The 57671-nt window shown below is 50.4% G+C and carries 45 protein-coding genes and 1 other RNA gene (2 of these 46 only partly in view); 12 read left to right on the top strand and 34 right to left on the bottom strand.

Annotated features, from left to right (window positions below):
- From QBE55_10135 to QBE55_10125, 3 genes are all read right to left on the bottom strand, one after another.
- A protein-coding gene (locus tag QBE55_10135; GenBank protein WZL77896.1) for a carbohydrate ABC transporter permease crosses the window boundary here: on the bottom strand, nt 1-818 show its 5' portion. 76 nt of this gene lie to the left of the window's left edge; only the first 818 of its 894 coding nucleotides appear in the window; its start codon is at nt 816-818; the stop codon falls past the left edge of the window.
- Nucleotides 819-831: 13 nt separating this feature from the next.
- Nucleotides 832-1788 carry an ABC transporter permease subunit gene (locus QBE55_10130; GenBank protein ID WZL77895.1) on the bottom strand — a complete coding sequence of 319 codons (957 nt, stop codon included), beginning with the start codon at nt 1786-1788 and terminating at the stop codon, nt 832-834.
- A 66-nt stretch (nt 1789-1854) separates the two neighbouring features.
- Nucleotides 1855-3438, bottom strand: a complete 1584-nt coding sequence (locus tag QBE55_10125; GenBank protein ID WZL77894.1) for an extracellular solute-binding protein — start codon at nt 3436-3438, stop codon at nt 1855-1857.
- A gap of 277 nt (nt 3439-3715) precedes the next feature.
- Here QBE55_10125 and QBE55_10120 point away from each other — a divergent pair, with 277 nt between their 5' ends.
- Nucleotides 3716-5986, top strand: a complete 2271-nt coding sequence (locus tag QBE55_10120) for an AraC family transcriptional regulator (GenBank protein WZL77893.1) — start codon at nt 3716-3718, stop codon at nt 5984-5986.
- 75 nt (nt 5987-6061) lie between these two features.
- Here QBE55_10120 and QBE55_10115 read toward each other — a convergent pair whose 3' ends face one another.
- Nucleotides 6062-7846, bottom strand: coding sequence for an alanine--tRNA ligase (locus QBE55_10115; protein ID WZL77892.1), 1785 nt, complete (start codon nt 7844-7846; stop codon nt 6062-6064).
- 144 nt (nt 7847-7990) lie between these two features.
- Nucleotides 7991-8434: an NlpC/P60 family protein gene (locus QBE55_10110; protein ID WZL77891.1), complete on the bottom strand. Its 444-nt coding sequence runs from the start codon at nt 8432-8434 to the stop codon at nt 7991-7993.
- Nucleotides 8435-8610: 176 nt separating this feature from the next.
- Here QBE55_10110 and QBE55_10105 point away from each other — a divergent pair, with 176 nt between their 5' ends.
- Nucleotides 8611-8817 carry a hypothetical protein gene (locus QBE55_10105; GenBank protein WZL77890.1) on the top strand — a complete coding sequence of 69 codons (207 nt, stop codon included), beginning with the start codon at nt 8611-8613 and terminating at the stop codon, nt 8815-8817.
- A 312-nt stretch (nt 8818-9129) separates the two neighbouring features.
- On the top strand, nt 9130-10635 hold the full coding sequence (locus QBE55_10100; GenBank protein WZL77889.1) for a DUF1846 domain-containing protein: 1506 nt from the start codon (nt 9130-9132) through the stop codon (nt 10633-10635).
- 44 nt (nt 10636-10679) lie between these two features.
- Here QBE55_10100 and QBE55_10095 read toward each other — a convergent pair whose 3' ends face one another.
- From QBE55_10095 to QBE55_10080, 4 genes are all read right to left on the bottom strand, one after another.
- Nucleotides 10680-11279, bottom strand: coding sequence for a DUF4093 domain-containing protein (locus QBE55_10095; protein ID WZL77888.1), 600 nt, complete (start codon nt 11277-11279; stop codon nt 10680-10682).
- A complete protein-coding gene (locus tag QBE55_10090; protein ID WZL77887.1) occupies nt 11276-12508 on the bottom strand; it encodes an FAD-dependent oxidoreductase in 1233 nt (410 codons plus the stop codon). Before QBE55_10090 ends, QBE55_10095 begins: the two co-directional genes overlap by 4 nt.
- Before the next feature lie 92 nt (nt 12509-12600).
- Nucleotides 12601-13599 carry a LacI family DNA-binding transcriptional regulator gene (locus QBE55_10085; protein WZL77886.1) on the bottom strand — a complete coding sequence of 333 codons (999 nt, stop codon included), beginning with the start codon at nt 13597-13599 and terminating at the stop codon, nt 12601-12603.
- Between the two features lie 62 nt (nt 13600-13661).
- A complete protein-coding gene (locus QBE55_10080) occupies nt 13662-17267 on the bottom strand; it encodes a glycoside hydrolase family 38 C-terminal domain-containing protein (protein ID WZL77885.1) in 3606 nt (1201 codons plus the stop codon).
- Nucleotides 17268-17607: 340 nt separating this feature from the next.
- On the opposite strand from QBE55_10080, the gene QBE55_10075 reads away from it, so the two are divergent.
- Nucleotides 17608-17751 carry a hypothetical protein gene (locus QBE55_10075; protein WZL77884.1) on the top strand — a complete coding sequence of 48 codons (144 nt, stop codon included), beginning with the start codon at nt 17608-17610 and terminating at the stop codon, nt 17749-17751.
- A 101-nt stretch (nt 17752-17852) separates the two neighbouring features.
- Here QBE55_10075 and ssrS read toward each other — a convergent pair.
- Together ssrS and QBE55_10065 are read right to left on the bottom strand one after the other, a co-directional pair.
- Nucleotides 17853-18055: non-coding RNA, 6S RNA (ssrS, locus tag QBE55_10070), on the bottom strand.
- A 107-nt stretch (nt 18056-18162) separates the two neighbouring features.
- Nucleotides 18163-18894, bottom strand: a complete 732-nt coding sequence (locus tag QBE55_10065) for an MBL fold metallo-hydrolase (protein ID WZL77883.1) — start codon at nt 18892-18894, stop codon at nt 18163-18165.
- Between the two features lie 206 nt (nt 18895-19100).
- Here QBE55_10065 and QBE55_10060 point away from each other — a divergent pair, with 206 nt between their 5' ends.
- Both QBE55_10060 and QBE55_10055 read left to right on the top strand, forming a co-directional pair.
- A complete protein-coding gene (locus QBE55_10060) occupies nt 19101-20540 on the top strand; it encodes a L,D-transpeptidase family protein (GenBank protein ID WZL77882.1) in 1440 nt (479 codons plus the stop codon).
- Between the two features lie 47 nt (nt 20541-20587).
- The gene (locus QBE55_10055) at nt 20588-22147 is read left to right on the top strand and encodes an FAD-dependent oxidoreductase (protein ID WZL77881.1); all 1560 of its coding nucleotides are present in this window, start codon (nt 20588-20590) and stop codon (nt 22145-22147) included.
- Nucleotides 22148-22177: 30 nt separating this feature from the next.
- Here the strand turns inward: QBE55_10055 and QBE55_10050 are convergent, their stop codons facing one another.
- The 7 genes from QBE55_10050 to asnA all read right to left on the bottom strand — a co-directional run bounded on the left by QBE55_10050 (nt 22178) and on the right by asnA (nt 30304).
- Entirely contained in the window at nt 22178-23356 is a 1179-nt protein-coding gene (locus tag QBE55_10050) for an LL-diaminopimelate aminotransferase (GenBank protein ID WZL77880.1), read from the bottom strand.
- Nucleotides 23353-24984, bottom strand: a complete 1632-nt coding sequence (locus QBE55_10045; protein ID WZL77879.1) for a CTP synthase — start codon at nt 24982-24984, stop codon at nt 23353-23355. The genes QBE55_10050 and QBE55_10045 overlap by 4 nt, the downstream gene beginning before the upstream one ends.
- Nucleotides 24981-25820, bottom strand: coding sequence for a diaminopimelate epimerase (dapF, locus tag QBE55_10040; protein ID WZL77878.1), 840 nt, complete (start codon nt 25818-25820; stop codon nt 24981-24983). Before dapF ends, QBE55_10045 begins: the two co-directional genes overlap by 4 nt.
- 40 nt (nt 25821-25860) lie before the next feature.
- Complete coding sequence (locus tag QBE55_10035) at nt 25861-26466, bottom strand: ANTAR domain-containing protein (protein WZL77877.1); 606 nt, start codon at nt 26464-26466, stop codon at nt 25861-25863.
- Between the two features lie 65 nt (nt 26467-26531).
- Nucleotides 26532-27839, bottom strand: a complete 1308-nt coding sequence (locus tag QBE55_10030) for a glutamine synthetase family protein (protein WZL77876.1) — start codon at nt 27837-27839, stop codon at nt 26532-26534.
- 87 nt (nt 27840-27926) lie between these two features.
- Nucleotides 27927-29261 (bottom strand): type I glutamate--ammonia ligase, encoded by a 1335-nt coding sequence (gene glnA, locus QBE55_10025; protein ID WZL77875.1) that lies wholly within the window; start codon nt 29259-29261, stop codon nt 27927-27929.
- A gap of 32 nt (nt 29262-29293) precedes the next feature.
- Nucleotides 29294-30304, bottom strand: coding sequence for an aspartate--ammonia ligase (gene asnA / locus QBE55_10020; protein ID WZL79917.1), 1011 nt, complete (start codon nt 30302-30304; stop codon nt 29294-29296).
- Between the two features lie 534 nt (nt 30305-30838).
- On the opposite strand from asnA, the gene asnB reads away from it, so the two are divergent.
- Nucleotides 30839-32677, top strand: a complete 1839-nt coding sequence (asnB, locus tag QBE55_10015) for an asparagine synthase (glutamine-hydrolyzing) (GenBank protein ID WZL77874.1) — start codon at nt 30839-30841, stop codon at nt 32675-32677.
- Here asnB and gltB read toward each other — a convergent pair.
- Entirely contained in the window at nt 32659-37137 is a 4479-nt protein-coding gene (gene gltB, locus QBE55_10010; protein WZL77873.1) for a glutamate synthase large subunit, read from the bottom strand. The genes asnB and gltB overlap by 19 nt on opposite strands.
- A 440-nt stretch (nt 37138-37577) precedes the next feature.
- Between gltB and QBE55_10005 the strand changes: the two genes are divergently transcribed.
- The 3 genes from QBE55_10005 to coaW all read left to right on the top strand — a co-directional run bounded on the left by QBE55_10005 (nt 37578) and on the right by coaW (nt 40302).
- A complete protein-coding gene (locus tag QBE55_10005) occupies nt 37578-38765 on the top strand; it encodes a D-alanyl-D-alanine carboxypeptidase (GenBank protein WZL77872.1) in 1188 nt (395 codons plus the stop codon).
- Nucleotides 38766-38876: 111 nt separating this feature from the next.
- Nucleotides 38877-39458 (top strand): ECF transporter S component, encoded by a 582-nt coding sequence (locus QBE55_10000; GenBank protein ID WZL77871.1) that lies wholly within the window; start codon nt 38877-38879, stop codon nt 39456-39458.
- 4 nt (nt 39459-39462) lie between these two features.
- Nucleotides 39463-40302 (top strand): type II pantothenate kinase, encoded by an 840-nt coding sequence (coaW, locus tag QBE55_09995; GenBank protein WZL77870.1) that lies wholly within the window; start codon nt 39463-39465, stop codon nt 40300-40302.
- Between the two features lie 19 nt (nt 40303-40321).
- On the opposite strand, the gene QBE55_09990 is transcribed toward coaW, so the two are convergent.
- On the bottom strand, nt 40322-40687 hold the full coding sequence (locus tag QBE55_09990) for a YraN family protein (protein WZL77869.1): 366 nt from the start codon (nt 40685-40687) through the stop codon (nt 40322-40324).
- A gap of 241 nt (nt 40688-40928) precedes the next feature.
- Between QBE55_09990 and QBE55_09985 the strand changes: the two genes are divergently transcribed.
- Entirely contained in the window at nt 40929-42278 is a 1350-nt protein-coding gene (locus QBE55_09985) for a peptidoglycan DD-metalloendopeptidase family protein (protein ID WZL77868.1), read from the top strand.
- Between the two features lie 149 nt (nt 42279-42427).
- Here QBE55_09985 and QBE55_09980 read toward each other — a convergent pair whose 3' ends face one another.
- From QBE55_09980 to QBE55_09920, 13 genes are all read right to left on the bottom strand, one after another.
- The gene (locus QBE55_09980; GenBank protein ID WZL77867.1) at nt 42428-43126 is read right to left on the bottom strand and encodes a V-type ATP synthase subunit D; all 699 of its coding nucleotides are present in this window, start codon (nt 43124-43126) and stop codon (nt 42428-42430) included.
- Nucleotides 43127-43138: 12 nt separating this feature from the next.
- Nucleotides 43139-44518, bottom strand: a complete 1380-nt coding sequence (locus QBE55_09975) for a V-type ATP synthase subunit B (protein WZL77866.1) — start codon at nt 44516-44518, stop codon at nt 43139-43141.
- Entirely contained in the window at nt 44519-46288 is a 1770-nt protein-coding gene (locus QBE55_09970) for a V-type ATP synthase subunit A (GenBank protein WZL77865.1), read from the bottom strand. It abuts the gene before it with no gap.
- 37 nt (nt 46289-46325) lie between these two features.
- Nucleotides 46326-46664 carry a V-type ATP synthase subunit F gene (locus tag QBE55_09965; GenBank protein WZL77864.1) on the bottom strand — a complete coding sequence of 113 codons (339 nt, stop codon included), beginning with the start codon at nt 46662-46664 and terminating at the stop codon, nt 46326-46328.
- The gene (locus tag QBE55_09960; protein ID WZL77863.1) at nt 46657-47625 is read right to left on the bottom strand and encodes a V-type ATPase subunit; all 969 of its coding nucleotides are present in this window, start codon (nt 47623-47625) and stop codon (nt 46657-46659) included. The genes QBE55_09965 and QBE55_09960 overlap by 8 nt, the downstream gene beginning before the upstream one ends.
- Nucleotides 47626-47646: 21 nt before the next feature.
- A complete protein-coding gene (locus tag QBE55_09955) occupies nt 47647-48240 on the bottom strand; it encodes a V-type ATP synthase subunit E (protein ID WZL77862.1) in 594 nt (197 codons plus the stop codon).
- Between the two features lie 25 nt (nt 48241-48265).
- Nucleotides 48266-48748 carry a V-type ATP synthase subunit K gene (locus tag QBE55_09950; protein WZL77861.1) on the bottom strand — a complete coding sequence of 161 codons (483 nt, stop codon included), beginning with the start codon at nt 48746-48748 and terminating at the stop codon, nt 48266-48268.
- 2 nt (nt 48749-48750) lie between these two features.
- Nucleotides 48751-50766, bottom strand: a complete 2016-nt coding sequence (locus QBE55_09945) for a V-type ATP synthase subunit I (protein ID WZL77860.1) — start codon at nt 50764-50766, stop codon at nt 48751-48753.
- Between the two features lie 56 nt (nt 50767-50822).
- Nucleotides 50823-51182 carry a hypothetical protein gene (locus QBE55_09940; protein ID WZL77859.1) on the bottom strand — a complete coding sequence of 120 codons (360 nt, stop codon included), beginning with the start codon at nt 51180-51182 and terminating at the stop codon, nt 50823-50825.
- Between the two features lie 214 nt (nt 51183-51396).
- Nucleotides 51397-52020: an SGNH/GDSL hydrolase family protein gene (locus QBE55_09935; protein WZL77858.1), complete on the bottom strand. Its 624-nt coding sequence runs from the start codon at nt 52018-52020 to the stop codon at nt 51397-51399.
- Nucleotides 52021-52090: 70 nt separating this feature from the next.
- Complete coding sequence (locus QBE55_09930; protein ID WZL77857.1) at nt 52091-52981, bottom strand: ATP-binding protein; 891 nt, start codon at nt 52979-52981, stop codon at nt 52091-52093.
- Between the two features lie 11 nt (nt 52982-52992).
- The gene (locus tag QBE55_09925; protein ID WZL77856.1) at nt 52993-54123 is read right to left on the bottom strand and encodes a DUF3810 domain-containing protein; all 1131 of its coding nucleotides are present in this window, start codon (nt 54121-54123) and stop codon (nt 52993-52995) included.
- Nucleotides 54124-54324: 201 nt separating this feature from the next.
- A complete protein-coding gene (locus tag QBE55_09920) occupies nt 54325-55803 on the bottom strand; it encodes an NlpC/P60 family protein (GenBank protein WZL77855.1) in 1479 nt (492 codons plus the stop codon).
- Between the two features lie 394 nt (nt 55804-56197).
- Here QBE55_09920 and dhaS point away from each other — a divergent pair, with 394 nt between their 5' ends.
- Nucleotides 56198-56806 carry a dihydroxyacetone kinase transcriptional activator DhaS gene (dhaS, locus tag QBE55_09915; protein ID WZL77854.1) on the top strand — a complete coding sequence of 203 codons (609 nt, stop codon included), beginning with the start codon at nt 56198-56200 and terminating at the stop codon, nt 56804-56806.
- Between the two features lie 6 nt (nt 56807-56812).
- On the opposite strand, the gene QBE55_09910 is transcribed toward dhaS, so the two are convergent.
- A protein-coding gene (locus QBE55_09910; GenBank protein WZL77853.1) for a hypothetical protein crosses the window boundary here: on the bottom strand, nt 56813-57671 show its 3' portion. It continues 119 nt past the right edge of the window; only the last 859 of its 978 coding nucleotides appear in the window; its start codon lies beyond the right edge, outside the window — the gene reads right to left on this strand; it ends in the stop codon at nt 56813-56815.

Genomic DNA, 57671 nt, shown 5'->3' with positions numbered 1-57671 from the left:
AGGATTGCAACCATGACGGAGGCGCTCTTTACAGCATTATCCGTCGCTCCGCCCAATGCCGTGGGCAGATCGCTTCCCATAACCAGACTGCGCAGCTTCATTTGAAAATTATACAGGTCGGAATTAGTGATATAAATCTTGAACGTCGTATAATCATTCCAATATCCTACCGCAATCATCAATCCGATGGATGCCAGAGCCGCTTTCGAAAGCGGAAGTACAATTTTGAAAAACGTCTGCAACGGTGTGCAGCCGTCGATTTCCGCCGCCTCTGAAATGGCCTGGGGGATCCCTTCAAAGAAGTTGCGCATCAATACCAGATTATAAATATTGATCGCCGGTAACAGTATAACCGAAAAAAGCGAATTTGTCATGTGCAGTGCATCCACAACCAGATAGGTGGGAATCATGCCCCCTTCAAAAATCATTGTGAACAGTAGAATCCCTGAAAGAACGCCTCTTCCCGGCATTTTCCACTGAATCAGCACATATCCGCCCAGCGTGCAGAGCGTAAGGCTGAGAAAAGTTCCCACAATGGTCGTCACAGCCGAGATGATCAGCGGCCTGGAAAGTGTGGGATTCGTAAACACGGAAAGATATCCGGCCCATCCGAATCTCTTTGGCCAGAGCCGCATGCCATAGCTGGTCTGCATATCAAACGAGTCGGTCAGTACTTTCCAGATCGGAACAATAATAAACGAACAGATCAAAATAAAAAAAATCGTATTGATGACCGGGAAAACGGAAATCTTTTTTTTCCTTCGGTTTCCCGGACGAACGAGTGTTACCTTGCCTGCTTCGGTGGTATTCCGGTTCATCCTCTTCTCCTCCTTATATGATTCCACGCCCGCGGACTTTCTTGCTTGCCTGATTGCAGGCAAGTACCAGGACACATCCGACCAGGGATTTGACAATGCCCACCGCCGTAGTGTATCCATAATTTGGCAATGCTCCGCTGTTGAAGGTCTGCGAATAAATATAGGTCTGCAGGACGTCCGACTGCCGGATCACTGCGTCATTCTGCATGACAAACACGGATTCAAACAGATTCATCACCTTGGCGAGATTCAGAATCAATACGGTAACAATCGTGCTGGAAAGAGCGGGCAGCGTGACATACCGCATTTTATTCCACCGGCCGGCGCCGTCAATCGTAGCGGCCTCGTAGAGCTCCGGCCCGATCCCTGACAGGGTTGCCAGGAAGATGATGGTCCCCCAACCAGTATCCTTCCAGACGTTTACCATAAAATAAACCGGTGTCCACCACTTCCTGTTTCCAAGAAAATATATTTCCTCCCCACTTTTCAGAACGCCCATATGAACCAGCAGGGAATTGACCAGTCCCTCCCGGGACGGAGAGAGAATCAGGGCAAAAACAGAAGCAGCCACTACCCAGGACATGAAGTGCGGAAGATAAATAATCGTTTGTGCGGTCTTTTTAAACGCTGCATTCCGGATTTCGTTCAGCAGCAGGGAAATCAAAACACCAAGAAATGTAGTGAGCAGCAGCTTTCCAATGCTTAAATACAAAGTATTCCAGAAAGCCGACCAGAAACCGGGTGAGGAAAACATCTTGCTGAAATTTTCCATTCCTGCAAACTGCGGTGCATGGATCCCACGATAATCCGTAAAGGCATACCCGAGACCAAACATGGGCAGATAGTGAAACACAAAAGTAAAGGCAAGCACTGGCAGAAACAAAAGATAAAATCCCCTGTACTTGTGCATTCTCCGAGCAAGATGCCCCGCAGGCAGCGCCTCTGCCCGGGTAAAACGATTCCGCCTCATTTTCAAACCCCCAATTTTGAGAAACAGGGATGGAATTTCTTCCATCCCGTTTCCCGTGATGCCGTGCTATTGATTTACTTTATTCAGGGAATCCACAATTTTTTCGGACCATTCGGATCCGCCTTCTTTTTCAAAGCGCTGATAACCTTCCTCCACAGAAACCCCCTGTGTGACAGCATCTGCGACAATGGAAGCCTTCAGCTTCACGAGATCCCCGTTGTACTGGCTCATTTCCTCAGTGGAATACATCATGGGAGCCAGCCTGGAATTGCTGTTGAAGATTTCCTGGGCTTCCCGCGCTTCCTCCGCAATCTGGTCCTTTCCCGGATCCCCGTCGATGAATTCACCGTTGGACAGCATGGGATCAACGTGATTCTTGGTATATTGGGTTCCCGGAATCTCGAGACTTTCCAGCATATGAAACTGTCCGTCTTCATATGTGTTCTCACAGACTGTTTCCGCTTTTGTCGACCAATGGGTCCCTTCCACACCGTAAGTCCACAGCTTCTGCACCGGGCCGCCGTCCAGCATAGTTTCCATGAAATAATGAAATACACCTTCCGGATTCTCGCAGGATGTGGTGATGGACCACACCGGCGGACGACGTTCCAGATATTTGCCCACCTCTTTGATGGGAGGAAGGGGGATCAGTTCGCCGTCATGCTCGTTGGTGATCAGATTGGATTTCATATTGGTCGCCCAGGTCCCCGCCCAATAGGTAAATGCGCCGAATTTTTCCTCGTAGAATTTATTGCGGCAGTCCTTTGTCCCGTTGGTAAGCGTCTCCTTGTCTATGTACCCCGCCTTGTATGCTTCCTGCAAGCGGGTAATCGCCGGCTTCATGGCATCTTCCGTGAATCCGTCCACCCATTTCCCATCTTCTTTCTGATAGAACGAAGGGTACGCATCCTGATAGAATTCCGGCAAATAATTCACGTACGGAGGTTCCTCTCCGATCAGGCCCGCTGCCGAAACACCATAGGTATCCCCTTTGGTCCCGTTTCCATCCGGATCCCCTTCCGTGAATGCTTTCAGCATATTCAGATATTCCTCGTAATTGGTGGGAGCGGACAGATCACAGTTGTCCAGCCATTTTTTCTTGATATAGGTAAGGCATCCGTTTCCGCGTGCCGGAGCAAATCCGTAAAGCTTGCCGTTCAGATATAGTTGATCCATCAATTCCTCATTATTGATTCGCCCCGAAGCTTTCAATTCAGAGGACTCCCAGGCATCCGTCATATCCCACAGGGCACCTTCCTGCGCATAGCCGGAATAATAATCGGGAGCAAGAATCACCACATCCGGCCAGTTCTTGGCACCGCTGGCAAATGTCTGCCCCAGTACATCATAATAGGCATCGTGATCCGGCTGAATGACTTCCAGCTTGATTCCCGTTTCCTTTTCCCAGCTCTCAACGAACTTATCCTGTGCATTTTCCTTTGTAAAAACGGTGCCGTCCACCATCATGGTGATCTTCTCCGGCTTTTCCACCGCTTTTCCCTTTGTTTCCTTTTCCGTCTCCTTATCAGACGGATTGGAAGCGGCGTCTGCCGACGGGCCCGGCGCCTCTGCCTTTTTTTCGGATCCGCAGCCGGAAACTGCCGAAATGCAAAGAATCAGTGCCAGTAACATACCCCATACCCTTTTCATAAACTTTTCCCTCCCAAATTATTATGATACGAATAACGTAGCATACATCCCATAGGTTCACAAGAAACATTATTTGAAAAGCCGGGAATCTTTTTATCTGCTGTGCCAAAATCAGCGTGCAGTTTTTGGGATTGCACCTTGCCCATCTTTTCCTGAATTTCTGGGAGAGCTGTAAAATGCAGCAGAAAATGCCATGATGCAAGCGCTTTCATCTTGCAAATATTACGAAATTGTGATAGTCTCACTATATAATATATGGCGCAGGGGGACGATTTCAATGATTGATCTTGGGAAACGATTGCGGTCACATCACAGCCTGGCCCTTCAGCTAACCGTTTCCTACAGTTTCCTTCTCCTTCTGATCCTGTTTATCAGCACTTATTTTTATCAAGTCAGCAAAAACGATTTGCAGCAGACAGAGGAAAGCCGTACCAAAGCCCAGCTTTTCAATGCCGTTGATGTGACAGATCGGGATCTTTCCGCAATGCAGGGTTTTGCCCTGTCCTTTGCCCATGACATGGAGCTCGGTTCCCTGGCCCGGGCAAACCCGGACCGTTCGGACGATTTCTTTGTAAAGTCCTATAAAATGCAGCAGAAGCTCATTTCCTATGTACCTGTGGAACGCCAGCTGCCCATCCGCTCCTATTTTATTTATCTTCCGGAAAGTGATTCGGTCCTGACCGCCGGCAGTTTCTCCGAAATGAATCTGTTCTATATCCGAAAAGGCCTGCGCAAAGGCCATTATGGCAAATGGCATGATATGATCCTCAATGAGGAAAATTACGCTTCCCTGCTTCCTTTATCCGATTACAATCCCTTTAATCGGGATTATCTGTACCTGCTCTCCCTGGATAACTACCTTTTTTACCGCACCCCCGCAAGGCTTGGCTTTCTAATAGACAAAAATAAAATGGATCAGAATTTTTCCGTGCTGTTCTCACAGGAAGATGGTTTCCTCGCTGTCCTGGACTCCGACCATGTCCTGCAATATCAAAAGGGGAAATTGCCTTCCAAAAATTTCAATCCGAAAAAACTGACAACCCTCTCCTATCAAAATGCCGTTTCCTCCCTGAGCCTGCCCGGCGCAAAACAGACTGTGGTCCGCTGTATCTCAAAGAACAACAAATGGGAATATTATTATGTGATTCCGGTCTCTCATATGCAGAACTCCCTTCGCCCTTACCAGAACATGTATCTGCTGATTACCGGAGTGACCCTGCTGGTCTGTTTTTTGCTGATTTATTTTCTCAGCATACGCAATACCCGACCCTATATCCGGATGGGAGACGAACTGGACAGCAGTCTTTCCCGATCCCGGCAGCTGGAGTCCACACTGGAAAGGCAGGAACCGGTGATACGGAATTCCTACATCCGCAATATCATGCTGAATCGTATCTCTTCACCGGACGAAATGGACTATATCAAAAGATACCTGAACCTGACCCGAACGGATATTGCCTACTTTGTCCTGTATATTGTCGCTTATCCCAACAATCCGGAGCCGGAAGCGGAAAATACCAATGAGAACGGGAACCCGGCTGCAGGGGAATCCTCCTTCCCTCCGGACTCCGCATACGATGCCCGGGTGCTTTCCTGCATGAAAAAATATTTCGGCGAGCCTCTTTACCTCTATCATCCCAAGAAGCACAATTATGCAATTCTTCTCCGTGAAGAAGAGAACCGGGCACACGAAGAACGGATGGCGTCCATCTCCGGAACATTTGCCGCCTTTCATGAAGAAATGCTTGCAGAACATGAAACCTGGACCATGGCAGGCATGGGGACCCGGGACCACATACTGGAAAATATATGGAAATCATACCAGCAAGCCATGGAATCCGCCAGCTATACCTCCGGAGATCTTTCCTTCCGGGACTACAATTCCCTGGATTTAAGCTCGGATATCTATTACTACCCGTCCCAGCTGTCGGAATCCCTGACGGAATTTATCACGGCGGGAAATAAAGGCCAGGTCCGGGAGATCTTTCAGTTCCTCTACTATGAAAATCTGGAAAAGCGTTCGCTTTCCTATCAGAAAATGCAGGGCCTTCTCCTGTCTGTCCACAGCACCCTGTTCCGTGTACGCTGTATGATCCCCGATGGTGCGGAACAGGTCCAGACCGTTGATATCCACCTGGCGGAATATCTGTCCCTGAAGCAGCTTGAAAACACTGCCCTCAGTTTGTGTACCTATTTTGAAGGGATCACCACCCAGAATCAGACGATTCTCAGCATGAAAGCCTATATTATGGAAAACTACAGGGATTCCTCCCTTTGCCTGACAAAGCTGTCCGACCAATTCAACCTGTCCGAAAGCTATATCTCCTATTTGTTCAAGGAAAGCACCGGCTGCAATTTTTCGGTCTATCTGAAGCAGATCCGCATGCGAAAGGCACATAAGCTGGTTACGGGGTCTTCCCTGCCCCTTTCCGAGCTTTACAGAGAAGTCGGCTACAACAATTCCAACAGTTTCCGCCGCGCCTTTAAAAAAGCGTACGGGGTCTCTGCAAAAGCCATGCGTGATTCCCTGAAAAGCGCCGGTTCGTAACAGCAAAACCCGGATCCCCGCAGGCCATTGGCCATTGAAGATCCGGAAACATTTGATAAGTAAACGGACAGGAAGTTATTGCAGAACTGCCTTGATCCTCCGGACTCCGGCAGAAGAACTTCCTTCTTTCCTGATTTTGAATTTGCCCAGTTCGCCGGTTCGGCTCGCATGGGGACCTCCGCAGATTTCCCTGGAATACGGTCCTATCGTGTAGACTTTGACCATATTCCCATATTTGGATTCAAACAGTCCGATGGCACCGGACTTCCTGGCTTCCTCCAGGGGCATTTCCTCACAGACAATCTCCACGTTGCTGTCAATGGCTTCATTGACCAGCTGCTCCACTTCGGACAGCTCTTCCTTCGTCAGCTTCCTGGGGAAGGAGAAATCAAAACGCAGCCTCTCCGCCGTGATATTGCTTCCTCTCTGCTCCACTTCTTTTCCCAGCACCTTCCGAAGTGCCGCATGGAGCAGATGGGTTGCCGTATGCAGCTTTGCGGTCTCCTCCGTATGATCCGCCAGTCCTCCCCGGAACTTCCGGGACGCCCCTGCGTGGGAAATCTCCTGATGGTGCTGAAAACTCTTCCGGAAGCCTTCGATATCCACTGCATATCCCTTTTCCGCCGCCAGTTCCTGCGTAAATTCAATGGGGAATCCATAAGTATCATACAGATGGAATGCATGAAGCCCATCAATCATCCTGGAGGAATCGCCCAATTGGAAAAGCACTTTTTCAAATTCCTTCATGCCCTGACGAATGGTTCGCTGAAACCGCTTTTCCTCAAGGGCCAGCTCCCTTTTGATGAACTCTTCATTTCGGCCAAGCTCACCGTATACAGGACGGTATTGCTGAATCACCACATCGGCGATTTCCGGCGTGCTGCCCTCCGGAATCCCGATCTTCAGTCCAAATCGAACGGCCCGTCGGATCAGACGCCGAAGGATATACCCCTGATCCACATTGGACGGCGTAACAGCCTTTTCGTCTCCCAATATAAACGTTGCTGTCCGGATATGATCCGCCACAATCCGGAACGCTCTGGTGGTTTCTGCATCCTGCCCGTACTCTTTGTTGGAAAGCTGACTGATCCGGGCAATGATATCCCGGTACAGATCGGTATCATAGACGGACTCTGCACCCTGTAAAATCGCTGTGGTCCGATCCAGCCCCATGCCGGTATCCACATTTTTCTGGAGCAGCGGCTCAAACGTTCCCTCTGCCGTTTTGTTGTATTCCATGAACACGTCATTCCAGATTTCCACGTATTTCCCGCAGTCACAGGCCGGACTGCAATCGGGACTGCATTTTTCCCTGCCGGTATCGATGAACATTTCCGTATCCGGACCACATGGCCCGGTAATGCCTGCCGGCCCCCACCAGTTGTTTTTCGCAGGCAGAAAACAGATATGATCCTCCGCAACTCCCATGGATTTCCACAGCTCATAGGATTCCACATCCCGCGGCGCATGCCCGTCTCCGGCAAATACGGTAACATACAGCTTTTCCTTTGGGATCCCCAGCCATTTGGGAGAGGTCAGGAACTCCCAGCTCCATGCAATGGCCTCTTTCCTGAAATAATCTCCCAGGGACCAGCTGCCCAGCATTTCAAAAAATGTGCAGTGGCTGTTGTCTCCCACTTCATCGATATCCACGGTACGGATACACTTCTGGACATCGGTCAGGCGGGTTCCTTCGGGATGCTTTTCCCCAAGAAGATAGGGAACCAGCGGATGCATTCCCGCTGTGGTGAATAATACCGTCGGGTCATTTTCCGGTATTACGGACGCACTGGGAATCACGGCATGTCCCCTTTCCCGGAAAAAAGAAAGGAATTTCTCTCTCAATTCATCGGTTTGCAAATATAACACTCCTTACTCCGTTTCATCCTTTGTCTGAGGCTTTTTACAACGCATTTCATAACAGATAATATTATACCCAGTGAGCAGGGCTGTGTCAATCCAGGCCCTTTTTCCCAAAATTCACAGAAGCCGGGACCAACCTGCCTAAAAATCGGTCATCAGCTCCGGGAAGCGAAGGCCTCCCCGAAATCGGGCTTTCCAGTGCCGTTCCATTTTACTGATCCGAAAGTTCGTCTTTGGGGACATATGTGCGAACTCATGCCGGTTGATCATAATCCCAGTATGCGTGATGATATCCCTGGCAATGGCAAAATACACCAGGTCCAATGGCTGAAGATCATCGGCGGAAACCTGTATGGCATCCAGTCTTCCCAGGCCGCGGATGTATCTTTGAGGGTCTGTTACATACCAGTCTTCTCCAATCACCTTTCCATCGCCGTTGGGCAGATAGATGCCCAGATTCCTGTAAAAATGAATGACAAACCCCAGACAGTCCAGTCCCTCCAGGGTGCGTCCGTTATGAACAAAAGGAACTCCCTGATAACGTTTCAGCAGTTCCTGGATTTTCCGTTCCCGATCTCCCATCATTTTCCACACTCCTTACTGCGGTCGCCTCTGTTTTTCACTTTTTTTATTCCCGGATATCAGCATATGCAAAGGCTTCCCTTTTGTTGAAAAAAATCAGGGGTTCACTTTTCGCGGGAATTTTTCATATCTATATAACAGACAGCAGCATACTCCAATTCGTGAAATGAGGTGATTCCATGGGATACGGATATGGAGGAAGAGGTTCCGGTTTTAATTCCTGGCTGTTCTTTTTTCTGCTTCTCATTCTGCTTTTCAGCTATGGTGGATGGGGAAACGGATGCGGATGCGGCGGATTCGGAGTGCAGAATGAACTACTGTTTTTCTTCCTGCTGCTGATTATTTTGTTCCCGGGTTTCGGTGGTGTCTGCAATACGGAAGAATAGCAAAAGGCAGGGCTGTATTGCCTTGCCTTACATAATTCCGCCGTCCCCTTCCATGCAGGATTCAAAATAATTCCTTTTGAAAAGTCTGAAAAACATTGTATAATGTGATATTGTATATCAGGATATTCTCAATGGATTCCCATTGTCCGGATTTGTATTTTGCTGTGTCCGTATGGTGCATGCTGTTATGCAGTCCGGAACGAACGGATGTCGGATGAGGATGTCCGGATTTTTTTGAGCGTTTTATCGGTTTGCTGCTTTATTTGTTTTATTATTCTTACTTTTCACTTTTATTACAGGAGGTTAAATGCTTTGCTTCAACCAGGTTTTGACAACACGAAATACCTTGAGGAACAAACAACAGAAATACTGAAACGGGTGGATCATTTCAATCACAAGCTATATCTTGAATTCGGGGGAAAGCTTTTTTTTGATTATCACGCTGCCAGAGTCCTTCCGGGTTATGATCCCAATGACAAGGTCCGATTGCTTCATAATCTCAGGGATAAGGCGGAAATCATATTGTGCATTTATGCCGGCGATATTGAGCGGCGCAAGATCCGTGCGGATTTTGGAATCACATACGAGATGGATGTCCTAAAGCTGATTGACAACCTGCGGGCATGGGATCTGGATATTGCAGGTGTCGTCATAACGCGCTACAAGGATCAGCCGGCAGCCAGACTTTTCAAAAACACGCTGGAACTCCGGAATATCAAAGTATATGTGCATCGGCCAACCCATGGATATCCTTCCGATATCAATGCGATATTGAGTGAAGAAGGCTTTGGTGCCAATGAATACATCGAAACCAAAAAACCTCTGGTCATCGTCACAGCCCCCGGGCCGGGAAGCGGCAAACTGGCCACCTGTCTGTCCCAACTGTATCATGACAGCCTGAGGGGAATCCAAAGCGGCTATGCCAAATTCGAAACCTTTCCGATCTGGAACCTCCCTCTCAAGCATCCGCTCAACGTGGCTTATGAAGCGGCCACAGCAGATCTGAGGGACTTCAACATCATTGATCCCTTCCATCTGGAAGCCTACGGAAAAACTTCCGTCAACTACAACCGGGATGTAGAGATTTTTCCGGTACTGAAACGGATCCTGGAAAGGGTTTCCTCCCGGGAAGCCATCTACCAGTCTCCTACCGACATGGGGGTAAACCGTGCAGGGTTCAGCATTACCGATGACAATATTGTACGGGAAGCCGCCAAACAGGAAATTATCCGCCGTTATTTCTGGTACAAGGCGGAATATGCCAAAGGACTTACCGATCAGGAAACCTTCTCCAGAGTGGAGGTCCTGATGGAGGATTTCAAACTGGTCCCGGAAGACCGCAGGGTCGTGGTCCCTGCCAGGGAAGTCCTGAACCGGCGTTCCAAAACAGGCAAAAAAGTATTGAGCGGCGCTGCCGTTGAACTGGCAACCGGCGAACAGATCACCGGAAAGCAGTCCGTTCTGATGAACGCAACATCCAGTGTCATTTTAAATGCCATCAAAGTGATCTCCGGAATACCGGATAACATTCATCTGCTGTCCCCAAACATTATTGAATCCATTCAAAATCTGAGGAAAGACGTTCTCAACGAAAAAAATACCAGGCTGAACCTGGAGGAAACCCTGATTGCTCTGACCATCAGCGCTACCACCAATCCGACGGCCCAGCTGGCATTGACCAGTCTGAAAGAGCTTCACGGCTGCGAAATGCATTCCACTCATATTCTGTCCTCCACGGACAATTCCGTTTTGCATAAGCTTGGAATCCATATCACATGCGACGCCAACTTCCCTTCGGAGAATCTTTACATCGGCTGACCCGGTCGGCTGACCCAGTCAGACAAAAGAATCCAGAGAGGAATTCAGCCGGGAAAGAAAGCCGTCAGAAAGGTCCGGTATTCTTCATAACCGAACAAGGCGTTCAGCATATCCAGCATGGCATTGGTGGACAACCGGGAAGGCAGGCCCAGTTCCTTCAGGAGGCGGGACCGCAGCAAATGGCTGTCCTGCTTTCCGGTGAATCCATCCCGATAGAGATCCTGTTTTGTGATGAGCCTTCCGCCCTTCTTTCCCGCTGCCCGATATCCGGCATTCTGCAGGGCCTGCAGGAGAACCTCATCCGGAACCCCCTCCACTCCCAGCAATCCTTCCTTGCCGGGAGTGATTTTTCGCTTTTCCCTGCCCGCAATTTCCGGAATATAGGCATGCCGGACCTGTTCTTTCGGAAGGCAGGACTGAATGTAACTGCGTATCCGGAAGCCGGCACGGTCGGAATCCGTCAGGAGGATGATTCCTCTCTTTTCTGCCAGCTTCCGGATAACATCCATCCTTTCCTTATCCTGAAATATGGCAAACCCATTGGTTGGAAGAATGACCGTATCCACCAACTGCTCCAGTTTCATTTTATCGTAAATGCCTTCCACAATAATTGCTTCCCGAATCGGAACCCTGATACGTTTCATTGCGGCATCGGCTTGTTTGCCTGCTGCTGTTCCTGAAGAAACTGCATAAATTCGGATACGGTCCTGTTCTGCTCATCGGAACGGAACCCGGCCTGTTCCTCCATGGCCTTTTTCAGAGCGGGAAGTTCCTTTCGGCTCCCGATGATGACCACTCCGGAAATTCTATTTCCACGAAAACAGATCTTCCGATATCGATTGCTTTCGCAGTCAAAATCCGTAATGGCTGCATCATAGCTGCTCTTTTCCACCTGCCCGATGGAAAACAGAGAGGTGCGGAAAGCATTCATGATTGTGGCGGCCGCCGGCGCCTGATAGATCCTCTCTGCTCCCGCCATATTGCTGCCCGCCACTTCTCCCTGCAGGGAAGCACAGTTCCATAAGCCGGCAACGCGGTTTTCGAATTCTGCAATATCCCCGGCTGCATAGATATCCGCAAGGTTGGTTTCCATTTTACTGTTTACCAGAATTCCCCGGTTGGTCCGGATCCCGGTTCCCTTCACCAGCTCAATATTCGGACGGATGCCCGTGGAGTGAATCACCATATCACAAGGTTCCTGCAGATCGTTGTCCGTCCGGAATCCTGTTGCGAAGGAATCTCCCGTGATCTCCTTTATCCGGGTGTCCGTATGTATGGAAACCCCGCAGGACTGCACCACATTCAGGAGGATCCGGGATGCCTTTTCGTCCAGCTGCTTCGGCATAAGCCTGGGCTGTGCTTCCGCCACGACAACTTCCTTCCCCATTTGATTCAGGCTCCATGCCAGTTCCAGGCCCAGCACACCGCCGCCGATGATCAGAATCCGGCGGGATCGTTTTGCCTGCTTCAGAATGACTGAGGCATCCGGAAGCGTCCTCAGGGAATATACCCCCTGTCTGCCGATTCCCTTTATGGGAAGGACGTTGCTCCTTGCGCCGTTTGCCAACAGGAGGACGGAATATTCGTCTGCGGTTCCGTCGGACAAAATAACACGGTGCCCAGCGGGATCCAGCCCCGTTGCTCCGGTTCCTTTGCAAAATCGTATGTGATTTTCCGAATACCAGGATTCCTTCTGAATCAAAAGGGCATCGGACAAAAGCCCCTGGCTTATATCTTTGGTCAGCCGAAGCCGCCGGTAAGGAAAATACCCCTCATCTCCGTAGACTGTGATTTCCATATCCGGATCCTGCTTCCGGATGGCCTTCATCGCCGATACGGCTGCAATGCCGGCACCTATAATGAGTGCTTTCATGTTTCCTGGAACTCCTTTCAATGGATCGTCCGGATCCCCAGCGGAATATGGAATATCCGGTATATGTTTTTTAAAATTATTTTTGGAAGAAATTATAAGGAAGCCCGCATGACGATCTCCGAAGGAAGGATAATAGTATCCTCCACCGGTCTGTCATTCAGGAGATCCATCAGATAAGCCGCACTGCGCCGCCCCATCTCATACAAAGGGAGCTCCACTGCCGTCATGGCCGGATGACATAAATGATAAAAGGCAGATGCACCCAGAGAAGCAACCATCAAGTCTTCCGGTACCCTTTTGCCCATTTCCGCCGCTGCCTTCAGCACGGAAAAGCCAAAACGCGGGCTGCCGGTAATAATCCCGTCCGGGCGCTCCGGAGAACGCAGCATTTCCCCTACTGTATCCCGGATCTGGTCATCCCGAAAAGGGCAGAGAAAACAGCCCAAGTTATGAAGCCCGCTTTCCTGTACAGCCTGCTCAAACGCTTTCAGCCGGAAATCGGTCCCGCATTTCCACCGGGGACCGGTATAGGCCAGCCGGCTCGCCCCTCTTTTCCGGAACAGGGCCGTCAGGTCCGTGAGATGGCAAAGATGATCTGTACCGATCTCGTGAAACCGGGCATGGGAAACATGGGAATCCACAATCACATAAGGAACACCATTTTGATTCAGTTCTTCCCTCGACAGTTCATCCACCGTGGCAAAGGCAAAAATCACCCCATCCAATCGGTTGGTATTGTAATAGTCCAGTATTTCCATATTGAAGCTGTCGTCCGACTTGTTAAAAAGCAGGGTAATGGAATAATTGGACTGGGAAAGGCCATCCCGGATCCCCTCCAGCGTCTCCATAAAATTATAATTGGTAATTCTGCGGTCCGTGATGACCCCTACCGACATGGATCGGTTCCACTTCATTCCCCTGGCAATATGACTTGGGTGATAATTCAGCTTTTTTACGGCATCCAGTACGGCCTGTCTGGTTTCCGGCCGGATTTTTACATTTTTCACATCGTTCAGGACATAGGACACCGTCGCCTGGGAAACGCCTGCTTCCCTTGCAACATCCTTGCTGGAGGCTCTTTTCCTCTGCATTCTGAACCACCTCCCATTTCCGCATAAAATCATATTTATACTACTCTTTTTCAGGAAGGCTGTCAAGAATGGGTGAAAATTCCTGTTGTAACGCAGACCTTATTGCTCTCCGCTGCATTCCCACTGGTATCCACTGCCTTCACCATATAGCGATAGGTTGCATCCGGCCTCACGTCCCTGTCCCGGTAGCTGGTAAGGTAGGAATTCTCCGTCTGCCCAATTTTTTCACCGTTTCGATAAATTTCATAGTGATGGAGCAGAATATTGTCGGCCGAAGGGGTCCAGTACAAATCAATCCGTGTGCTTTCCCTCGGCTGAGCTCCCAATATCGGAGCCGACGGAGGAACCGTATCCGTAATCTCCCCGACGGTCTGTCGTGCGGCCGGCGAAGGTGACCCTTTGGCCCCGGCAGCAACGGCCCGGACCCGATAATAATAGGGTCGCTTCATGCTGCCGGTTACCTGGGCATCAAAATATGCGGTATCGCCGGCAGTGGAAAGATAGTTGCCGCTTCCCGGAACAAAGTTGGGATCCGTACTGCGAAACAGCTCGTAATACAGCGCGCCGTCTGCCGCCTTCCATGTGATCTCTGTTCCCTGAATCTTTCCCTGATCCGGGGTATCAGATCCTTCCGGAGCGGAAAGACTGCGGTTCCCGGTCATCCCCGGCGAGCCTGCTGCAGTGGAAACGGCATGGACTCCCTCCACCATAGCGGGGATCTCTCCGTAGCGGATCCGAAAAGTTTTCATGCCGTATGCCGGAAGTCCGAAGGAAAAGGTGCGATCCGTTGAAACCAGCTGTTTGTCGTTTTCAATAATATCCGTTTCCGTCACGGAGGATACGCGGAATGGAAACGAAACGGAGACATTTTCGGAATGCTTTCCCTCTATTTCGGCAAAGCGAAGAATCATTCCGTCCGAATTGGCTTCCGACGCTTTTATCGTACTGACCTGAATATTCCTCTTGTCAATCGAAATCAGGCTGCCCGAATCAGCGCTTTTTCCTGTCTGTGCCTCTGCAATCACAGTCGCCTGCAGCGGATTGCTGATCTCCCAGCCAAACCGTGCGCTCTCCCCTGTTCCGGAGTCCTCATTGGCAGAAACGGAGTAACAGAATCTGGTATAGCCGGGCTGATCGCCCTGAAAGTTTGTCTGCCACATATTGTTCATGACATAACTGTAGAGAATCGGTCCGGACGATTTGTAATCAAAGGACCATTTTCCGGTTCTTCTTTCGCCGAACTGCAGAAGGGAGGTGTTCGGAATTGCCAGGACCATAGTGTAATGATCCTTTTTGTCCTTTACGCTGACCCATTTATTGGCGGTATACCAGTCCGTGCAGGTGCCGTAAATCTGTTCCCCCTCCGCCGCATTTCCGACAGGAAGGTCATAGCGGATCTCATAGTCCTTTCCCGTCTGGAAGGGGAAGGTATAAAAAGCTTCCTCTTTTGATTTGAGATCGGGCAGGGATTCCTTTTCCACCTCGTTCACAATGTCGATTCTTGGAATATCATTGTACAGAGTAACCGTCTGAACAATTGATCCTGCACGGAAGGTGGAAGTTTTCAGCCGGGCTGCAACACCGATTGCGGATGCAGTCACCTCAAGATGACCGGATTCTTTCCCGGGCGAATGGCGTTTCCATTTATCCGGGCCGAAATCCGCTCCCATATTGGAGAAAGGAATCCCAAAATCATCATAATATTGATACTGGTTAAACCGGACAGAAGGAGTATTCTCCACCATTTCCCGGTTTCCATTCCTTTTGTCAAGAATACTTGAAACAGTCCCGTCCTCCGCAAAGGTCACCCTGAACGCATCATTCTCCAGAAAATTGCTTCCGGTTATTGCTTTTTGTTTGAAATCCGGTGCTGCCGCCGTCTCCACAACCCGAAAGATTTTGTATCCCATGGCCGGAACACCGGCGGCAACAAAGGTCAGGACACCATCCTGTATCCGGTAGGACACGGATGTGTCCCCATCTTTGATCTCAAATCGGGGAGGCAGATCCGACAGATCGGAAAGGGCAACAACATCATTTCTTGTCCAGTTAAGCGGGTTATAGACATAAATCGCCTTGCCCTCTGTGGCCACGTCCGATGCCAGGGCCTTGAGGGAAGCCCCCAATATCTCTTCAGCCAAAACCTTTGCGCTGAACGCATGGCCGCGCTTCCATTCGAACTGCCTGTCATACTGCGGATTGCTCTTGTTGTATTCCTGACAGCCCCAGGTATGTTCGTTATAGATCAGATTCCGCTCCACGGCTTCATATATCTTCATGTAGGGATACTTCCTGCCTGTGTACATGGATGCAAAGGATGCCGCAGTCTCCGCAACCGGAATCCGATTTCCCGCGGTCTTGCTGATGCCGGACTCGAAAGCCGTTGTTGCCCAGCCATCATTCCACCAGTTCTCCTCGGTTCCCGATTCCGTGGGAATGAAATCCCCGTACTCGGCCACAACATCCTTAAAGAACTGCTCCGGGAAAGCCACGGTTATTTTTGGATAGGCATATCCGGCGTCATCCCATTTTTTATTGAGCTGATTGGCGAGGAGGATCTGTTCTTCCATGGGTTCCCTGTTGTCAGCATAGGGTACCAGCGGCAACGGAAACTTGTCATAGGGATACCGCATCCTTCCGGTGCGGCTTTCCAGGGTATCCATTATTTGCTGCAGATTTCTTTCAGCATCCCGGACGCTGCCGCGGATATCCCAGTGGGATCCGCCGAAGCCGCGATTATCACTGTAGGATTTGCCATTGAAAACCAGAAATTTATGGGCAGGATCCATTCCTTCCATATAAAAGAGATCATACAGCTTTTTCTTGTGATACGGGGAACGGTCGGGGTTCATGGAATGAATCCCATACAGGATGCCTGCCTGCACTGCAGCATCCACATAGCTTTTGCTGAAAGCTGGATTATCAAACATCCTCTGGGTGGTTCCCGGCTGAATTCCAAGTTTATCCACCAGGAATCGATTGGTATAATAAGCCGCCCGCGCCGTACCTTCTGTGGACATATTCTCCAGGGTAAAATTGAACTGCCCGGCGCCTACGACCATACGGCCGTCCCGGATCCAATCCGTAATCTCCCGGATCTGATCCGCATTTCGTTTTATCATATAGGCTTCGCCCATCATATAGCCGGATTCTATGGCATATTTGTATTTCTGTACATCCTCCGCACGCTCATCGGAGTTTTTCATGTATTCCTTTACCGTATCCAGATATTTGGCATAGGTATCTTTCAGATCCTCCGGATACATGGTGTACCCAAGATCCGTATGCATTTCCTGTGACAGATAAAACTCCCAGTGGCGGCTGCGCTCCCATTTGTCTGTCCCATAGACCGCCTTTGCACCGCCGCTGCAGGATTCCTCATCGAACAGTTCCAGCCTCAGGGAGATCGTTTCTCCGGGATTCAACATTTCATGGGTATCGGTTACCGGCACCGTTACCACGCTGCTGCCCGAAGCAATCCTTCCAGCCGGCACAATACAGGACGGCTGATTCTTCAGGGAAACCCGCACCCATGCGGAAAATGGCGACCCGCTGTTCCGGACCGTCATTTTGGTTGCCTGCATTCCCGTCTTCCATATCACCGGGGTTGGTTTGACCCGGATGATCTCCACCGGATTCGGTTCACAAACAGACGAAGACTTTTTCAAAATTTTTCACTCTCCTTTAATATAACAATATTATATTTTGATATAATAATATATTACCGTGATATAATAATTAAAAATCGATACCATTTTACGATGAAAATACTATCATGCACGATTCAGACTGTCAATCCACTTTACGTCGCTTTACGACATGTGTATCCAGCATATAATTTTGGCTAGATATAGGTTGTCATTGGCGTTTTTCTTAATGGAAATAGCGGTATCATCCGCTATAAAAGAAGAAAATCAGGCAAATTGGAAAAGAAAAGTTTTCGTGAATGGATAACTGTGAGAATTATGGATAATATAAATCCACTACAGTAAAAAAAGGAGATTCCGTATGCCAAAGGATAAAAGAGAAAAAAACAAAGAGAATAAAGACAGGGCAGACAACACGTACCCGCGTCCTGCCTTCGACAATGACCAGCTGGGAGAAAATGCTTCCAATTATCAGATTCCATTCGATGACAGGCAGAATGACTAGGATAGAGAATCGTAAAATGAACTGAGAACCTGTGGTACAAAAAGGGGGAATGCCTCCAGGCATCCCCTGATTTGATATTACAAGAAACAAGTTTGGCGTATAAGATATCCGAGATACCGTCGTTTCAATTTTGACACCTATCTCCTGATAGGTGGGTGTCCGCAGGATACCTTTTATCTTCCCATACCGGCTCAATCAAACCGGATCAATCAGATTGTGGGCCTGATATCCAAATATCCATATTGAACTCCCTTTCACAATGCGTAGGTTCAAAATAGAAACCATGCGAATATCCCAGAAGTTCCTTTGCCTTACGATTCCATTATACTGATTTTTCAACAGGAGTCAAATGAATTTTTTTCCTGATAACTTCAATTCCCCCATTGTACTTTACGGCAGCTGTTCATCCCCTCAGGGAATCCGGTATTCAAAGGTCTGCCCGGGATGGGTGATTTCTGCTATCCTTCCCCCGGTTCCCTTCATTTTTTCCGCAAACCGGCGGGTAATCTCCGGATGGTCCGCAAAATGCATGGGAACAAACAGACCGGGATGAAATTTCTCCATCATATAGCTCCCGCCCAGCCAATAGTACTCTCCCAGTCTGGGATCCACCGGAAAAAACAGGATATCCATTTTTCCCCCTTCCAGCCGGGAAACTTCCCTCTTGAACGCCTCTTCCTCTTCCCGGAGCTCCTCCGCCGTGGACTCCTCCGCCCAGCACCACCAGTTCAAGTCCCCTGCATGAAAGATCCGAAGGCCGTTGACCTCCACCAAAAATGAAACGCCGAGATCCGTGGAGCCATAAGTGGATATGGTAACTCCACCCACTTCGGTGCTTTCGCAGGGATTCATGAAGATGCACCGCTTCCGGTCTTCTCCGCCCCGCCTGCTGATCTCCCCGCTCAAAATGTATCGCAGATCGGGGCTTTCGTCCTTCCATTCAAATATAATCGGATTGTAATGATCCGGATGGCTGTGACTGACAAAGACCAGCGGCCGCTTATGCGCCGCGATTTCATGCCGGATATCCGGTGCAGCGGAAAACTGCCGGTAATAATCAAATACCAGAAAATAATCCCCGTACTCCACCGTAAAACCACTGTGATACAGGTAATGAATCAGAACCTTCCTGTTCGGGTTCATAAAGAACTCCCTCCCTGCTTTCTGTAACTTCCGCACGGACAGCAATATTTCAGCGAATCCTGATGATACCTCCATGCTCCTGCTGATCCCCATTATCTCATATTCCCCGGATTTTTGAAATGTATATTTAAATTTGCCTTTGGAAAAATGATAAAAGAACGGTTTGGATGACAGGAAATCACAGGAAAGTTGGTGAAGAAACCGCTATGAAAAAAAAGCTCCCGGCTCTGCTTCTGTCCGTCTTTTTGCTTGCTGCCGGATCCTGCTCCTATCGGCGCTCCACGCCGCCGGAAAAAAGGCCTGTTCCGAACAGCACGACCCAGCCAGAACAAAATACTCCCGGGCGCAGTCCGAACCCCACCGGACCGAAGAAATCGGATCGTCTGACAAAATCGGATCAACAGGCGGTGGAGGAAAATGTAAATGGCCGGGACGTCAGCGAAGACGAACAGATCACCGATCAGGCCGAATCCATGAAGACAACCCAGAAGGATACCGGAGTCAGCCAGAAGGAAATCAAACAGATGGCAAATGAAAAGTCCGGCCGGGTAAACGATGTGGAAAGTCCGGAGGTACTGCAGGAATACCATACCCAACTGCCGGATGAAATCAGGGAAGGCCTCCGGTATACCAATTATAATCTGACCTATGATTATTTTCTGATTACCAATGGACAGGAAGTCCCCATCCGCCAGAGTCCGGATCCCGCTGCTGCCGTGGTAAGCATGGCCTCCGACGGAGAAAAGCCGGCGCTTCTGCGAAAAGTCCGGGGAAAGACCACGGAAGACTCCGATATCTGGTACGCCGTTTCCTGCCGGGAAAACGGGTCGATCCGTACCGGATACCTTCCTTCCTCTGCCGGAATAGTAAGGAGATTTCAATTTGACAAGATGCTTTCCGCCCTGCACAGCCTGCAGCAGCAGGCATCCCAGGGAAAGCTGAGCCATATCAGCAATTACAAGAATGCCAACGGCGCGCCCCCGAAGAAGGAGGAAGCCGCTACAGATGAATTCGGAATACGTATTTATCAGAGTGCTCCCGGATATGACCGGGCGGACACCCATTCCGGTTTCCGTTATGTGCCGGACGGCATGCTGGTCCGGATACTGGGGGAATCGGGGGACTTCTACCGGGTTTTCGTAAATACCTTTGGAAAGGAACTTTATGTTCCCAAAAAGTACATCAATCCCGATCATGCCCTGAGTCAGGTGACCCATGTGATAATTGTGGACCGGGATCAGCAGAATCAGGCGGCATTTGAATTGTCCGGCGGGGAAATTCGAATGGTTTCCTATACTCTGGCCACCACCGGTTTGAAAAGTCCCACTTCCTATGAGACTCCCCTTGGTTCCTATCGGGCCATTGAAAAAAAGGACCGATTTGAATATTTAAAGGACGGATCCGATGAAATAGCCGGTTACGCGCCTTTTGCAATCCGTTTTTGCGGCGGCGCCTATATCCACGGCGTTCCTGTCAATTACATGGAGAAGAACGGATGGCAGGTGGATCCCGGCATTCAGGAATATCTCCAGACCATCGGCACTTTCCCGCGTTCCCATATGTGTGTCCGGAATTACTCCAGCCACGCGGAATTTCTCTATCACTGGATGGATCCCGCAAGCGGTGCCGTTCTGGTCATAGAGTAATCCGGTCAAATCATGATAATACCAAATAAAAATGGAGGATGATAAAAATGAGTTCCCATAAATGGGGAAACGGGTTCAATGAACCGCCGCAATCCTATTGGATGGCGTCCGTCCCGTTTCCGGATTTTGAACAGTTGAAAACCGATCTGAAAGTGGATGTGGCAATCGTCGGCGGAGGCATCGTTGGCATTACTTCCGCCTATTTATTGAAACAAAGCGGACTGAAAGTCGCTGTCCTGGAGGCAGAGCGGATCCTGCACGGTACCACGGGCCATACCACTGCAAAGATAACTGCCCAGCATGACCTGATCTATCAGACGATTCTGGCAAAAATGGGTCAGGAAAATGCGCAGCAATATGCGGATGCCAACCAGGCGGCAATTGGAATCATCGATTCCATCATACGGCAGAACAATATTGAATGTGATTTTTCCTGGCAGCCTGCCTACGTCTATACCCAGGAGGAAAAGGAAGTCGAAAAAATCCAGGAGGAAGCGGGAGTCGCCATGAAACTGGGCCTTGCCGCAACATATCTGGAGGAAATCCCTCTTCCCATCAGGGTGAAGGCAGCGCTCCGGTTTGACAACCAGGCACAGTTTCATCCGCTGAAATATCTGTTGGCTCTGGCAAACCAAATCCCGGGAAACGGAAGCTTCCTGCTGGAACACACCAAAGCTGTGGATCTCCTTACGGAGGGAACTCCTGTCGTCCTCACCGACACCGGCTGCCGGGTAACCGCGCCCAACATTATCATCGCAACCCATTATCCTTTTTATGACGGCAACGGGATGTATTTCAGCCGGATTTACCCGGCTCGTTCCTACATCCTTGGAATTACGGCGGAGGATTCCTTTCCGGGCGGCATGTTCATCTCGTCGGAGGAACCCGGGCGTTCCTTCCGGGCACAGCCCATGGACGGGGGAAACGAACTCATCCTGGTTGGCGGCGAACACCATAAAACCGGCCAGGGCGGGGACACCGGCGTACACTATAAGAATCTGAAGGAAACGGCAGACCGCATGTTCCGGGTCCGGGAAGTCGTTACCCGGTGGTCCGCCCAGGACTACACCTCCATGGACCAGGTTCCCTACGTGGGCACCCTGACTTCCAAAACACCCGGCATCTATGTGGCCACCGGCTTTCGAAAATGGGGCATGACAAACGGCACGGCGGCAGCTGTGATGCTGCAGGACGCCATTCTCGGAAAAGACAACGAATGGGCGCCGGTTTTTGCGCCGTCCCGTTTTACTCCCTCCGCATCGGCGGGAAAGTTCGTTTCCGAAAATGCAAATGTTGTAAAGGAGCTGGTCCAGAGCAAGCTGGCCGGCAAGGAAGACAATGCGGACATCCGGCAGGGAGAAGCCAGAGTGGTGGAGGCGGACGGAAAAAAGTGCGGGGCTTACCGGGATTTTCAGGGAAACCTCCATGTGGTGGATACCACCTGCACCCATTTGGGGTGCGAAGTCCAGTGGAACTCCGCAGAACATTCCTGGGACTGTCCCTGTCACGGCTCCCGGTTTACCTGCGACGGAGAAGTGATCAACGGGCCTGCCCGGAAGCCCCTGCCTAAACCGGATGACGCGAAGCAGGGGGAAAAACAGGCCTGAGATGCTCCCTGACGGAACATCCCGTTTTTATCACATCCGGGTTTTCATCCATTCCATCGCTTTTTCCACGTTTTCCCGCCTGCCAAAGGCGGACAGGCGGAAAAACCCTTCTCCGTTTGCCCCGAATCCGGATCCAGGAGTCCCGACGATACCGGCACGGTTCAGAAGCAGGTCAAAATACTCCCAGGAAGACCGTCCACAGGGACATGTCATCCAGATATAGGGAGAGTTCCTGCCGCCGGTGTACCGGATCCCCATCTCATCCAGATCATTGGAAATAATCCGGGCGTTTTCCATATAATAGTCAATCTTTCTTTTGCACTGCCTTCTCCCTTCCGGGGAGAAGGCAGCCTCTGCTCCCCGCTGCACGATATAGGCAACCCCGTTGAATTTCGTTGTCTGCCTGCGCAGCCAGAGAGCATTCAGACTCGCTCCTTCATAAATCAGCTCCCGGGGTACCACCGTATACCCACATCGTGTTCCGGTAAATCCGGCTGTTTTGGACATGGAGCAAAATTCCACCGCACACTTTTTGGCACCTTCGATCTCATAGATGCTTCCCGGCAAATCCGGTTCCCGGATAAATGCTTCATAGGCCGCGTCAAACAGCAGAATTGCGCCGTTTGCCAGGGCATAATCCACCCATTGCCTCAGCTGCTCCCTGTCATAAACTGCACCGGTGGGATTATTGGGCGAACAGAGATAGATGATGTCCATTTTGCGGTTCCTGACCGGCATCGGAAGAAAATGATTCTCCGGATTGGCATCCAGGTATTGAATCTTTCTGCCGGACATGATATTGGAGTCCACATAGGCGGGATACACTGGATCCGGAATCCATACGGTATTATCCAAAGACAGAATATCCGGAAAATTGCCCAGATCGCTTTTAGCACCGTCACTGACAAAGATTTCATCGGGTGTCAGCAATACACCCCGGCTCTGATAGTACTGTGCAATGGCCATTCGGAGAAACCCATAGCCCTGCTCCGGCCCATAACCGTGAAACCCTTGCTCCGTTCCCATCTCCCTTACGGCAGAAGCCATTGCCGCAACCGAGGCATCGCAAAGGGGAAGGGTAACGTCCCCGATTCCCAGCCGCAGGATCTCCCTTTCCGGATGTTCCTTCTGATATGCCGCCACCTTTTTCGCAATGGAGGAGAACAGGTAGCTGTCTTCCAGCCGAAGATAATTTGCATTGATTCTCATCCGTTTTCCCCCGCATTCCGGGCTTTGTCCGATCTTTCCAGGGCTGCCTTCACGAATTCACGGAACAGGGGATGTGCCCGGTTGGGCCGGCTTTTGAACTCCGGATGAAACTGGACGCCCAGAAAAAAATCATTTTGCGGGATTTCAACAGTTTCCACAATATATCCGTCCGGAGAGGTACCGCTGATCACCAGACCCGCCTGCTGCAGAATCTTCCGGTACCGATTGTTGAATTCATACCGGTGACGGTGACGTTCCGCGATTCTGCCGGACTGATAGGCCCGGGCCATGATCGTGTCCGGCAGAATCCGGCAGGGATAACTTCCCAGCCGCATGGTGCCGCCTTTTGGAATATTTCCCTGCTGATCCGGCAGCAGATCGATGACACAGTCCCGGGCTTCCGGGTTGAATTCACTGGAATTGGCATCTTCCAACCCTGCCACATCCCGTGAAAACTCAATCACTGCCGTCTGCATCCCCAGGCATATTCCAAAATAAGGGACATTACGGGTTCGCGCATATTTTGCCGCCTGAATCTTTCCTTCCATGCCCCGGTCGCCAAATCCTCCGGGAACCAATATCCCGTCACAGCCTGCCAGATTTTCCTCCGCATCGTTTTCCGTGACAAGCTCCTCTGCATTCACCCAACAAAACCGGATTTTCGTTCCGGTTTCATAGCCCGCATGATGCAGGGCTTCCACAATGGACAGGTAAGCATCATGGAGTTTTACATATTTCCCCACAATGGCTATGGTCACCTCCCTGCTTCTGCAGCGGATCCGATCCAGCATGCCGGTCCAGTCGGAAAGGTCGCAGGGCGGTGCCGGAATCTTCAATTCCCGGCACACAATATCATCAAGGCCCTGGTTGTGCAGCATGATGGGCACTTCATACAGAACCGGCACGGTAGTGTTATCCAGAACGCAGTCCGGCTTTACATTGCAGAACAGGGATATCTTTTGTTTCATGCTCTGCTCCAGTTTCCGGTCACACCGGCAGATGATGATATCGGGCATGATGCCCTGGGACTGAAGTTGTTTGACAGAGTGCTGGGTCGGCTTGGATTTGTATTCATTGGAACCGCTGACATAGGGAACAAGTGTTACATGAATAAACAGGCAGTTTTCCCTTCCGATTTCCAGGGGAATCTGCCGGATCGCCTCCAGAAAAGGCTGTCCTTCGATGTCTCCGATGGTCCCGCCCACTTCTGTGATGACCACATCAATATCGTCCCCCCGTGATACAGTATAAATGAAATGCTTGATTTCATTTGTAATATGTGGAATCACCTGAACCGTCTCGCCAAGATATTCTCCCTTCCGCTCCTTGTTCAGCACGTTCCAGTAAACCTTTCCGGAAGTCAGATTGGAAAACCGGTTGAGATCCTCATCGATAAACCGTTCATAATGTCCCAGATCCAGATCGGTCTCTGCACCGTCCTCCGTGACAAACACTTCTCCGTGCTGATAAGGACTCATGGTCCCCGGATCCACATTGATGTAGGGATCCAGCTTCTGTGCAAATACTTTCAGTCCCCTCGACTTGAGCAGCCTGCCCAGGGAGGCCGCCAGGATCCCCTTGCCCAGGCCGGAAACCACGCCGCCTGTTACAAAAATGTACTTCGTCATATGTTTACAACTCCTTCAAAAACTTTTTCCGCATTGCCGGTCATAAGAACGGTTTCCTCTGTGTATCGGACGAAAAGATCCCCGCCTTTCAGGCAAACCCGGATTTCCTCATCCCGGCTGCAGATTCCATTTGCCACAGCAGCAGCAACGGAAGCACAGGCCCCGGTACCGCAGGCAAGAGTCTCTCCGCTGCCGCGTTCCCAGACCCGCATTTTCAGCACCTTGCCGCTTTGGACCTGGACAAATTCCGTATTGGTACGGTCCGGGAAAACAGAAGCGTTTTCAAACATCGGCCCTTCCGTTGCAATGGGAACGGAATCCACGTCCTCCACAAAAACAACGCAATGGGGATTTCCCATGGATACGCAGGTAATGAAATATTTCCTTCCGGCAAGGAGTAATTCCCGGTGAATGATATGGTTCCCATCCAGCAGGACAGGGATACTTTCCGGAGAAAAGTCCGCCTTGCCCATATCCACCCGGACGGACCGGACCACCTGGTCCTGTACATGAAGCTCCAGCTTCTTGATTCCGCTGCGTGTTTCAACGTCCAGGTTTGTTTTCGTTACGATCCCGTTGTCATAAAGGTATTTTCCGACACAGCGTATGCCGTTTCCGCACATCTTTCCTTCACTGCCGTCCGCGTTGAACATCCGCATTTTCACATCTGCCCGGTCCGAAGAACAGAGGAGGATGATGCCATCCCCTCCTATCCCGAAATGACGGTCAGACAGCCGGATGGCCAGGGCCTCCGGATGAGAAATATCTTCGGTCAGACAATTGAAATAGATATAATCATTGCCCAGGCCCTGCATTTTTGTAAACTTTCGCTTCATATCCTGTTCTCCTCCGCCATACTATCAACTTCCTGCGTTCTCAGCCTTCATACTTTTTCAGGATGGCCCCGGCGATCTCCTTTTTTGTGACCCGCCGGTCCATTGCCTGTTTCTCGATGAACCGATGCGCTTCCGGCTCCGTGATATTTAGAAACTGAACGAGCAGACATTTGGCCCGGTCAATCCGCTTCATATCCTCAATCCTGTTCTGCAGCTGCTGGTTTTCGCTTTGTAAGGTAAGCATCCGGTTGTGCGCTGCAGTGATCAGCTTGTAGGCACTCCAGAAAAAAGGCGGACTGACTGGCCTGGGAATCACAAAAACGCCAAATTTTTCAACCTTTTCCGAGATTTCATCTGCCAGCTCATTCCGTACAATAAGAAGAACCTGGGAAATGCCCTTTCCGGCAATGTGAACCGCCAGATCCGTTCCAAACTCATCGCTGAGCGGTGCATTGATGACGCACAGATCGCAATCCCTTTCAATCAGAAAAAGTCGGGCTTGCTTTCCGTTGCGGACGAAGATCGTTTCCCCGCTGGAAGGATCCATGGCCAGAAGTTCCTGAAGTTTTGCCCTGCCTTTTTCCGAACCGGAAACAATGAGGATGCAATCCAAACCATCACCGCCTTTCCGCCTTACTCTTTCCAATATACGAACTCACCGCCCGGCCACGTCATAATGATCCTGCCACCGGCAGCCGGATCCGTTGCGGATCAGACCGATCCAAAATAGATTTGCTTGTCCGCTTTTTCCCTATCCGGTATCTTTCGATAAGCATCCCATTCCGTCAACTTGATATCCTGATATTTTTCCAGGGTCTTCCCCGGAAGAATTCTGCGTATAAATTCACTTTGCCCGGCAAAATCCAGTGCTTCCTTTAAATTAGCCGGAAGGGCCGGCAATCCCTCCAAAATATCCGCATCCGCTTTATAAAGATTCAAATCCAACGGTTTCGGCGGAACCAGTTTCTTTTCCATTCCATCCAGACCGGCGTGGATCAGCAGGGCAAAAACCAGATACGGGTTGCAGGATGGATCCGGAGACCGAATCTCAATTCTTCTGCGTTCCTCACAGGTGGTAGCCGGAATCCGGACCAGCTGGGAACGGTTTTCACGGGACCAGGAAACATATCCGGGGGCTTCGAAACCACCCAGTCGGGCATAGGAGTTCGGGATAGGGTTGGCAAACGCCGTAATCTCAACGGCTCTTTCCAGAATACCGGAAAGAAAGCCATCGCTGCCCGGCATGGAGCTACCGTTCCGATCCCCGGCTTTGGCAAGGGAAATATTCACATGAAGTCCGCTTCCGCTCCGGTTGATAATCGGCTTGGGCAGAAAAGATGCGAAGAGTCCGTTCTTCTCCGCAATTGCCTTTACAACGGATTTGAAGGTAATCAGATTATCCGCGGCAGACAGGGCGCCGCTGTATCGGAAATCAATTTCATTTTGTCCCGGGCCCTGTTCGTGGTGGGAACTCTCCGGCTGGATCCCCATCTGCTCCAGTGTCAGGCAAATCTCCCTTCTCACATTTTCACAGCGGTCCAGCGGCGAAATATCCAGATATCCGCCGTTGTCATACGGGAGCTCCGTTGGACTTCCATCTTCATCAGAATGAAAGAGGTAAAATTCACATTCCGCTCCAATCCTGCAAAGATATCCCATGCGGAGGGCACGATCCTCCGCATGTTTCAGAAGACTGCGCATATCCCCTTCGAATACTTTTCCGTCCGGATGACGTATCGCGCAGAAGAAACGGATGACCCGCCCCTGTTGCGGTCTCCATGGCAGAATATGAAGCGTCGCCGGATCCGGATAAAGAAACAAATCGGATTGTTCCACATTCATAAATCCGGGTACTGCGGAAGCATCGAAGGATATTCCATATTGAAATGCTCTTTCCAATTCATCCGGCAGGATGGAAATATTTTTCTGCATACCAAATATATCACAAAACGCCAGCCGGACAAACTTTACGTCATTCTCCTGTATAAACTGAAGGACTTCCCTCATCGTATCCGTCATCTTTCCTGCCTCCCTTATGATATCGCCCGGATACCGTTAAGATACCCTGCTTCATTTCCTTAATACTTGTTGTGTTTCCTTAATACTTCAATACTTCGTCAGATAGTTGTCAATTTCCCATTTGGAAACACTTGTCCGGTATTGATTCCATTCCTTCTTCTTCGCCTTGATATATTTGCGGAATACATGATCTCCAAGAGTCTCCCGTACGAAATCACTCTTTTCCATTTCCCCGATCGCCTCCATCAAATCGCCGGGAAGAGAGTCAATCCCCGCTTCCAGTCTTTGCTCTTCCGTCATTTTAAAAATATTCCGGTCCATGGCAGGAGGCGGATCCATTTTGTGAACGATGCCGTCCAGACCGGCATTCAGTATGGCTGCAAGAGCCAGATACGGGTTACAGGACGGATCCGGACAGCGCAGCTCAATACGGGTGGCATCTCCCCGGGCAGCCGGAATACGGATCAGCGGACTTCTGTTCTGAGTTGACCATGCGATATACACCGGAGCCTCGTATCCCGGAGTCAGTCTCTTATAGGAATTGACAATGGGATTGGTGATCGCCGTAATAGATTTCATATGCCGGAAGATACCGCCGATAAACCAACGGGCTTCCCGGCTCAGCTGGATGGGGTCGGATTCCTCGTAAAAAGCATTTTTCCCATCCCGGAAGAGGGAAACATTGGTATGCATACCGGAGCCGTTGATATCCGAAATTGGTTTTGGCATAAAGGTCGCATGCAGACCGTTTTTTTGTGCAATCACCTTGACCACCATCTTGAATGTCATGATATTATCCGCCGCCGTCAGGGCGTCTCCGTATTTGAAGTCGATTTCATGCTGTCCGGGTGCCACCTCATGATGAGAAGCTTCAATTTCAAATCCCATCTTCTCCAGCATCAGCACCATTTCCCTTCGTGCATCCTCACCATGATCCACCGGCCCCAGATCAAAGTACCCTCCTTTGTCCTGGGTAATCGTGGTGGGATTTCCCTCTTTATCCGTAAGAAAAAGAAAAAATTCACATTCCGGACCCACATTGAGCGTTTCGTATCCCAGCTCCCTGGCTTTCTTTACCGCTCTTCGCAGGACATACCTTGGATCGCCCTCAAAAGGAATACTGTCCGGACGATAGACATCACAAATCAGCCGGGCCACCTTCCCGCTGTCCGGTCTCCAGGGAAAAATAACAAAAGAGTTCCGGTCCGGACGCAAATACATATCGGATTCCTCAATCCGTACAAAACCTTCTATGGAGGATCCGTCAAACATATGCTGATTATCCAGTGCTTTCTCCAGCTGATCTGAGGTAATGGCAACATTCTTCAGTGTCCCCGGTATATCAGTAAACTGCAGCCGGATAAACTGCACATTTTGTTCCTTTACCATTCTTAAAATATCTTCCTTGCTATGATCGGGCATATTCTATCCCCTTTCCCCTGTTTTTTGTCTTTTTACAGTAAAGTGATATTTGCACGCTCACAGGCTTTCAACATTTCTTCCGGCCATACGGAGGCCTGTACTTCTCCGATATGGGCTTTGTTCAGAAGGTACATGCAGATCCTGGACTGACCGATGCCTCCGCCTATGCTACAGGGCAAATCCCCGTTCAAAAGCTCCCGATGGAACGGCAAATCCTTTCTCTCCTCACAGCCGGCCAGTTTCAGCTGCCTCAGCAATGTTTCCTCATCAACCCGGATTCCCATGGAAGACACTTCAAAAGAGCAGTCCAGCAACGGATACCAGAAAAGGATATCGCAGTTCCTCTCCCAGTCATCGTAATCCGGTGCCCTTCCGTCATGGCGGATGCCGGATTTCAGCAAGCCCCCGATTTTCATGAGACATACGGCTTTCCTTTCCCTCGCAATGGCGTCCTCCCGATGCCGCGGGTCCAGGCCGGGATACCGGTCCTCCAGCTCCTGGGTGGTCAGGAAGGTGATTTCATCCGGCAAAAGGCGGTGCAGCTGCGAATATTTGCTGCAGATAAACTCCTCCGCATCCTTGAAAACCCTGTAAATGCTGTTTACCGTATTCCGCAAGGTTCCCTCCGTCCTTTCCTCCTTTCGGATGATCTTCTCCCAGTCCCACTGATCCACATAAAAGGAATGCAGATTGTCCGGTTCTTCATCTCTCCGAATGGCATTCATATCCGTATACAGGCCTTCGCCATGATGAAGTCCATATCGTTTGAGGGCCATTCTCTTCCACTTTGCCAGGGAGTGGACGATTTCCACCTGCTTCCCTCCCAGAGCCCGGACATCAAAGGCAACCGGCCGTTCCACCCCATTCAGGTTGTCGTTCAAGCCGGATTCCGGTGTTACAAAAAGCGGCGCGGAAACCCGAACCAGGTTCAGCTCCTCCGCCAGACGGTTTTCAAAGAAATCCTTCAGCGACTTGATCGCCTTTTCCGTTTCCGGAACATTCAGGGACGTCCGGTATCCCTTCGGTAACATCAATCTCTCCATTGTCATCATGTTCTCCTCCCATTCCCGCTTTCCAGGTTTCCTGCAGAATAAAAGTATCCTTTCCCAATTGTACCGTTTCCTGCATGGTAAGGAAAGACAGGATTGCCCTTCCCTCACAGGCAGCTCTTCCCTTAAAGGAGCCAGGGAAAAGTAAAAAGGGCGAACTCAGGAGAAACCTGCTCCCCATTGAGTACGCCCATTTCATCCGCCACCTGCGCCTTTGCAATATGGTAACTTCTGAATTCATTCTTTTATTATGAATTCCCGATCCGATAATCCGAATCTCACTTCACCTTAAAAATTATAGCACGGGACAATTTTTCCCGTCAATGCCTCTTTGAAAAAAATTCAACAAAATTGCAATATTATTTTTCCATGCTGCATTTTATAAAAAATAACAACCTGCTACGCTCACAAGGTTTATAAATATGCATATGAATAGTATTGTTACTGCATTTGTATACGAGTCTTTCCAGCCGAAAAAGCAGATGCAAAGACAGCGCCGGAAAAACTCAAAAGGAAAGGTGTGAAACTATGTGCGGAATCACCGGATGGATCAATACAGCCGATCCCATCTCCCGATACCGGGATGTGATTGAAAAAATGACAGAGGAACTTCTTCCCCGGGGACCGGACGATCTTGGATACTGGTGCTCGGATCATGCCCTGCTGGGGCACAGGCGGCTGGCCGTCGTGGATCCGGCAGGCGGAGGACAGCCCATGGTCCGGCACAGGGGAAACCAGACATTCGTCCTTGTCTACAACGGGGAATTATATAACACCTCCGAGTTACGCAGTGAGCTTCGTTCCCTTGGTCATGGATTTATCAGCAACTCCGATACGGAAGTATTGCTGGAAGCCTATATCGAATGGGGACCGGACTGTGCGCAGCGCATCAATGGCATTTATGCCTTTGGAGTATGGAACGAAAAGGAAAAAAGTCTGTTCCTGTGCCGGGACCGGTTTGGTGTAAAGCCGCTGTTTTATGCCCGGCGGGGGAATTCCCTGATTTTTGCCTCCGAACTGAAGGCGATGCTGAAACATCCGCAGATTGAGCCTATCGTCGACTCGGAAGGGTTGGCAGAAATCTTCGCACTGGGTCCTTCCCGGACACCGGGAAACGGAATATACCGGGACGTATACGAAGTCCGGCCGGGGTTTACCCTGTTCGCCGATCCGTCAGGGATTCGCCGGCACCGTTACTGGAACTTTGAGAGCATGCCACACACCGACAGCCCGAAAAAAACGCTGGAGACCGTACGGGAACTGGTCCTGGATTCCATCGAGCGTCAGCTGACTGCAGATGTTCCGGTCTGTACCTTTCTGTCCGGCGGGCTGGATTCCAGTATCATTACGGCGGTTGCTGCCAGACATTTCCAGGCAAAAAACCAGGGATTGAACACATATTCCATTGACTACGTGGACAATGAGCTTTATTTCAGGCCCAGCCGTTTTCAGCCCAATTCCGATGCCCACTGGGTGAAGATTGTTTCGGAACAGTTCGGCACAAACCATCACCCTGTCAAACTGGACACGCCGGAACTGGCTCAGGCACTTGTTTCCGCGACCGAAGCCCGGGATCTCCCCGGAATGGCGGATGTGGATTCCTCCTTATGGCTGTTCTGCAGGGAAATCAGGAAACAGGCAACCGTCGGATTGTCCGGGGAGTGTGCGGATGAAATCTTCGGTGGCTATCCATGGTTCCATAATGAAAGTATGCAAAGCAGCAATTCCTTTCCCTGGATCCCTTCCGTAGAGGAGCGGACAGGGATGCTGAAGCGGGAAGTCCTGGATGCTATCCGCCCGGAGGAATATGTCCGAAAAAGATACAACGAAACCCTGGCTGAAACCCCGCGTTTGCCGGGCGAAATTCCTTCGGAAGCCCGCAGAAGGGAAATCTTCTATCTGAATATCCGTTGGTTCATGTCCACCCTGCTGGACCGGAAGGACCGCATGAGCATGGCACATGGACTGGAAGTCCGGGTCCCTTACTGTGACCACCGGCTGGCACAATATGTCTGGAACATTCCATGGGAACTGAAAAATATGGGCGGCATGGAAAAGGGCCTGCTCCGCAGGGCAATGGAGGGCCTTCTGCCGGAGGAGGTCCTGTACCGGAAAAAGAGCCCGTATCCCAAAACCCATAATCCTTCCTACGAGAAGGCGGTCCTTTCCATGACAAGGGAAATCCTGAACGACCGCAGTTCTCCCCTTCTGCAGCTGCTTGACCGGGATGCCGTCCTGTCCCTTGCCCAAAAGAAATCGGATTACGGCAAGCCCTGGTTCGGACAGCTTATGGCGGGGCCCCAGCTTTTTGCCTACCTGATTCAGGTGGATACCTGGCTGCGCAAATATCAGGTTCGCATCCTGTAGGAAGCCCGCGGCAGGACTTTTACAAGGCAGGTCAGATACCTGTCCCATTGGGACAGGACCTTCCATGCGGTTCCGCTGCCGGTATACCTGGCATGCTTTTCGATCATTTCACGGACTTCAGGGATCTCTTCCTCCGTCATGCTTTCCGGATCCACCATCCCAGGATTGCAGCGGTTCCTGAAGTCTCCCTCCTCATCCAGTACATAGGCAATCCCGCCGGACATACCGGCAGCAAAGTTGCGCCCGGTCCTGCCCAGGACAACCACCCTTCCGCCGGTCATATATTCACAGCCATGATCCCCCACATTTTCCACAACGGCTTTCATGCCACTGTTCCGTACACAGAATCGTTCTCCCGCGCCGCCCCGGATATAGGCTTCCCCGGAGGTGGCGCCATAGAATGCAACATTCCCCAGAATGGTATTTTCTTCAGGACAAAAGGACACCTCTTTGGGAGGACGGATGGCGATGATTCCCCCGGAAAGGCCCTTGCCGACATAATCGTTGGCATCTCCCTCCAGAATCATCGTGATTCCCCGGGGAAGGAAAGCTCCGAAACTCTGTCCTGCGCAGCCGTGGAAATGAAGCTCCACTGTACCGTCCGGCAGTCCCTCCGCACCGTATCTCCGGACTGCCTCGCTGCCCAGAATGGTGCCCACAGCCCGATCCGTATTCCGGATGGAAAGAGAAAGACATATTTTCCTTTTTCCCTCCAGTGCCGGCCGGCAGGCCGGCAGCAGCATCTGGCAGTCCAGTGTATCAGAAAAATCCGTTTTCCGGGGGCTGCTGCAGTACCTTTCCTGATGCGAAGAAACCTTTGGTGAATACAGAATGGCGCTTAGATCCATCCCTTTGGTCTTCCGGATACCTTTGTCTTTCCTTTCCGTCAGGAAATCGGTCCTGCCAATCATTTCATGAACCTTACGGAATCCCAGTCCTGCCATAATTCCCCGCAGATCCTGCGCAATAAACCGCATAAGGTTCACAACATACCGCGATTCCCCGGAAAACCGCCTGCGCAGTTCCGGGTTTTGTGTGGCAATTCCCACCGGGCAGGTGTCCGTATGACAGATACGCATCATCACACAGCCAAGAGCAACCAGCGGAGCCGTGGCAAAGGCATACTCCTCCGCACCAAGAAGAGCTGCCACCGCCACATCCCTTCCGGTCATCAGCTTGCCGTCAGTTTCCACCGCAATCCGGCTTCTCAGGTTGTTTCGGATCAGTGTCTGATGGGTCTCCGATACCCCAAGTTCCCAGGGCAGCCCGGCATGCAGAATGCTGCTTCTCGAAGCAGAACCGGTTCCTCCGTCATGACCGCTTATCACCACAGCATCGGCGCCGCCCTTGGCGACACCGGCGGCAATGGTCCCGACTCCCGCCTCGGATGCCAGCTTGACACTGATCCGGGCATCCCGGTTTGCATTTTTCAGGTCATAGATCAGTTCGGCAAGATCTTCAATGGAATAAATATCATGATGGGGCGGCGGGGAAATCAATCCCACGCCTGGAATGGAATGCCGTACCTCCGCAATCCAGGGATAAACCTTGGATCCGGGCAGCTGCCCTCCTTCTCCCGGCTTTGCCCCCTGGGCTATTTTAATCTGCAGTTCCCTGGCGTGAAGCAGATACCCGCCGGTTACTCCAAAACGCCCGGAAGCAACCTGCTTGATGGCACTGCAGCGTAAATCACCGTTGGCATCGGGACGGAAACGGCCTGGATCTTCCCCTCCTTCCCCCGTGTTGCTCTTTCCGCCGATATGGTTCATGGCAACCGCCAGGGCTTCATGGGCTTCCCGGCTGATGGATCCATAGGACATCGCTCCGGTCCGGAATCTTTTTACAATGGATTCCACCGGTTCCACTTCCTCTATGGGGACCGGTTCCCTGTCCGTCCGGAATTCCAGAAGCCCCCTGAGGGTGCTGGCTTTTTCTGAAGAATCGCTGACACATGCCGCATACTTTTTGTAAAGGCCGTAATCCCCGGTTCGGACCGATTTCTGAAGCATACGCACCGTTTCCGGACGATACAGATGATCCTCCCCGCCGGATCGGAATTTATAAATGCCGCCCGGATCCAGGGCTTCCTCTCCGGAATCGGAAACAGAATAAGCCGCCGAATGCCGCATGCGGATTTCTGCAGCAATCTCATCCAGGGTAAGGCCCTCCACTTTGGACGGGGTCCCGGCGAAATACTTTGCAATCACATTGCTGCTGATCCCCACTGCCTCAAATATCTGGGCTCCCCGGTAGCCTTGTACCGTGGAAATTCCCATCTTGGAGATGGTTTTCAGGATCCCTTTCCGCAGGGCATGGATATAATTCCGCTTCGTCTCCGGGTATTCCATTCCCTTCAGAAGGCCCCGCACAGCCCTGTCCTGAATGGTCTCCAATGCCAGCCAGGGGCAAACGGCATCCACACCGTACCCCAGCAAAAGCGCAAAATGATGCACCTCCCTGGGCTCTGCGGAAGACAGTATGATGCTGGCCCGGGTACGCAGCCCTTTTTCAATCAGATCATGATGCAGACCGGAAACCGCCAGCAGGGCGGGAATGGGAGCCTCCTCCGCTGTCGTATGCCTGTCGCTCAATATCAGGATGCTTATGCCTTCCCGGATCGCTTCTTCCGCTGCACGACAGAGTTGCTCCATGGCCTTTTCCAGACCGCTTCCGCCTTCCCGGACCGGGTACCGGATGGAAAATTCCCGTGAAGGGAACCCTTCCCTCTCCATGCGCTTCAGCTTTTCCAGTTGATCCGGAACCAGGATCGGACTTTTCAGCCGGATCCGATGGCAAGCCGCAGGACCCGGCTCCAGGAGATTTCCCTCCGAACCAAGCAGCGTCTCTTCGGACATCACGATGGATTCCCGGATGGAATCCATCGGCGGATTGGTAACCTGCGCAAAATGCTGCCTGAAGTAATCATATAACAGATGCGGGCGGGAAGACAGCACTGCCAGCGGCGTGTCATCCCCCATGGATCCCACCGGCTCGGCTCCGGCAACTGCCATTGGATCCAGCAGGACGGTCAGGTCCTCTCTGGTGTAGCCAAATGTTCTGTGCAGGACCGGCAAATTGCCTTCCATCGTCTTCCCGGACCGGCGGTTTGCGGAATCGGCCTTTCCGTTCTCCAGTTCCGTCATGGATTCCCGGAGCCATTTCCCGTAAGGATGCCGGCAGGCAATCGTTTCCTTGATTTCCCCATCTTCAATGATTCGGCCGTTCACGGTATCCACCAAAAGCATCCCGCCGGGCGCAAGCCTTCCCTTCTTTAGAATGTCCCGGGACCCGATATCCGGGACACCGGCTTCAGAAGCCAGTACCACCATTCCGTCTGTGGTAATGGTATAGCGCGCCGGTCTCAGCCCGTTTCGGTCCACAACCGCTCCGGCCAGCCTTCCGTCGGTAAAGCAGATGGCAGCCGGACCGTCCCAGGGTTCGGACAGACAACTGTGGTATTGGTAAAATGCCTCTCTCTCCGGAGTCCTTCTCTCCTGTCCGGACCGCGGCTCAGGGATCATCATCATGAGGGCATGCGGAAGGGAATATCCGCAGTGATACAGGAACTCCAGACAGTTATCCAGCATGGAGGAGTCACTTCCTCTTTCATCCAGAACGGGAATCACCTTTTCCAGCTCCCCCCGAAAGATACCGGAAGAGAACATGGCCTGCCTGGCCCGCATCCAATTGATCTCTCCATTGTGCACCGTATAGCGGTTGGGGTGAGCCTTTTCCCAGCTGGGAAACGTATTGGTGCTGAATCGGGAATGCACCAGGGCAATGGCGGAAACCATGCGCTCATCTGATAAATCCTGATAAAACCGCGGCAGCTGGGCAGGCTGAAGCATCCCTTTATAGACAATGGTCCTGGAGGACAGACTGGCCAGATAAATCCCATCCCCGGCAGCGCTGCCGGGGCCCGTAACTTCCTTTTCCACCCTTTTCCTTATAATGTAAAGCCGGCGTTCAAAATCCATCCCCCGGTTTGTCCTGGCACCTTTGGCAATAAAGGCCTGACGGATACAAGGTTGACAGGCTTTGGCCGTTTTCCCCGGAACTGCATGATTCACCGGCACCGTACGCCATCCCAGAAAATTCTGCCCTTCCTGCTTTACAATGGATTCCAGCCCCGTTTCATAATTCTGACGGAAACGGACAGGGAGAAAAGCCATGCCCGTCCCATAATCCCCGGCCTGAGGCAGCCGGATACCCTCTGCCTCACAGACATTCCGAAAAAACACATCGGAAATTTGAATCAGAATGCCTGCTCCATCTCCGGTATCGGGCTCACTTCCGGTTCCGCCCCTGTGACCCAGGTTTACGAGAATGTTCAAGGCGTTTTTTACAATCCCGCAGGTTTTTCTTCCCTTACTGTCTGCAATCAATCCGATCCCGCAGGCATCGTGCTCCTGCGTGGCATCATACAGTCCTTTGCAATTTGTATCTGCCATATTTTTCATGTCCATCCCCCCGGCCCCTGCCATCTGCATGAAATCCATGTTTCCATTTATTTGGCTTCCATTCCATTCTGCATCTTTACCTTTTCATTCATTCAGTTTATGCAGCTTATGAGCAATAAAAAAAGGCGCATCAGAAGAGAAGAATACTCTCCATTGAGTACGCCATTGTGATAAATATTTTATCATATCCGGGCAGAAAAGTCAATAAGGTTTATCCCTGTTTTTGCATGATTATATTTTAAATCCTTCACTATATTTCCTCTTTATTCCATTTAATAAATTTTTGATTTTCGATATTTGCCTGTGGATGTGTTTCCCGGCACGTAAAAAACCATATCCGCAATAATTTGTACCTCGCGTGGAAAACGATAATGTCGTATAATATCATTATCATGAAACAAAACTCAAATGAACCATATAGAATGGAGGATTATATGAAAATGAAGGAACAAGGGAAGAAACAGAAAAAGGCAGGCTGGGTTGGAATGGCAGTCCTGCTTTTGTTCCTGAGCGTTACCTCACCCGCCTCCGCCCAGGACACATTCAACAGTGCCGCAGAGTCTGCCATATTAATGGAAGCCTCCACCGGGCAAATATTGTACGAAAAAAATGCGGATACCCCTCTTCCCCCGGCCAGCATCACCAAAATCATGACCTTATTGCTGGGTTTTGAGGCTTTGGATAATGGAAGCGCCCACTTGGAGGATCCGGTGACGGTTTCCGAAAAAGCATGGCGAACCGGAATGGAAGGATCGGAAATGTTCCTCGATGTCGGATCCAAAGTACCGCTGCGGGACATCCTGACCGGAATCTCCGTCGTATCCGCCAATGATGGCTGTGTTGCCCTTGCAGAACATCTTTACGGATCCGAGGAAGTCTTTGTCGGGCAGATGAACAAACGCGCAAAGGAACTGGGCATGACCCATACCGAGTTCAAAAACTGCAATGGTCTGCCGGCAGCAGGGCATCACATGAGTGCCCATGACATTGCAATATTGGCCGGATATCTGATCACAAACTATCCGAAAGTGCTGGAGTTGGAGTCCACAAAGGAATTTACCTTCAACGGGATCTATCAGAAGAACCGCAATCCCCTTCTCGAAAATTATCCCGGCGCAGATGGCCTGAAAACCGGCTGGACCGAGGAAGCCGGCTTCTGTCTGGTAGGTACAGCAAAAAAGGACGATATGCGGCTGATCTCCGTTGTGCTGAAAACCAGGGATGAAAAGGAACGGCTTGCGGCTTCGAAAGAACTGCTGGATTTTGGATATCGGAATTTTGAACTGACTGAAGTTGTAAAAGAAGGGAAAACAATCGGGAAAATCCCGATACGGGACGGCAGGGAAACCACGGTGCCGGTAAAGGTCAATGAATCCATAACAGCAGCTGTTCCGAAGTCCCGCAAGGCAGATATCAAAATCTCTGCGGTACCGTCGGATCAGCCGATATTGGCTCCTGTTGCAGCCGGTAAAACGGTGGGAAAGGCAGAAGTCCGATTGGGCAGGGATGTCCTGGCAACGGCAGATATCAGTACAACCAAAAAAGTGGAGAAGATCGGTTTCATAACAAAGTTGGTCCGGGGAATTGCAGACTTTTTCCGATCCCTGTTTAAAGTCTCCAAAGCCTGATCGGTTTGATCCTTATTTACCGGGAAGAAAAAATAGAATTTACCGGGAATCCAAACTATGATATGATAATATGAATATCATAAATATATCATTTTAAAAGGAGAATGGTTTATGAGCCGATCACTAAAGGATACTAAAAATCTCACCTTCCTTGCTTTAATGCTGGCCATTACCATTGTATTGGACCTGACGCCATTGGGTGCATTGCCATTGGGTTCGATCAGTGCAACAGTCGTCCATATCCCCACCATTATTACAGGGGTCCTGCTGGGCCCGGTTGCCGGATGGATTCTTGGAACGATGATGGGTATTATCTCTTTGATTCATGCGGTGACGAGGCCGGTAAGCGTTATCGATCCCCTGTTTATCAACCCGCTCGTCTCCGTACTTCCGCGGATGCTGGTCGGAGTGGTGGCCTGCTATGTTTACCGGATGCTCTGTAAGGCTCTGAAAGCACCGGCGTCTGCCTTTGTCGCAGGCGTTGCAGGCAGTGCAGTGAATACCGGACTGGTATTCCTGATGCTTTATCTGATATATGCCCGGGAAGTGACAAAAAGGCTGGGGGTTGCCTTCAAGACAATGCTGCTCTCCGTGCTGACGACAAATGCCATCGCAGAAGCCGTTCTTGCCGGTATATTGACCATGGCCATTACGATGGCTTACAACAAATACAGGAAAATAATCAGGGAGTAATCATATGTCAAGAATTATTGGAATCGATGTCGGCGGAAGTACAACAAAAATTGTCGGATTGCATGAAAACAGGATTATCAGCCCCATGCTGGTCAAGGCCAACGATGCCATTGCATCCGTATATGGCGCTTTCGGCAAATTCATGAGCAAAAACAAGCTGGGCCTGAAGGATATCAGCCGGATCCTGGTAACCGGGGCAGGTTCCGGATATCTGTCCGATAATATATACGGGATTCCCACCGGCAAGGTGAATGAGTTCCAGGCTATCGGAAAGGGCGGACTGTTTCTGACCAGCCTGAAGCGGGCCATCATTGTCAGCATGGGTACCGGCACGGCTTATGTCATTGCCGATAAAAACGGGGAAAAACATATCGGCGGTACCGGCGTCGGCGGAGGAACCCTTCTGGGCCTCTCCAATAAAATGCTCAATATACGGCATTTTGATGATTTGATCGAAATGGCTCAGGGCGGAGATCTGTCGCATATCGATCTTTTGATCCGGGATATCACGAAGGATCCGGTAGGAAGCCTGACGCAGGAAAGCACGGCATCCAATTTCGGGAAAATCAGCGATCTGGCCACCAAGTCGGATACCGCTCTTGGAATTATCAACCTCGTGTTCCAGACCATCGGAACCATTGCCGCGTTTGCTTCCCGCATACACAATACAAAGGATATTGTATTAACGGGGAATCTGACCAATGTCCCCCAGTCCCGGACTATTTTTGACTCCCTGCAGGGCTTGTACCAGGTACGGTTTCACATGCCCGATCATGCGGAGTATGCCACGGCTGCCGGAGCAGCCCTGTTTCCTGCAGAGGACCTTACAGATTTGTCTTTATGATATGGAAAAAGGAAGCAGTTTATACCCCGTATGCATTGGGGATATGATGGATCTGAAAAGAGGAATCCGGCCGGGCAAAGACCTCCAGGACGTCAAAACGACAGGACGTATCCTTCCAGTGCCTGTCCTGAAGAAAGCATAACGCGGCTTTTCGATACCTGGACTGCTTTTTCCGGTTTACCGCCTGGGCAGGAGTACCAAAAGCCGTGGATGTCCGGGTCTTCACCTCAGCAAATACCAGTTGACCTTCCCCGGATGCAATAATATCCACCTCGCCAAAGGGGCATCGATAATTCCGATATACAATCCGATAGCCCTGCCGGATGAGATACTGACAAGCCTGCTCCTCCCCCCATTTCCCCAATTCCCTGCGATAGGTACCCAAAATTCTGTTCTCTCCTTTTCCGTTAATTTATGACAGGTAAAATAAAATACGCTTCATATCTTATACCTTTCGACCCTTACTTCATATTATAGGGAAAACAGCATGTGGAATCAACAAATTCCGTCATATTCAGCTCATTTTATACTATACAAATTATTTAAGATATAGTATAATGACAAGAAAGCAAATGAATTTTAATACTTTTGTCACATTTGCTTAAAATCCATGACGGGGTGATTCTGTGAGAAAAAAATTCCTTATTCCATTTCTGGCTGCTATTCTTGTAATGACCATGGCAGCGTCGGCCTTTGCTTCCGGTATAACCGAAAAGCAGGGAAAGCTGAATGATGTACATAAGAACATTACAGATAGCAAAAAGAATCTGAATCAGGTCAGGGATCAGCAAAACAGCGTGCAAAATCAGCTGAAGCAAGTTGATCAGAGCCTGCAGGAAAAACAGAAGGAACTGTCCGCAGTGGAAAACCAGTTGAACCAGACACAGAGCGAGCTCTCCGCCAAAAAGCAGGAGCTGGCAGTCACAGAGAACAACCTGGCGAACACCAGGAAAAATCTGGACAAGCTTCAGACAGAATTGAATCAGGCCATTAAAAAAGCCGAGGAACAGGAGCAACTCAATGCAGATCGAATGAGAGCCATGTATATGAACAGCAACTCTTCCTACCTGGAACTGCTGTTTGAATCCAAAGGCCTGAACGATCTGATGGATCGGGTGGATATGATCACCAAAATGTTCTCCTATGATCAGGGCGTATTTGATGAACTGACTCAGTACCGGGATGAAGTGAAAAAGAAGAAAGAGGCTTGTGAAGATCAAAAAGCCAACATTGAGCAATGCAAGCGTGGCATAGAGAGTCAGAAAGCTGCTCTGGAGCAAAAGGAAAGGGAAATCCAGAACACGAAAGCGCAGATTGCAAAGCAAAAGCAGGATATCGAAGCGACGCAGAACGAAAAGCAAAGGCTGATCACTCAGCTCGACGCCGAAAAGGCCAAGATCAGTGAAGACCTGGATGCAATGGAAGCAGAGTCCAAAAACCTGGAGAAAGAGATCCGAAGGTTGGTCCTGGCCAGACAGCAGCAGCAGCAGCAACAGCGGCAAGCCAGCCGGGGTTCCGTGAAAAGACCAGGGAGTGGTGTCAACAACGTTGGATCCAAATACACGGGAGGCAGATTGGCTTGGCCGGCACCTGGTTTTTACACCATTACTTCCCCATATGGATGGCGCAATCATCCTATTGAAGGAGTAGAAAAACTACATAAAGGGATGGATATATCCGGAGGCGGCATTGCCGGACACCCTGCCAAAGCCGCAGCGGATGGTACGGTAATTCTTATCCAACACGATAATGGTCGTAAAAAAGGTTATGGAAACATGGTAACGGTGGATCATGGCGGCGGGATTACAACCACCTATGCTCATGGATCCGCTATAAAGGTTTCTGTGGGACAGAAGGTGAAGGCGGGTGATACTGTCATTCTCGTCGGCAGCACTGGAGGTTCTACCGGGCCGCACCTTCACTTCGAGGTTCGGGTAAACGGGACTCCTGTCAATCCCATGGGTTATTTGAAGTAAGCGTTTTAGATTCAGAAATCGGAATCGATATCCTCTCATCATGGAAGATTCAACTGGTTCATCACAAAGGAAAACAAGGAAAACAAAAACAGGAAAAGAGCTTGTCCTAAAGGACAGGCTCCTTTCCTGTTATTTGAACTATTTGGATGCTATGATTCCTGTCCCGCTTCATCCCTGGCTGCCTGTCGGTCATATCGGCTGCTGTAATGATGTGTCTGCTCCAGCATCATGTCCTTCACTTTCATCAGGCGTACCTGCGTGCTGCGCTCGTTCTCATCCAGCTTCATGGTGATATACCGGATGTTTTCCTGCATTTCAGGAATCATGACATGCTCCAGCGCGTTTACCCGCCTCCGGGTTTTTTCAATCTCTGTGGCCATCATCTGACAGGCTTTCTCACATTCTGCCAGTTTCAGCATATCCGGCAGAATGTCCGCCAGGGATTTCACAGCGTCATCCAGGTCGGCAGAGGTAAATGCAAACCCATAGGAGTAGATATCATTGGCATCGGATGTGCGTGTTTTATAATGGAATTGCGGAATTTCCACGCTCATGACGTTTTTTACGTCTGTCTCCAGAAAGACTTCCTGTTTGGGCGCCAGAAACGCAGTCTTCAATGTTTCGTCCGACATCACCGCCCGTGCCAGGACAAAGTTTTTGTTGGCGGACTGAATACCCTGCTCCACCCGTTCCCGCAGGACTTTGTTTTCTCTTACCAGGTCCAGAAACTGCCGCATCAATTCGTCCCTTTTGTCCTTCAGCAGCTTATGTCCTCTCATGGCTATACCGAGCTTTCTCTTGAGTTGTGTCAGTTCCATACGTGTTGGGTTTACATGAGCGGCAGCCAAAAATATCCCTCCCTACTTGTCAGATGCATCATAGTATTCATCCAGAAGTTGATCATTGATCCGTTTCAGTTCACTGCGGGGCAGAATGCGAAGCAGTTTCCAGCCGAGATCCAACGTTTCTTCCACATCCCGATTGACCTGGTATCCCTGTGATATATATTGCTTTTCAAACTCATCGGCAAATTTCGCATACAATTTATCAATATCCGTCAGGGCTGCTTCGCCAAGTACCACCATCAGTTCCTTGGCCTCTTTTCCCCGGGCATAGGCAGCAAACAGCTGATTCATGGTATCCGCATGATCTGCCCGTGTTTTTCCTTCCCCGATTCCCTTATCCTTCAGACGGGACAACGATGGCAGTACATCGATCGGAGGCGTGATTCCCTTCCGGTACAAGTCACGGCTGAGTATAATCTGCCCTTCCGTAATATATCCGGTCAGGTCCGGAATCGGATGGGTCTCGTCATCTTCCGGCATGGTCAATATGGGAATCATTGTAATGGATCCCGGTTTGCCTTTCTGACGGCCGGCCCTCTCATAAATGGACGCCAGGTCCGTATACATGTAGCCGGGATACCCCCGTCTGCCCGGAACCTCCTTGCGTGCAGCGGATACTTCACGCAGGGCATCTGCATAATTCGTAATATCCGTCAGAATCACCAGGACATGCATACCCTTTTCAAATGCCAGGTACTCTGCTGCCGTCAGTGCCATTCTCGGGGTGGAGATCCGTTCAATGGCCGGGTCATTGGCCAGATTTACAAACAGAACCGTCCGGTCCAGGGCACCGGTTTCACGAAAACTTTCGATAAAAAAGTTGGCCTCCTCAAAGGTAATGCCAATGGCGGCAAATACAACTGCAAAGGACTCCTGTGTTCCCCGCACCCTGGCCTGGCGTGCGATTTGCGCTGCAAGATTGGCATGGGGCAGCCCCGATGCAGAAAAGATCGGCAGCTTCTGTCCCCGTACCAGAGTGTTCAGCCCGTCAATGGCAGAGATCCCGGTCTGGATAAACTCCTGGGGATAACTGCGCGCAACCGGATTTATGGGCAGGCCATCAATATCCATGCGTTTGTCCGGCAGGATTTCCGGACCGTTATCTATGGGACGCCCCAGCCCGTCAAAGATACGCCCCAGCATATCTCTGGAAACACCCAGCTCCATGCTGCGTCCCAGGAACCGTACCTTGCTCTGGGACAGATTGATGCCGGCGGAGCTTTCAAACAACTGTACAAGAGCATTGCTGCCATCCACCTCCAGCACTTTACAGCGTCGTTTTTCTCCGGTGCTCAGTTCAATTTCTCCCAATTCATCATAGGTAACGCCGGACACGTTCCGCACCAGCATCAGAGGACCCGCTATCTCTTCTATGGTTCGATACTCTTTTGGCATTTATAAGTCCTCCTTCTGAATGGCCTGTTGGATCTCATCCGACAGCATCTGTTCGATCTGATCGTATTCCTCGTCAGTTTTGTCCTCGGCTACATATTTGAACCGCCCAATCCGCTCCCGCACCGGCAACCGAACCAGGTCCTCAATGTTCGCTTTCTTTTCCAGTGCGGAAACAGCCGCATCATAATACCCCAAAACCAGATGCATCATCTGATACTGCTTCTGCAGAGAGGTATAGGTATCCGTTTCATGAAAGGCATTCTGATGGAGAAAGTCCTCCCGAATGGACCGGGCGGCTTCCAGTTTCAAACGATCGCCTGCAGACAATGCATCCATGCCCACCAGCTTGACGATCTCCTCCAGCTCCGATTCATCATGCAGCAAACGCATCAGCCGCGCCCGCAAATCCATCCAGTCGTTTTTTACATTGGCGTTAAACCATTTTCCCATGGTATCGACATACAGGGAATAACTCGTCAGCCAGTTGATCGCCGGAAAGTGACGACGGTATGCAAGATCCGCATCCAGGCTCCAGAACACCTTTACAATCCGAAGCGTTGCCTGGGAAACCGGTTCGGATATATCGCCTCCGGGAGGAGATACGGCACCTATCACCGATAAGGCTCCCTTTCGTCCCTCTTTCCCCAGGGCTCTGACATACCCTGCCCGTTCGTAGAACTGGGCAAGACGGCTGCCAAGATAAGCAGGATACCCTTCTTCGCCGGGCATTTCCTCCAATCGACCGGACATTTCACGCAGCGCTTCCGCCCAGCGGGAAGTGGAATCCGCCATCAATGCCACCGAATACCCCATATCGCGGTAATACTCGGCCATGGTGATCCCGGTATAGATGGAAGCCTCTCGCGCCGCAACCGGCATATCGGAAGTATTTGCAATCAGAATGGTTCGCTTCATCAGGGAATAGCCGGTTTTCGGATCCTTCAGCTCCGGAAACTCATTCAGGACGTCCGTCATTTCATTTCCCCGCTCCCCGCAGCCGATGTATACTACGATGTCGGCATCCGCCCACTTTGCCAGCTGATGCTGTACTACCGTCTTTCCGGAGCCAAACGGTCCGGGGACTGCAGCAACTCCGCCTTTGGCAATGGGAAACAGGGTATCAATCACCCGCTGGCCGGTGATCAGCGGCATGTCCGGAGAAAGCTTTTCCTGATAAGGCCGGCCTTCCCGGACCGGCCATCTCTGCATCAGGGACAGGTTGTGCCCGGTACCATCCGATCCGGTTATTGTAGCGATCGTATCCGCAACGGTATAATCACCTTCCGCGATCCCTGTGACCTTTCCTGATACGCCATTCGGAACCATTATTTTATGAAGCACGATTTCCGTTTCGGGAACCGTGCCAACAATATCCCCGGGAACAACTTCCTGTCCGACTTCCACGGCAGGCTGAAAATGCCATTTTGTCTCCCGGTTCAGAGACAGCACCTGCACCCCACGTTTCAGGTTGTTTCCGGTCTGTTCCATGATTTTATCCAAAGGACGCTGAATGCCGTCATAGATGCTTCCAATCAGACCGGGTCCCAATTCCACACTCATGGGAGACCCGGTGGACTCCACAGGCTCTCCCGGCCCCAGACCGGAAGTTTCCTCATAAACCTGTATGGAAGCTTCCCCGCCATGAATCTCTATAATCTCTCCGGTCAGCTGTCGATCGCTGACACGGACCATATCAAACATATTTGCATCCCGCATGCCTTCTGCAATCACGAGAGGCCCGGCAACTTTCTTTATGGTACCTTTGCTCATTTCTGGTCCACCTTCTTTGCTGTATTCCTTCCGTTCGCTAACGCTGGTTTTTATCCTGAAAGACAATATCGGTACCGACCGCCTGCTCCACTGATTTCTTTACCATTTTGATCCCCATCCCGTTATTGCCGGATACCCCGGGAATGGGAATAATCGCAGGCAGCTTTTCCATCCGGCAAGAATCGATTTCTTCTTCCAATACCGCTGCCAGGGATTCGGTAATATAAATGACTGCATAATCTTTCCCGGCCATCTTCCTGAGCTTTCTGCCGGCTGCCTCCGGATCAAACGGTTCTGCCACCGGGACAATATCCAGTCCTAGTGCCGCAAAGCCATAAATACTGTCATAATTGCCCATTATTGCTATCTTATACATACATTTCCCGTATCCTTTCCCGGATGGATTCTTTTGAAAGATGGTTCTGTCTGCCCAGCAGGATAATCCGCACCGTTTTTATTTCATTTTCCCTGGCAAGAAGATAAGCTGCCAGCGGACTGACAGTAAAGGAATGATATTTCTCAGGACGGATCTCCCGAATCAGATGATTGTCACACCACAGCTCGAAGGTGGAAAGGGACTTTTCCAGGTCCGGAACTCCTTCTGCATATACGGTATGCCGCAGATATTCACAAATCTCCTCCAACCCGGACTCCGCAGCCCAAGCAAGAGCTTCGACATCCAGGGTATCGCAGGCTGCCAGCGCATTGCGGGTCCATTCCGGAGATTTGCCGGTTTTCCATGCACGCACTGCAATCCGGATATCTGCCTGGGCCACCGTTTGTTCCGCATATCGTCCGAGAAATTCATTGCCCTGGGCTGTCCCGGCCTGATGAATGGCCTCCAGGGCAGCCTTGTCCACAATTCTGTCACAAAGCTGTCCATCCCCGGTGTGCATCAATGCCTCATAGGCCTCTCCGGCGGGATCGCGCATTTTCTCCGGCAGCAGGGAAAAATCCCGGCTTTGAACTGCCTTCATAATTGTGGCAGAATTCACAGTCCCGTGTCGGACAAACGGAGATTGTCCTTCTTTCCCTGCATACACCAGCTTGATTGCCGTCTTCAGATTCTGATAGTCATTGGGATATCGCAGTATGTCGAATACCGACATATCCTCCACCAGTTCCTCCATCAGTGCCCAGGCTTTGCTCCTTTCCCCAGAAAGCATCTGTTCCACGTCGGTGTGGCCTTTCCCGCCCCACCCCTTTTCCGTAAGCAGACGCAGACATTCTTCATAGCTTTTCGCCGCCATCAGCTGCTCTATAAAATCGGAGTTCAGCAGAAGCAGTTCCCTGGAACGAATTCGTGCAACGGCATAGGTATAAAGCTCTTCCGCCATGGTATTTCCTCCTTCCCGGTATCAGGCAAATAAGAATTCATGGACTTTATCCTGCAGGACATCGTGCCTGCTTTCAAACAAAGCCTCAAAGGAGCAATTCTCCTCCACTTCGCCGTATACCAGAACAAAGCCTCCGTCTATGGGTCTGGTTTCCTGAGAAATCTTCAGGGAACCGCCCCTGGCGGAAATGGCCTGATTCAACAAAGCTTCCAAACCGGAAGGAAGGCGGTCCCGATCCTTTAAGCAGAACAGGATCTGCCCGTCCTGCGGCAGAGCATATTGTTCCACCATTTCCCGGATTCGCCTGAAGTACTCGTCTTCGCTGCTCTCCAGAACAGCCTTCCTCGCCTTTTGGATCACATCTTCGATCATCTGTTGTTTGGCAGCCAGAATGGTCTTTCGCTTCTGCAGGGATGCAGAAGACTTCGCACGGGCAATCCTGTCTGCCTGCTCCACCGCAGACTGCCGGGCAATCCGCCCGCATTCCCTTTTTGCTTCTTCTTCTTTTTCCTTCAGGATCTTTTCCGCCTGCTGCTGTGCCGATGCGATCTTTGCATCGGCAGTGCTGCGGGCCTCGGACAAGATCTGAGCCAGTATTTTATCCAAGCCTGACATATTTTTCTCCAATCTCTGATGCCTGTTATATATTCACGGAACCAATCCCGGTAACCGCCAGAATGGAGATCAACAAAGCAAGAATCGCATAAGTTTCCACCATTGCCGGGAAAATAATGGCTTTTCCGGATTGATCGGGGCGTTTGGCAACCATTGCAATACTGGCAACGGCTGCGCGTGCCTGACGAATGGCAGACCAATAGCCTACAAATATCATTGGCAGACAGGCGATAAAATAAAGCAGTCCCTTGTAGAGGGAAACATCGGAAGAACCGCCGAGAATCCCAATCTGTGTCAGAGTAATAAAGGCGATCAGCAAGCCATAAATTCCCTGTGTACCAGGCAAAAGCTGAAGGATCAAGACCTTTCCAAATTTACTGGGGTCTTCTGTAACTACACCAGCAGCTGCCTCACCAGCCATTCCCACACCCCTTGCGGAGCCGATGCCTGACATAACTGCCGCCAGTACTGCACCCAGCAATGCAAAAAACACGCCCATATTTTCCATAATCATGTTTCCTCCTTAATTTCAAAGTATTTCGTATGAACAGCAAAGGGAGTAAACTCCTTTCCCCCGCCTTCATAAAACTTGCCAAAAAACTCAACAAATGATAACCGGTTGGTATGTACATAAGCCCCCAGCAGATTTATGGCCATATTGAGAGCGTGACCGATCAGAAAAACAACCGTAAACAGCACCGCACCCATGACACTGTCGCCAAACATGGCGCCCATCTGATTAATCACTGTTGCGATGACACCGGTGGCAAGGCCAAGGGCCAGCAGGCGGGAATAGGAAAGAATATCGCTCAGATAACCGGTTACATTATATAATCCATAAAGGCCTTTCAAAATACGCTTGAACCAGTTGCGGGATTCCCTTCCTGCTGTAAGGATAATTCCCGCGCCGGCAACTGCGGCGATACTGCCCGCTGCTTTTCCCACAACAGAAGGCAGGACAAAATTCAGTCCGAACATCCCGGCAAATTGTGAGCTGGAAAGCAGGACAACAATGAGCCCGCCCACCAGCAGATACCAGAATAGAACGTCATAAACGGCATCTTTGTACTGCTTCGCCCGGATACATTGAACCAATTTGGCTCCCAGGCCCGTGAATAAATGAAGAACGCCAACTGCCATGGAAAACACAAGCATCTGCATGGGGTCATTGACAGGCTCAAACCACAGAGGCGGGACGGAAACCGTCCTGTGAAAAAATGTAGTCGATACGATCTTCGTCACATCTCCAAACCAGCTGCCAAACATGGCGCCCCAAAATGTTGTGGAGATACCGCAGAAGAAGAACATACGCAGGGTTTTCTGCATTCCAGGTTCCATATTTTTGTATTTCCGCAGGCAGAATCCGCAGCCGAGTACCATCAGCAAACCATACCCCGCATCGGACAGCATCAGCCCGAAAAGAATATAATAGAAGATTGCCATTAAAAACGTCGGATCGATTTCCCCTTTTCCCGGCAGGCTGAAAGATCGTAAAACGCCTTCCACCGGTTCGGCAAACTTGTTGTTTTCCAGCAGAATCGGTACGTCCGCATCCCCGGAGGGATCTTCATATTCCACCAATAAATCAAATTGTTCATTCAGAATGGCAGCGGCAGTGTCCGCCTTTCGCGCCGGAATGTAACCTTCCAGAAAGAAAGCATGCCGGGACTGCAGCAATCGCCCTGCGACATCCGCTTTTTCCTTTCTAATGGCATAGCAGTCCAGCATTCCCTTCAGACTGTCACGCTGCCCGGATAAGTCCCGGATTTCCTCCTCTGCCGTATCCCGGGCTTTCTCCAACCTGTCTTTCTTCTCCTTCCATTCCTGCATCTGCCGGATGGGGAGAGTCGGAACGGATGCGGATGGATAGGCAAACCCCATGCTTCTCAGTGCATTTTCAACCGGGCCGGCATCCCTGCGGAGACAGAGCAAAACAATACAGACCTGTTCCCTGGTCGAACTGACGATTTCCAGATGAACCGCATCCACCGCCGGAAGCCGGTCGAACAGGGACGCAAGGAGTTCTTCCCGGGACATTTCACCGGTCAGGGACCCGATAAATGCAGCCACCGATTTTGTTCCCCGAAACTGCAGGGGAAGATCCAGACTGCTCCAGGGAACCAAAGAATCCATCTGTACCTGGAGCTTCTCCATACCTGCCCTGTATTCTGAAATGGTGTCCGATAATTCCCGGATATGTTTTGCTGTCTCCAGGATCTCTTCCTGTTCCCCGTCCAGTTTCTCATACCTCTTTCGGGAAAGCTCCTGTTTCCCGTTCAGTACATTCAGCATGGGTTTCTTTTCCGGTACATGACGGTCCAATATCTCCAAAGCTTCCTGCACGACTGCTGCCTGCTTTTCCAGCAGCAATTTTTCAGAGGAAACATCATATTTATAAAACGCATTATCTTTCCTGTTGATATCATTGATCTGAACCGTGCCGCAGCGCTGCAGGACATCCAGCACCGCTCTGCGGTCCTTTTTCAATCCAATCATTGAAATATGCTTCATCGGCAGTATTGCCATGGAACCTTGCCTCCCTTAAGATCCAATCCTTCTCTGATCCGCAATGGTACAGGGAATCACAGAATATTCGACAGAATCCATTGAATTGCCGTTTGCTCCTTTTTCTCAGCGGATTTTCGGAGTGATTCCGTTTCCTTTTCCGCCTGACGCAGAGTCTTTGTAATCAAATCCGCTCCCTGCTGCCCTGCTGCCTCCAGATCAATACGGGCTTTTTCCCTTGCTTCACTGATTCGTTTTTCATATCTGCCATTCGCCTCATTTTTGGCGTCCGCAATCATTTTAGCACCTTTTGCCGACGCGTCCTTCACGATCTGATCGGCTTCCTGCTCTGCCCTGCGGATGGCTTCCACCGCTTCCTTCGCCAATTCAACCACCACCGTTTCCGATATACTGACGATATATGTAGAATAAATCATGTTCCGGTACGAAATTATTTCCATTATATCAAATACTGAATGGATTATCCAGAACTACACCTTCCTTTTCTACCTTTTCCATTCACACCTTTTCCATTCCGCTGTTCCTCCGTTCCCATGCCGGATGCTGCGCCAAAATCCTTCAGCCATGAGATTGATAAGAGGCAAAAATGGCAGGAAGGCCTGTCAAAGGCCTCCCGTTACCAACCTCCCTTTATAAAGACTCTGCAGCCTTCAGCCAATGCCGGCATATCATGGCATGTCCCTCCGCCGTTGGGTGTACCCCGTCAGCCGCCCAGAACCGCGGATCCTTTCGGGAAGAAGCGGCGGCAAAAATCCCGTCCAGCGGTACCAGTGCGGCGTCAAACTCCCTTGCCAGCTCCCGGACGACATCGATCTTTGGATTTAAGTCCTCCCGCCAGGAAGTCTTTTGCTCTTCCGTTACCATCAGCAAAAAAGGTTCCATCAAAATAATATCGGCGTCCAGATGCTCCCGGACCTGCGACAGAATCCTGCGATAGTGATCCCGAAAGACTTCCGCAGAAGTGGGATCTTTCCGATCAAATCTTCTCCAGGTATCATTGATGCCAATCAATATGGACACCACATCCGGTTTCACATCCAGGCAGTCTCTCTGCCACCGGTTCACAAGATCAATGGATCGGTTGCCGCTGATGGCCCGATTGACAAACCGCACATTCTTCCCCGGATGCAGTGCGCCGTACCAGGCCGCTGCCATATAGGGATATCCTGTCCCCAGATAGTGATCATCCTCCCGGCTTCTGCCACAGTCCGAAGTGCTGTCTCCCTGAAACAAAACCAATGCATTCTCTTTCATTCGACTCTGCCTCCCAGCTAAATGATGCTGATAATTATAATGTAAATTAGATTTCTCCTGCCGGTATTTCTCAATTTCCCGGCAAGTCGTTCCCCTTCTTGTCCTCAAATCCATCCAGACAGGAAAAACGTACGCCGTCCTTCTTCCAGCCCCACAGGGAGTCCAGGTTGACATTCTGGGCGGATTTGAAGATGGACTGGTCTATCCCGCTGTTGGACTCCTTCAGCTTTGCGATCAGCTCCTTGACCTCCCTGCGCTTGCCGGATGTCTTCTTTGCTGCCACCACACAGCCGCAGTTCATGGCGGGAATCCCGTTATCAGAAGTGAATCTTTTGATGTCTTCCTCATGGATATAGCACATGGGACGGATCAATTCCATGTGCTCAAAATGCCGGGCCCGGAGTCTTGGGCGCATGGTTTTGAATTCGCCGGCATAAAACAGGTTCAAAAGCGTCGTCTCAATGATATCATCAAAATGATGTGCCAGTGCCAGCTTGTTGCAGCCCAGTTCCTGTGCTTTCCCGTAGAGAGCGCCCCTTCGCATCCGTGCGCACATATAGCAGGGATAATCCCGGGCAATGTGATCCACAATCCGGAAGATATCCGTTTCGAACAACTTCACCGGAATATTGAGATACTCACAGTTCTCCAGCAACAACTGCCGGTTGGTCTCATGAAAGCCCGGATCCATGGAAATAAACTCCAGTTCAAAGTGACAGACCCTGTGCTTCTCCATTTCCTGAAACAGCTTTGCCATCAGAAGGCTGTCTTTCCCCCCGGAAACCGCAACGGCGATCCGGTCCCCTTCTTGCACCAGTTTATAATCCCGTACGGCTTTATTGAACTTTGCCCACAGGTATTTCCGATATTCCTTCACGATGCTGCGCTCGATTTCCTTCAGTGGCTTCCTCTCCAAAAGGGAAATTCCTGCCTCACAGCCGCTCCCTGCCAGGTTTTCCAATTCCCATCACCTCAGTTTTCCTTTTCACAGCGATATTGTGCCAGCAGCAGATCTACCATTCTGCCGTAACTGCGTTCCCCATCCTCCTGATGATTGGCTTTCAGATACAGGTCATTGGACCGGGAGGAAGCCCTCCGGATGGGACCGTCGTATTTTTCCTGATACTTGCTGCTCTCGGCCAGATCTCTCCGAACGCTCTGATCCAGTTCGTTATACAGATCCCGATACGCGTTTTCGTCCAGTCCATAAACCGTATCCAGGGTATAATCCAGGGCAAACAGTGCACCGGCATATTGAAAGTCCACATCCGGATGAAGACTGCAGGTCAGATAGGCAATATAATTGGCCTCATCTTCCCTGGCAAATCCCAGCTGATGTGCCGTTTCATGCATCATGGTGGACAGAATCATGGGAGTCGGGATCTTCATATTGACATTGGACTCCACGGTAAACGGGCAGTAGATCCCCCAGATATGCGTATAGGCAATGACAGGAGAGAACAGCAGCGGTTTCGGCCTGCTGCGGACACTCTTCAGCTCCGGCACATAACGGGAAGCCGCTTCGTATCCCCTGTAGCATCGCCGGAAGCCCCCTTCTGCGCCGCCAAAGGGTACCATCACACCGGACGGATTTTCCGAAACGTCTTTTCGAAGGGTATTGGCGTCCTTTGCCAGCTTCTGCGACAACTGAACCAGCTCTTCCGTGGATGACGCCTGAATTTCCAGCCCGGTAATTTCGGAAAAACTCAGGCGATTATAGTTGAATCCCCAAAGGACAAGAAACAGGGAATAAAGCAAACTGACTGCAAACAGTGCATTGAGTACAAAGTTCCGCAGCCGGGTCCACCGGCCCCGGCGGTCCCGGATCATTCCCCGGATCAGAACTGCCAGTCTCCACAGGACAATCAGCAACAGTGCAGCCACAAGCATTTCTCCCACGGAAAAAGGAATCCACCCCAGCAATTTTCCGATCAGCCAGGATATCCCTTTATATATCCCTCCCGAGTAATACTTCTCAGTCCACAGACTGTGTTCCCTGGACAGGACGTTGATCAGCCATCCGAGAGGGAGCAACAGGATCAGCCAATATTTTTTATAACTCTTTCGCTTTTGCCCGAACAATGCAGATTCTCGTGAAAACAAACTATCTCATCCCAACCGCTTTAATAATATCGGTTTCTATTATAGCACAAACCGTCGGATTCGTGTTTAGCCCAATGAAAATGAAAGATAAGAATACAATCCATGACAGACTGGAATTCCGCCTGCAGGGCCGGGCAAAGAAAAAGCCCGGGGGTATCCCCGGACTCTATGTACTTTATTTGTTTTCCCGGCCTTTCCCGGTTAATTCAGAATGCGCCTTGCCCCTTTATAGTTCTTCGAAAAATAAGATCCGTTGAGACCTTTCGTTATGATTTTTTTATGACTGTTCGATGCATGGATGAGCTGGCCGCCTCCCATATAAATTGCAACATGGCCTATCGGGCCGCCTGGTTTTCTGGAAAAAAGCAGAATATCTCCGGGAGCCAGATCTGCTTTGGAAACCGATCTGCCATCCGCAGCTTGTGCCCCGGACACTCTGTTCAGCTGATACCCAAAATGACTGTATACATAGGAGGTAAATCCGGAACAGTCAAAGGCATTGGGACCACCTGCTCCATATACATATGGCTTTCCCAACTGCTGCCGGGCAAATGCAACCACTGCACTCTGCGTTGCGGATCCCCGGGCGGCTCCTCGATTTGTCACAGGTGCCTGATAGCTGGCAACAGAGGTACGGGCTTTTCTGGAAGATTTCCCTGCAGAGGTTCTCCGCATCGAAGCATCCTCCACCACAACGGGCTTAGGCTTTTTCGTTCCTTTGGCTATAATTTTGCTGACCGGCTGCTCCACAACGTTTTCTCCCAGGATCTCCCGGCTGACCTCATTGCCATTTTCCCGGACAATGTTTACCTGAATTTCCTTTTTCCCGTTGCGGCCTTCCTGAACGGTCCTGGATTTTCCCACGGGGATGCTCTTATCCTCTTTTTCCTCCGTGCCAAACGGGATCTCTTCCTGGTAGCTGGACTTTTCCTTTGTCACAACGGACAGCAGTTTCTTTTCAGCGGACAGCTCAATCTCCTGCCCCGGCTTGAGATTGGAAACGTCCAGCCCCGGATTCAATGTCAGAATATCGTTGACATGGGTCTGATTGGCGGCGGCTATTGTCCACAGGGAATCTCCCTCCACAATCGTATATTTTTTCTTGTCTTCCTTGTTCTGACGGAGCATATCGGTTGCTTCCTTTTCCTCCGTCACTTTATCATAAGGAACTTTCTCCGGTTCGATCTTCACATTCTCCGCAAACTTCACTTCCTGTACCTCATTCGCCGCGGTTTCGATGGACTTCACAAAAGGTGCCTGAATTGCGTTTACAATATGATCTGCCTGTTCTTTGGAACATACATGGCATACCGTATTCCCGTTCACTTTAATCGCAAAGGCCTCTGTCTCAATATCCACAGCCTTCTCTATGCTCTCTGCCATCTTGTCCTCACTGACATCCTCCGCCTTTCCGGCGTCCACTTTCTTGAAATGGACATCAGAGATAATGTCAACGTTGTCCGGATATTTCTCCTTTAAATCCTTCAGCACATCGTCGTAATAATCCAGCCCCCTGGCAGCATGCTGAATCACGCCGACCGACACATCATTGACATACATCTCATAGACCCCGGCGTTCTCTTTTTGCTTGACCATGCGCTCGGCAGGAGCAAAAGATGTCAGCGTCCCTGCTGTGAACATACACATTGTAATAGGAAGCAGTATTTTGGATTTTTTCATTTGATTGACCCCCTCCCAACTGGAATAAACCCCTGTAACATTTCTACCTTACTGCACCCGTGTCTCAAGATGTATTCATGACTTGCGCTGCCTTCGTCATACCTGTGTCCTATGGTTACACCACTGCCAATCCGTGTACCATCCGTAATCTGTGTTACATCCATGTTTCGAATACATTACAATTTTGTTACATTAATAAGTATATTCGACGTAGATATAATAATTCCTCCTCAGGATTAAAATTTTTATATTTTTTTTGGATACAGTTTGTTTCTGTCTCAAATACCTGCTATACTTTAGGAAGAGGTCCTGATTTGATCAGGGAAGAAAGGAAATAATAAATGACCGAAGATTGCTGCAGGCAGAAGAGGGAAAAGCAGGAGGGTTTGCTGCAATGCCGGATGCAAATATAACAAAGATTGCCCTTGCGAATTCCCTGAAAAAATTAATGACGAAAAAGTCTTTCAATAAACTCAGCGTCCGCGATATTGTGGACGAATGCGGTCTGACCAGGCAGTCCTTCTATTACCACTTTAAAGATAAATACGATTTGATGAACTGGATCTACTACACGGAGACCACCCGGTTTATGACCTCTTATGATTCCCTTGAGAACTGGACGGATGGTTTGAAGGATCTTTGCTGCTACATGCAGCAAAACAAAACATTTTATACCAATGCACTCAACACCACCGGGCAAAATTCCTTCCCTGAGTATTTGAATACTTACATCAGGGATATTGCCATATCTGCGATTGAAAACTCCCCGCCCCCGGAGAAGTACGACCGTGATAAATGGGAATTTTTCGTATCGTTCTTTGCTACTGCTTTTGTTGCTTTTCTTATCCGCTGGGCCAATGAGGGCATGAAAGAAGATCCTGCGGAATTCATAGAGAAGATCCGTAGCTTTTTTGATGGGAGCGTCCTTCATGAACTGGCGGACCAAATCCAAAAATCGTCCGGAAAAGAAATAACAAAAATGACAAAAAAAGAAAAGGACTGAAGTCCTTTACGTCGTACTGAGATACACTTGATTGGTCTTCCGGGCAGAAAGATCCACCTTCCGATACCCCTCCCCGGAGAGAATGGCCTTTGTGATGTCATGAATATCCCGATACCACTCCATCGTCAGCAGCGGCTGGCCATTTTCCCCTCTTGTGCTGCGTGCAAAGTGATAAACGGACTTTCTGCATTCGTCCGAAACGCCCTCTTCCGCAACGTATATTCCAAAGAAACAGCCGGAATCAATGGCGGACCGGACATACTCCGGGGCAACTGCCGGAATCATTGTCTTATCGTTGTAATTTACATGGAATCCATAGAGACACCGGTTGCACCGCAGCAGGTGGAATGCTGTTCCCCTGCCCTTCCATTGAAGATCGCTGCCCTCTGCCTGCACTGAAACAATCATATTGTTTCTCCTGCCCACGATATCCGCCGTCTCCTCTGTAATGACGTCGGGCGGCACCTTCAGGGCAAACATGCATTCATCGTACCGCTCCACAATGTCGCACAGCCTGGAAACGTCCCCTGTGTCATGCAGGCAGACGATATAGGAGTAAATGCCAAGTTCCCGGAGTTCCTGAATACAACGGTCCATATTGGGAAAGAAGTCCGGATCCGGCTCACTCCGGTCAAAAATGATCAGCCAGGGAGCCAAATCCCCTGTGCTTTTCCATCTCTTTTTCAGCTTGCGGGCTCCGTGGATTAAACTGCTGTATCCCAGATTCAATCCCACTTTCCTGATCGTGTCATTGTTCACATCGGTGATCATACTGGAAATAAGAATATGGTACGGAGTCTGGGGACTGGAAATGATTTTTTTGGCAATGCTGAAAAAATTTTTCTGCGTCTCTGTCTGGGCATAA

It is taken from the genome of Eubacteriales bacterium mix99 (assembly GCA_038396605.1).
Lineage (GTDB): Bacteria > Bacillota > Clostridia > Caldicoprobacterales > DTU083 > UBA4874.
The sequence above is the reverse complement of the archived record's forward strand: the minus strand, read 5'-3'. Positions and strand labels throughout refer to the sequence as shown.

Excerpts from the sequence above, each read along its gene's own strand:
- QBE55_10130 (WZL77895.1), bottom strand. The coding sequence starts at position 1,788 with ATGAGGCGGAATCGTTTTACCCGGGCAGAGGCGCTGCCTGCGGGGCAT.
- QBE55_10125 (WZL77894.1), bottom strand. The coding sequence starts at position 3,438 with ATGAAAAGGGTATGGGGTATGTTACTGGCACTGATTCTTTGCATTTCG.
- QBE55_10120 (WZL77893.1), top strand. The coding sequence starts at position 3,716 with ATGATTGATCTTGGGAAACGATTGCGGTCACATCACAGCCTGGCCCTT.
- QBE55_10110 (WZL77891.1), bottom strand. The coding sequence starts at position 8,434 with ATGATGGGAGATCGGGAACGGAAAATCCAGGAACTGCTGAAACGTTAT.
- QBE55_10105 (WZL77890.1), top strand. The coding sequence starts at position 8,611 with ATGGGATACGGATATGGAGGAAGAGGTTCCGGTTTTAATTCCTGGCTG.
- QBE55_10095 (WZL77888.1), bottom strand. The coding sequence starts at position 11,279 with ATGAAACGTATCAGGGTTCCGATTCGGGAAGCAATTATTGTGGAAGGC.
- QBE55_10090 (WZL77887.1), bottom strand. The coding sequence starts at position 12,508 with ATGAAAGCACTCATTATAGGTGCCGGCATTGCAGCCGTATCGGCGATG.
- QBE55_10085 (WZL77886.1), bottom strand. The coding sequence starts at position 13,599 with ATGCAGAGGAAAAGAGCCTCCAGCAAGGATGTTGCAAGGGAAGCAGGC.
- QBE55_10075 (WZL77884.1), top strand. The coding sequence starts at position 17,608 with ATGCCAAAGGATAAAAGAGAAAAAAACAAAGAGAATAAAGACAGGGCA.
- QBE55_10065 (WZL77883.1), bottom strand. The coding sequence starts at position 18,894 with ATGAACCCGAACAGGAAGGTTCTGATTCATTACCTGTATCACAGTGGT.
- QBE55_10060 (WZL77882.1), top strand. The coding sequence starts at position 19,101 with ATGAAAAAAAAGCTCCCGGCTCTGCTTCTGTCCGTCTTTTTGCTTGCT.
- QBE55_10055 (WZL77881.1), top strand. The coding sequence starts at position 20,588 with ATGAGTTCCCATAAATGGGGAAACGGGTTCAATGAACCGCCGCAATCC.
- QBE55_10050 (WZL77880.1), bottom strand. The coding sequence starts at position 23,356 with ATGAGAATCAATGCAAATTATCTTCGGCTGGAAGACAGCTACCTGTTC.
- QBE55_10045 (WZL77879.1), bottom strand. The coding sequence starts at position 24,984 with ATGACGAAGTACATTTTTGTAACAGGCGGCGTGGTTTCCGGCCTGGGC.
- dapF (WZL77878.1), bottom strand. The coding sequence starts at position 25,820 with ATGAAGCGAAAGTTTACAAAAATGCAGGGCCTGGGCAATGATTATATC.
- QBE55_10030 (WZL77876.1), bottom strand. The coding sequence starts at position 27,839 with ATGACGGATACGATGAGGGAAGTCCTTCAGTTTATACAGGAGAATGAC.
- glnA (WZL77875.1), bottom strand. The coding sequence starts at position 29,261 with ATGCCCGATCATAGCAAGGAAGATATTTTAAGAATGGTAAAGGAACAA.
- asnA (WZL79917.1), bottom strand. The coding sequence starts at position 30,304 with ATGGAGAGATTGATGTTACCGAAGGGATACCGGACGTCCCTGAATGTT.
- asnB (WZL77874.1), top strand. The coding sequence starts at position 30,839 with ATGTGCGGAATCACCGGATGGATCAATACAGCCGATCCCATCTCCCGA.
- gltB (WZL77873.1), bottom strand. The coding sequence starts at position 37,137 with ATGAAAAATATGGCAGATACAAATTGCAAAGGACTGTATGATGCCACG.
- QBE55_10005 (WZL77872.1), top strand. The coding sequence starts at position 37,578 with ATGAAGGAACAAGGGAAGAAACAGAAAAAGGCAGGCTGGGTTGGAATG.
- QBE55_10000 (WZL77871.1), top strand. The coding sequence starts at position 38,877 with ATGAGCCGATCACTAAAGGATACTAAAAATCTCACCTTCCTTGCTTTA.
- coaW (WZL77870.1), top strand. The coding sequence starts at position 39,463 with ATGTCAAGAATTATTGGAATCGATGTCGGCGGAAGTACAACAAAAATT.
- QBE55_09975 (WZL77866.1), bottom strand. The coding sequence starts at position 44,518 with ATGCCAAAAGAGTATCGAACCATAGAAGAGATAGCGGGTCCTCTGATG.
- QBE55_09970 (WZL77865.1), bottom strand. The coding sequence starts at position 46,288 with ATGAGCAAAGGTACCATAAAGAAAGTTGCCGGGCCTCTCGTGATTGCA.
- QBE55_09965 (WZL77864.1), bottom strand. The coding sequence starts at position 46,664 with ATGTATAAGATAGCAATAATGGGCAATTATGACAGTATTTATGGCTTT.
- QBE55_09960 (WZL77863.1), bottom strand. The coding sequence starts at position 47,625 with ATGGCGGAAGAGCTTTATACCTATGCCGTTGCACGAATTCGTTCCAGG.
- QBE55_09955 (WZL77862.1), bottom strand. The coding sequence starts at position 48,240 with ATGTCAGGCTTGGATAAAATACTGGCTCAGATCTTGTCCGAGGCCCGC.
- QBE55_09950 (WZL77861.1), bottom strand. The coding sequence starts at position 48,748 with ATGGAAAATATGGGCGTGTTTTTTGCATTGCTGGGTGCAGTACTGGCG.
- QBE55_09945 (WZL77860.1), bottom strand. The coding sequence starts at position 50,766 with ATGGCAATACTGCCGATGAAGCATATTTCAATGATTGGATTGAAAAAG.
- QBE55_09940 (WZL77859.1), bottom strand. The coding sequence starts at position 51,182 with ATGATTTATTCTACATATATCGTCAGTATATCGGAAACGGTGGTGGTT.
- QBE55_09935 (WZL77858.1), bottom strand. The coding sequence starts at position 52,020 with ATGAAAGAGAATGCATTGGTTTTGTTTCAGGGAGACAGCACTTCGGAC.
- QBE55_09920 (WZL77855.1), bottom strand. The coding sequence starts at position 55,803 with ATGAAAAAATCCAAAATACTGCTTCCTATTACAATGTGTATGTTCACA.
- dhaS (WZL77854.1), top strand. The coding sequence starts at position 56,198 with ATGCCGGATGCAAATATAACAAAGATTGCCCTTGCGAATTCCCTGAAA.